The following is a 57,671-nucleotide window of genomic DNA, read 5'->3' as shown; positions in this document are numbered from 1 at the left end:
CAACGCTACCATGCGAGCGGGCAAACCGCCCAGCAGGTCGCGGGGATCTCACGACAAACTGACTCGAAGAACTCCACAACACCCGCGTCACACCGTTTTTGCCACGCGACTCCCGCTTTGTCTGTCACCGCCCGGCAACGGTTCAAATGTTCCCTTGCGGCGCGCGATCACGCGAGCGAATTGCGCGAATCGCTTCAGTTCGAAACTGCGGGCGCGCGAGCCTCGCGTTCCGCATGTGTGGTTTCGTCGAGCTTGCGATACAGCGTGGAGCGGCCGATCTTCAACCTGCGCGCGACTTCGGACATCTGGCCGCGGTAATGCGAAATCGCAAAGCGAATGATCTCGCTCTCCAGCTCGTCGAGCGGGCGGACCTCGCCGTCAGGCGTCAGCATCGAAAGACTGCCGGCCGCCGGCATCGGCGCGATCGGGATGTCATGGCCGGCCACCAATTGCGGTGCGGTGGAATGAAACGCCGGTTCGATCAACAGCGGCTCGCCCGCCAGTTCGGCGACGCTCGGTGCGGCGGCGGTGAGCGGAAAATCGGCGAGGTCGAGGTGAGTGCCCTCGCTCATCACCACGGCGCGGTACACCGCGTTCTCGAGCTGGCGGACGTTGCCCGGCCAATCGAGCTGGGCCAGCCGCGCCATCGCTTCGCCGCTGACCCCGGTGATGGTGCGGTTTTCCTCGGCGCAGAACCGCGCCAGGAAATGCCGCAACAGATGCGGGATGTCCTCGCGGCGGTTGCGCAACGGCGGGATGGTCAAGGGCAGCACGTGCAGCCGGTAGAACAGATCCTCGCGAAACTGCCCGGCTTTGACCCGGTCGAGCAATTTGCGGTTGGTCGCCGAGATGATGCGGACGTCGACCTTGAGCGGGCGGCGGCCGCCGACCGCCTCGACCGCGCCTTCCTGCAGCGCGCGCAGCAATTTGACCTGCGCGGCCAGCGGCAATTCGGAGACCTCGTCGAGAAACAGCGTGCCGCCACTGGCTTCGACGAATTTGCCGGTGTGGCGTTCGGTGGCGCCGGTGAAGGCGCCCTTCTCGTGACCGAACAGGATGGATTCCACCAGATTGTCGGGGATCGCGCCGCAATTCACCGCGACGAACGGCTTGGCGCTGCGCTCGCTGGAGCCGTGGATGGCGCGGGCGATCAATTCCTTGCCGACGCCGGATTCGCCTTCGATCAACACCGGGATCGCCGAGGTCGCGCCGCGCTTGGCCATCCGCAGCACGTGGCCCATCGGCTCGCTGCGGGTGACCAGATCGGCGAAGGTCAATTTGCCGTCGCGGCTGTGCTTTAGCCGCTGCAATTCGCCCTTCAAGGCGCTGGCGTTGAGCGCGTTGCGCAAGCTGATCTGCAGCCGCTCGATGCCGACCGGCTTGACCACGAAATCGGTGGCGCCGGCGCGCATCGCCGACACCACATTGTCGATGCCGCCATGCGCGGTCTGCACGATCACCGGGATACTCAATCCGGCGTCGCGCATCCGCTCCAGCACACCCATGCCGTCGAGGCCGGGCATCACCAGATCGAGCACCACCGCGTCGATGGTGGGGGCGTCGTCCGCGGTCAGCGTTTCGATCGCGGCGTCGCCGCTGTCGACCACCACGGTCCGGTAGCCGCATTTCTGCACCATGTTCTCGACCAGCCTGCGCTGAACAGCATCGTCGTCGGCGATCAGAATCGTGGTGGCCATACTCACTCAAACTCCAAGGCGAATTGTCCCGAATTGGGCCACCATGGTCGCGCAAGCGTTAATGAATGGTGAATCGGATTGCTAACAGTCAGACTCATGAGCGTCGCAACGAAATCAGGCGCTTAAGCTCGTCATTGCGAGGAGCTCTTGCGACGAAGCAATCCAGGCTACGCAAGAAAGCCGTTGGATTGCTTGCTTCGCTCGTCGGCCGGCGCACCGCGCCGTCCGCGGCTCGCAATGACGGAGCCGCTGGAGTCATTTCGATGCTCTATCGTCCGCTAGGCGCTCAGAACAGCGCGAGCAACCGCGTCATCGCATCGGGCCAGATTTCCAGCACGCCGCGGTAGCACATGTCGAGCGCCACATAGAGAATGATGACGAAGCCCACATAGGCGATCCAGCGGTGCTTCTGCAAAAGCTTGGCGATGAAGGAGGCGGCGAGGCCCATCAAGGCGATCGACAGCGCAAGCCCGAACACCAGGATGATCGGATGCTCGCGCGCGGCACCGGCGACCGCCAGCACGTTGTCGAGCGACATCGAGATGTCGGCCAGCGTGATCTGCCAAACCGCCTGGCCGAGCGTCTTGCGCGGCGCGCCGGACGCGGTGCCGTCGTCATTGAGGGCGTCGAGCGCGTCGGCGTCGTGCTGCGACTGGCTGCGCAGTTCGCGCCACATCTTCCAGCACACCCACAGCAACAGCACGCCGCCGGCCAGCAACAGGCCGATGATCTGCAACAGCTGAACGGTGACGCTGGCGAACAGGATGCGCAGCACGGTGGCGGCGACGATGCCGATCAGGATCGCCTTGCCGCGCTGCTCTTTCGGCAGCCCGGCGGCGGCCAGCCCGATCACAACGGCGTTGTCGCCGGCGAGCACCAGGTCGATCATGATGACCTGGGCCAGCGCCGACAGGCCCTCGGGGGTGAAAATCGTCAGAAACTCGTTCATCGGGCCTCTCTGTGAACGTCCTGTCCGACATCACAGCTCACATGAACTGCCAGAGGGGCCCGGTCCGGGACGTGCTTGCACAATCGCGCAGCGCTGCGCGAGGTTCCGTCGACGATGGAAATATCCGCTTGTCGCGTCACATTCAACGTGAAATCCGCCCGCCGCGTTGCCTTGTCGCAGGCTGTCACCGCGCCGCAACGCTGCCGGCATCACAATGCTGCCGGCCGAACGCCTTCAAACAGGCGCTTGCCCTGCTATCGTCTCAGCTAGTAGCGTTTGCCTGATTTGACGCGCAATGTTTTGAAAGAGCCCATGGCCAAAGCAGCGACCTCCCGAGCCAGCAAATCCGTCCGCAAACCGGCCCCGCGCACCGGCGCCGCCAAGAAGACCCCGCCGAGCCGCAAGCCGCAAGCCAAGGCCGCGCAACTGCCGGAATGGGATTTGGCCGATCTCTATACCAGCATCGATTCGCCGGAGGTGGCGCGCGATCTCGACAAGATCGACGCCGACTGCATCGCCTTCGAGCACGACTACAAGGGCAAGCTCGCCGAGGAGACCGCCAAGGGCGGCGGCGGCGTCTGGCTCGCCGAGGCGGTGGCGCGCTACGAGGCGATCGACGATCTCGCCGGACGGCTGGCCTCCTATGCGGGGCTCATTCATGCCGGCGACAGCGTCGATCCGAAGCTGTCGAAATTCTACGGCGACGTCTCCGAGCGGCTGACCGCGGCCTCGGTGCATCTTTTGTTCTTCGCGCTCGAACTCAACCGGGTCGACGACGCGGTGATGGAGATGGCGATGCAGGCCCCCGAGCTCGGGCATTACCGGCCGTGGATCGAGGACAGCCGCAAGGACAAGCCGTATCAGCTCGAGGACCGCATCGAGCAATTGTTTCACGAAAAGTCGCAGACCGGCTACGGCGCCTTCAACCGGTTGTTCGACCAGACCATTTCGGCGCTGCGCTTCAAGCTCGGGGCGAAGGAATTGGCGATCGAGCCGACGCTGACGCTGCTGCAGGACCGCGATCCGCAAAAGCGCAAGGCGGCGGGGCAGGCGCTGGCCAAGACCTTCAAGGCCAATGAGCGCACCTTCGCGTTGATCACCAATACGCTGGCCAAGGACAAGGAAATCTCCGACCGCTGGCGCGGTTTCGAGGACGTCGCGGATTCCCGGCATCTGGCCAACCGGGTCGAGCGCGAGGTGGTCGACGCGCTGGTCGCCTCGGTGCGCGCCGCCTATCCGAAGCTGTCGCATCGCTATTATGCGTTGAAGGCGCGCTGGTTCGGCAAGAAGCAATTGGCGCATTGGGACCGCAACGCGCCGCTGCCGTTCGCCGCCACCGGCACGATCGGCTGGCCGGAAGCCAAGGATATGGTGCTGACCGCCTACACGGCGTTCTCGCCGGAGATGGCGAAGATCGCCGAGCGCTTCTTCACCGATCGCTGGATCGACGCGCCGGTGCGGCCCGGCAAGGCGCCGGGCGCGTTCTCGCATCCGACCACGCCCTCGGCGCATCCTTATGTGCTGATGAACTATCAGGGCAAGCCGCGCGACGTGATGACGCTCGCCCATGAACTCGGCCACGGCGTGCACCAGGTGCTGGCGGCGAAGAACGGCGCCTTGATGGCGCCGACGCCGCTGACGCTGGCGGAGACCGCGAGCGTGTTCGGCGAGATGCTGACCTTCAAGCGGCTGCTCGGCCAGACCAAGAGCTTAAAGCAGCGTCAGGCGCTGCTCGCCGGCAAGGTCGAGGACATGATCAACACCGTGGTGCGGCAGATCGCGTTCTATTCGTTCGAGCGCGCGATCCACACCGAGCGCCGCAACGGCGAATTGACCGCGCAGCGGATCGGCGAGATCTGGCTCAGCGTGCAGGGCGAGAGCCTTGGCCCCGCGATCGACATCAAGCCGGGCTACGAGAACTTCTGGATGTACATCCCGCACTTCATCCATTCGCCGTTCTACGTCTACGCCTATGCGTTCGGGGATTGCCTGGTGAACTCGCTCTACGCGGTTTACGAGAACGCCCAGGAAGGCTTTGCCGAACGCTATCTGGCGATGCTGTCGGCCGGCGGCACCAAGCATTACTCCGAACTGCTGCAGCCGTTCGGGCTCGACGCCCGCGATCCGACCTTCTGGGACGGCGGGCTGTCGGTGATCGCCGGGATGATCGATGAATTGGAGGCAATGGGGTAGGGCCTCGCAAGCCGGAAAGTTCGGCTCCGGCTTGAGTTCAACTATCAGTTGAGTCTACCATGACGTCTCTGGGGGAGGCGGTCATGGATCAGACGACGCCCAATGCAGATGACGACGAGCGTCCATGGCGCGATAAATTCCACGCCGTGTTCGCCAAGGAAATCGAAGCCATCAACAGCCGCCGCGAAGCGACGCGGAAGCTCGCAACGCCCGCCTCCGGCAAGACCCTCGACGCCGTTGGTCTCGCTCTGTCCGGCGGCGGCATCCGCTCGGCGTCGGTCTGTCTCGGCGTGGTGCAGGCGCTGAACAACCAGGGCCTGTTGTCGCGGATCGACTATCTGTCGACGGTGTCGGGCGGCGGTTATCTCGGCAGCTCGCTGTCGGCGACGCTGACCTGCCATAAGGACTTCGTGTTCGGCGGCAGCGCCGCCCCGCTCGCCGGCGCCGCCCCCGCCACCGACATCAGCGACACCCCGGCGGTCGGCCATCTGCGCAACTATTCGAATTATCTGATCCCGCGCGGCTTTCGCGACGTGCTGAGCGCCGCGGCGATCGTGCTGCGCGGGCTGGTCGCGAACCTGTCCCTGGTGGTGCCGGTGCTGCTGCTGCTGGCGGCGGTCACCGCGTGGTCGAACCCGGTGCGGACCTCGCTCGGCAAATCGGATTTCTTCGGCGTCGACCTCAGCCAATTTCTGACGCGGAATTTCGGCGTCACGCTGGTGGCGGGGCTGACGCTACTCGGGCTGTTCCTGCTGTGGGCGCTGGCGCGGTCGTCGCCATGGCTGGCGCGGCGGCTGGGCTGGATGGACATTGTCGGCGGGGTCTTGCTGGTGGCGTTCGCGGCGATCGCGTTCTTCGAATTTCAGCCGTTCGTGATCGAAGGCATGTTCCAGATCGCCGACCACAACAACGGCAACCCCAGCGGGCTGGTGCTGGGACTGTTCACCAGTTGGGTGAAGACGCTGGCCGCCGCCGCGGCGCCGGTCACCGCTTTGGTGGTGATGTTCCAGCGTCAGATCGGCGCGTTCCTCAACAGCGCCACCGCGGGATCGAGCCTCGCCGCGCAGGCCTCCGCCATTGCGATCAAGCTCGCGGTCTGGGTCGCCGGGCTGGCGCTGCCGCTGATCATCTGGGTAGCGTATCTCTATCTGAGCTATTGGGCGATCGCCAATGACGGCAAGCGTACCGCAGAACAGGTGCGCTGCCCGCCGACCGCGATCTCCGCCACCGTAAACATCCAGCAGCAGGATGGCGCGTCCACCGCGACGCTGCAGGGCAGCCTGCAACCCGACGACGCCAGCCGCTGCGCCGCGGCCGCGCCTGCGGATTCGTCGTCGCCGCAGGCGTGGGCACATACGCCAAACTGGCTGATCTGGCTCTCCAAGTTCATGCCCGGCCGGGTGCCGGAGGGCCACCTGATGCCGGCGTTATATGTCGCGGTGGCGCTGCTGGTGTTCGTGCTGTCGTGGCCGCTGGCGCCGAACGCCAACTCGCTGCACCGCCTGTATCGCGACCGGCTCGGCAAAGCGTTTCTATTCGATCCGCGCCATCGCCGCGGCGCCCGGCCCAGCGCCAACGAGCCGAGCCGCGAGCAGGGCCGGGATTTCGTCAACGTCAGCGGTATGCGGCTCAGCACGCTATCGACGGCGCAGGCGCCCTATCACCTGATCAATGCGGCACTCAACATCCAGGGCTCGGACTTCGCCAACCGCCGCGGCCGCAACGCCGATTTCTTCGTGTTCTCGAAATACTCGACCGGCAGCCAGGCCACCGGCTACGCGCCCACCGACCGGCTCGAGGCGGCGGCCGCCGAACTCGATCTCGCCACCGCGATGGCGATCTCCGGCGCCGCGGCCTCGGCCAACATGGGCTCCAAGACCATCCGGCCGCTGACGCCGACGCTGGCGCTGCTGAACATCCGGCTGGGCTATTGGCTGACGAACCCGGCGTTCTTTGCGGCGGCCGGATCGGGGACGGCGGCGGGCGCGGACGTAAAATCCAGTTGGACGCCGACCCACCGCACCACGCGCTATCTGTGGTCGGAGCTTTCCGGCCGGCTCTACGAGAACAGCGACGAAATCTATCTCACCGACGGCGGCCATATCGAAAATCTCGGCATCTACGAATTGCTGCGCCGGCAATGCCGGCTGATCATCGCGGTCGATGCCGAAGCCGACAGCGCGATGCATTTTCCCTCGCTGGTGACGCTGCAGCGCTACGCGCGGATCGATCTCGGGATTCGGATCTATCTGCCGTGGGCGCCGATCCAGGCCGCGACGCTGGGCTGCATGGCGGTCAACGCCGGCAAGCTGCCGCCGCCGCCGCCATCCAAAGAACCGCACGGCCCGCATGTGGCGATCGGCATCATCGACTACGGCGGCGGCGAAAAGGGCACCCTCGTCTACATCAAGTCGTCGCTGAGCGGCGACGAGAACGATTACGTCCGCGATTATGCCCGGCGCCACGCCCAGTTTCCGCACGAGGCGACCGGCGACCAGTTCTTCAGCGAGGAGCAGTTCGAGGTCTATCGCGCGCTCGGTTTCCACATCGCCCACGGCTTGCTGTGTGGTGCCGACGACGTCAGCGTCGCGAGCGACGGCGGCGACCCGGTGGTGACGAAATTCAGCGATGCCGGCAACGCGACCGTCGCGGCGGTGCGGGCCGCGCTCGGGCTGAGTGTGGAAGAAGAGGGGGAGGGGGCCGGGTCCGGCGTGTAAAACATCTGTTGAACGATGTTGCGGGGTATGTTATACATATGTATGACATGCCCCAACGCTTTTAGAAATAGGAGGTCCGTTCCTCAAGCGAAGGCGCGATTGTGCGCAACTGAAAGGATCGTCATGAAAATCGAAATCAAAAAGATCGGAAATTCCGATGGTTTGCTGTTGCCGAAGGAATTGATGCAGCGGCTGGATTTGAAGCGCGGCCAAGAACTGCACATCACGGAACTGGCCGGGGGCGGCTTCCAAGCCATGCCTTACGATCCCGACTTCGAGCGGACCATGGAAATCGCAGACCAGATTATGGAAAAATACAAGGACACGCTCGCCGCCCTTGCGAAATGATGAGGAGTGCCTGATGAGCGAGCCGAAAGAGCCGCTTTGGATCACCTTCGAGCAGGCCATCGCGATTCACAGCCGCCAGTTGCGCCGCTTCGGCGGCGCTCCCGGTCTGCGCGACGAAGGCATGCTCCGATCGGCGCTGGAGCGGCCCGTCAACAAATGGCGCTATGAACAATCGGAATTGCCGGAGCTTGCCGCAGCGTATGCGTTCGGGTTGGCGAAGAACCACGCATTTGTCGATGGCAACAAGCGGATCGCTTTTATGGCGATGACGGTCTTTCTTACCAAGAATGCCGTCGCTTTCGATCCCGATCCCGCTCAATCGACGTCCATCATCCTCTCGCTCGCCGCCGGCGAGGTCTCTGAGGAGAGCCTGACGCGCTGGATCCGGGACAATTGGCCGGCCTGATTGCTTGGCGCCGTTTTCGGGGCCGCCTCGTTTGGTTGCATGACCGGCTTTGGAAAACCAGCATTGATGGCGCCGCGGCCCTCTGCCGCGGAGCGGAATTCGCCGGAGCGCCCGGCCTTTGCGAAAACTCTTTGCCGACGTTGGCGTTATCGCGAAATCGCTGCCGCCTGCGCGGATCGCGCGCTAGACTTTCGACTGAACCAAAATGGGTTAGGCGATCTGTCGAGGGCGCCGTTGCTCTCGCAATAAGATTGCGCTAATTGCACACACACTTCTCGAACATTGTCCGGAGAGACTGATGGCAGAGCACCATGACGTCGCCTACACCGCTGCTGACGGCAACGACTATGTCGCCCATGAGCAGACCTACCAGGGCTTCATCAAGCTGGTGAAATACGGCTCCGCCGCCGTGATCGCTGTCGTCGCTCTGATGGCAATTTTCCTGACTTGATTTGGATCGGCGTGCGCCGCTAAACGGCGCGCCCATTGGCTCACTCACGCGCGTGCCCAGCGCGGCGGAGGCTCTATGAAAATTGCTGTTGCTAAAGAACTAGATCCTGCTGAACCGAGGGTCGCGGCGACGCCCGACACGGTGAAGAAGTTCAAAGCGTTGGGGATCGATATCGCGATCGAGCCCGGCGCCGGGATCAAGTCCGGACTGCCGGATCAGGAATTCACCGCGGTCGGCGCCACCGTCAGCGCCGATGCGCTGAAGGACGCCGATATCATCATCAAGGTGAAGCGCCCCGAGGCCTCTGAACTTGCGAGCTACAAGCGCGGCGCGCTGGTGATCGCCATCATGGACCCCTACGGCAACGAAGCCGCGCTGAAGACCATCGCCGACGCCGGCGTCTCGGCCTTCGCGATGGAGCTGATGCCGCGCATCACCCGCGCGCAGGTGATGGACGTGCTGTCGAGCCAGGCCAATCTGGCCGGCTACCGCGCCGTGATCGAGGCCGCCGAATCGTTCGGCCGCGCCTTTCCGATGATGATGACCGCGGCCGGCACGATTCCCGCCGCCAAGGTGTTCGTGATGGGTGTCGGCGTCGCCGGCCTGCAGGCGATCGCCACCGCGCGCCGGCTCGGCGCCGTGGTCACCGCCACCGACGTGCGCCCCGCCACCAAGGAGCAGGTCGAAAGTCTCGGCGCCAAATTCCTCGCCGTCGAAGACGAGGAATTCAAGAACGCCCAGACCGCCGGCGGCTACGCCAAGGAAATGTCCAAAGAGTATCAGGCCAAGCAGGCCGCGCTCACCGCCGAGCACATCAAGAAGCAGGACATCATCATCACCACCGCGTTGATCCCCGGCCGGCCCGCGCCGCGCCTGGTCACCGCCGAGATGGTGGCGTCGATGAAGCCCGGTTCAGTGCTGGTTGACCTCGCGATCGAGCGCGGCGGCAACGTCGAAGGCGCGGTGGCCGGTCAGGTCACCGACGTCGGCGGCATCAAGATCGTCGGCTACACCAACGTCGCCGGCCGGGTCGCCGCTTCGGCCTCGAGCCTGTATTCCCGCAACCTGTTCAACTTCATCGAGACGCTGTTCGACAAGGCGTCGAAGTCGCTCGCGGTGAAGTGGGACGACGAGTTGGTGAAGGCCACCGCGCTGACCAAAGACGGCGCGGTGATTCACCCGAACTTCCAGCCGAAAGCTTAAGGAGAGCCGCCATGGAACATATTGTACAGGCCGTCGATCCGTTCGTGTTTCGGCTGTCGATTTTCGTTCTCGCCGTGTTCGTCGGCTATTTCGTGGTGTGGTCGGTGACCCCCGCGCTGCATACCCCGCTGATGAGCGTGACCAACGCGATCTCCTCGGTGATCGTGGTCGGCGCCTTGCTGGCGGTCGGCGTGGCGATGGTCGGCGAGGGCGGTGTGTGGGCGCGCGGCTTCGGCTTCGTCGCGCTGATCTTTGCCTCGGTGAATATTTTCGGCGGCTTCCTTGTCACCCAGCGGATGCTGGCGATGTACAAGAAAAAGCAGAAGTGAGTAGGAAAATTCGATGAACGCCAATCTTTCCGCGCTTCTGTATCTGATCGCTGGCGCGCTGTTCATTCTGTCGCTGCGCGGGCTGTCGTCGCCCGCCTCCAGCCGCCAGGGCAACTTCCTCGGCATGACCGGCATGGCGATCGCGGTCGCCACCACGCTGGCCGGCCATCCTCCGGCCGACCTGCTCGGCTGGGGCCTCGTGATCCTCGGCATCGCCATCGGCGGCAGCATCGGCGCGGTGATCGCCAAGAAGGTGCCGATGACCTCGATGCCCGAACTGGTCGCCGCCTTCCACTCGCTGGTCGGCATGGCCGCGGTGCTGGTCGCCGCCGGCGCGTTCTACGCCCCCGAGGCGTTCGACATCGGCGTCCCCGGCAACATTCACGGCGCCAGCCTGATTGAAATGTCGCTCGGCGTCGCGATCGGCGCCCTGACCTTCACCGGCTCGGTGATCGCGTTCCTGAAATTGAGCGGCAAGATGAGCGGCGCGCCGATCATTCTGCCCGCCCGTCACGTCGTCAACATCGTGCTCGGCGTGGTGATGCTGGCTGCGATCGTCTATCTGGTGATCACCGGCGACCAGGTCGCGTTCTGGGTCATCACCGGCATCGCGCTGTTGCTCGGCGCCTTGCTGATCATCCCGATCGGCGGCGCCGACATGCCGGTCGTGATCTCGATGCTCAACTCCTATTCGGGTTGGGCCGCGGCCGGCATCGGCTTCACGCTGGGCAATTCGGCGCTGATCATCACCGGCGCGCTGGTCGGCTCGTCGGGTGCGATCCTGTCCTACATCATGTGCCACGCGATGAACCGCTCCTTCATCTCGGTGATCCTCGGCGGCTTCGGCGGCGAGACCGCCGCGGCCGGCGGCGGCGCCGGCGGCGAAGTGCGCCCGGTCAAGCTCGGCTCGGCCGACGACGCGGCCTTCATCATGAAGAACGCCCAGAAGGTCATCATCGTGCCGGGCTACGGCATGGCGGTGGCGCAGGCCCAGCACGCGCTGCGCGAAATGGCCGACACGCTGAAGAAGGAAGGCGTCGAGGTGAAGTACGCGATTCATCCGGTCGCCGGCCGTATGCCGGGCCACATGAACGTGCTGCTCGCCGAAGCCAACGTGCCCTACGACGAGGTGTTCGAACTCGAGGACATCAACTCGGAATTCGCGCAGGCCGACGTGGCCTTCGTGATCGGCGCCAACGACGTCACCAACCCGGCGGCCGAGGACGACAAGACCTCGCCGATCTACGGCATGCCGGTGTTGCAGGTCTGGAAGGCCGGCACCGTGATGTTCATCAAGCGGTCGTTGGCGTCGGGTTATGCCGGCATCGACAACCCGCTGTTCTATCGCGACAACACGATGATGCTGCTCGGCGACGCCAAGAAGATGACCGAGAACATCGTCAAGGGCATGTAAGGCGAGGCGACGTTAGGCTTCGCTTAACCAGCTCGGTTTGATGTCATGAACAAGGAATGGCACCGCTTGCATCCCATGCCGCCAAAGGCGACACGGGAGCAGCGGGTGGTGTGGCACGCCGCCCATGCGAAAGCGTGCGCCTGCCGCGAGGTTCCGGAAAGCCTGAAACTTGACGTCGAAAAGCGAACCAAGCTCGACCGCGACTAGCGGACCCGCGGCGGCCCCCGCCGCCCACGATCCCCATCACGCCCACGCCGGCATGCCGACGTCGGCCTGGGCGTTCCCCGCGGCGGCGGCGCTGCTGTTCGCCGCGAGCTCGATCTTGCACCTGGATTTCGCCCCGACGGTGTTCGGCTTCGGCTTCGCCGCGGTGCTGCTGGTGGTGCTGTTCGGCACCGTGTTCGCCGCGGTGCATCACGCCGAGGCGGTGGCGCACCGCATCGGCGAGCCCTACGGCACGCTGCTGCTGACGATGGCGGTGACGCTGATCGAAGTGTCGCTGATCACCACCATGATGCTCGGCGACAAGGTGGTGCCGACGCTGGCGCGCGACACCGTGTTCGCGGTGGTGATGATCGTCTGCAACGGCTTGGTCGGGCTGTGCATCCTGATCGGCGGGCTGCGTTTCAGGGAGCAGGAATTCCACATCTCCGGCGCCAGCCTCTACCTCAGCGTGCTGATCGTGCTGTCGACCATCATCCTGATCCTGCCGAATTACACCTTCGCCGATCCAGGCCCGTTCTATTCCGCCGCGCAACTGGCCTTCGTCAGCCTCACCACCGTGGTGCTGTACGTGCTGTTTCTCTACACCCAGACCTTCCGGCATCGCGATTATTTCGTCGGCAGGCATTCCGGAGCCGAGCCGGCGCAGGCGAGCCACGCGGCCGGCGGCAGCCTGGCGCTCAGCGTCGGGCTGTTGGCGATCGCCTTGCTCGGCGTGGTGCTGCTGGCGGAGAAGTTCTCGCATGTGGTCGAGACCGCGACCGAATGGCTGGGGGCGCCGGTCGCCTTCGCCGGCCTGGTGGTGGCCGGGCTGATCCTGCTGCCCGAGAGTCTGGCGGCGATCGGGGCGACCCGCCGCAACGACCTGCAGAAGGGCATCAACCTGTCGCTGGGCTCGTCGCTGGCCACCATCGGCCTGACCATCCCGGCGGTCTCCACGGTGGCGCTGTTGCTCGACAAGCGCCTGGTGCTCGGGTTGGAATCCCAGGAGGCCGTGCTGCTGGTGCTGACCTTCTTCGTCAGCATGCTCACCTTCGGCACCGGCCGCACCAACATCCTGTTCGGGCTGGTCCATCTGGTGGTGTTCGCGGTGTTCGTCTTCCTGGTGTTCATTCCCTAGAGGGTTCATACCCGGCGGGGGCGATGTTTCTTCGAAACGTCATCCTTCACCAATGTTATTCGCCCATGATGTTGTCCGAAATCCAGAGTCGGATTCGGGACCATGCGCGCTAGGAGGACGGAATCGATGGCGGTCAGCGTTGAATCCCAGCTTCAGATCGACAATCCCGAGGTTCGCGTCACGCAATGGCGGTTGCCGCCGGGCAGCGCCACCGGCCATCATCGCCACGAGATGGATTACATCATCGTCCCGGTCAGCGGCGGCGAAATGACCATCGTGGCGCCGGACGGCACGCGCTCCAAGGCGCAATTGCAGGCCGGCCAATCTTATTTTCGCAAGGCCGGCGTCGAACACGACGTTCTTAACGAAACCTATATCGACATCGTGTTTCTTGAGGTCGAACTGAAGCCTTGACCGTTCGGGCGGCGCAGCCCCCGACCGACTCTCGAGGTTGAGATCCGCTAACTCCACCGCATGGCAGCTTCACATCGACATTGCCATCGAGTGGTCGCAGTTGATCCCTTAATCAGCCTCAAAGTTCCCGCATCAAAACCTCGCTGGGAGAGGGCGGTAATGCTCAAATACATCGGTAATATCTTTCACACCATTCTGCCCTCGGTGCTCGCCACCGTGCTTGGTGCCTACCTCGTCAATCACTTCGTCAACAAGCCGGATCCGCCCCCTGCTGCGGCGGTGTCGGTGATCGATACGAAGAAGGCTGAGGAGACCGCAGCGCCCGCCAAGGCGGCGAAGTCCGACGCCAAGAGCGCGAGCCTCGGTGATTCGAATAGTTCGGACAGCGTCGCCGCCAAGAGCCGGTCGACCGACAAGGCCGACAAAGCCGCCGCCGAGAAGGCTGAGAAAGCCGATAAGGCCGATAAGGCCGATAAGGCCGAGAAAGCCGAGAAGCCCGAGAAGCCCGTCGGTCGGTGGCATCAGCCGACGCGTGACAAGAGCGTCGCCAAGGCTGCGGCTGCGCCGATTGCCCCGCCGCCCGCTGCGCCGGCGCCGGCGCCCGCCACCGTCGCCGCCGTGACCGCCACGCCTGCGGTCGAGGCCACCACCAAGGATGAGCGCCGCGACGCCAACGATCTGGCGCGTGCTGCGATCGAACGGCTGCGCAATTCCAACGAAGCGGCGCGCGCGACCGAGCCGCTGCCGCGCGCGCCGGAGCCGGCCCGGCTGCCGGATCCGCCGCATGTGGCTTCGCTGCCGGCGGTGGCGCCTGCGCCGGCCACGCCGAGCCTGCAGCCGCCGGTGACGGCGACGCTGCAGCAGCCCGCGCCGACGCCAGCGGCTCCGGCCAGCCTGACCCCGCCGGCGCCGCTTGCCGCAAGCAATCCGGTGGAGCCTTTAAACCGGCCGGTGACCATCGCGCCGGCGCCGGTAACGCCGGCCTATGCGCAGGCCGCGAACCCGCACGATCCGCATCGCCCGACGCCGCCGGCCGACATTCCCGAAGCCTCGGCCAGCCGCGGCGACACCGACCGCTCGGTGGGCGACGACATGTTCTCGGCGGCCAAATCGGTGTTCCACGCGGTGATCCCGCGGTAGGCGAGCGTCGAGACCAGCGGCTCGATGCCCGCGCGCATTCAGCTGAAAACCAAGCCGTCATCCCGGATTGCGAGTTCGTAAGAACGAGCAAGTCCGGGATCCATATCCCTGCAGGGGTTATGGATCCCGGGCTCGCTCGCGGCTTCGCCGCTCCCGCCCCGGGATGACGGCAGGTGATCCCAAACGCACAAACGTCGACGCGGGCCGAGGGGCCCGCGTCGACGCAGTCAAAAACTGAAATTCAATAGAGTTTAGCGCGGGCCACGCGGGCCGGCGCCAGCACCAGCGGCCGGACCACGGCCACGATCGCCGCCGGGACCAGCGCCGAACACCGGCTTCGGCTTCATCGGCAACAGACCTTCGCGCTGCAGCTTCTTGCGCGCGAGCTTGCGCGCACGGCGCACGGCTTCCGCCTTTTCGCGGGCCTTCTTCTCAGAGGGCTTCTCGTAATGACCGCGGAGCTTCATCTCGCGGAAGATACCCTCGCGCTGCATCTTCTTCTTCAGCGCCTTGAGGGCTTGATCGACATTATTATCGCGAACGAGAACCTGCACGCGGCATCCTCTTTCATTAATCGGATTGGAATTCTGAGAAAGCGAAGGGCCGACAACAGCCATGCCCTCAACCTTAAGGGCGCGGATGTATCAGATCAAAACAGCAAAGTCCACCTTTCAGGCGCAATCTTTCGTTGGCTGTGCACCGCGGCGGCGCCGTGGCGGTCAAGACTTGGCCCGCTGCACCACGGTGACGTGGCCCATCTTGCGGCCCGGCCGGGCGCTGCGTTTGCCGTACAGATGCACGGTGGCGCCGGGTTCCGACAGCCATTTCGGATAGTCGTCGATCTCTTCGCCGATCAGATTGGTCATGGTGACCGCGCCGTGCCGCACCGGCTGCGCCAGCGGCCAGCCGGCCACCGCGCGGATGTGCTGCTCGAACTGCGACACCGAGGCGCCGTCCAGCGTCCAATGCCCGGAATTATGTACCCGCGGCGCGACCTCGTTGACCAGCAGCAGCGGGCCGTCATGGCCCGGCGCCACGAACAGTTCCACCGCCAGCACCCCGACATAGCCGACCGCGTTCGCAATGGTCTCGGCGATGCCGCGAGCCCGCGCCGCGAGCTCGTCGGAAATCGCCGCCGGCACCCGCGACACCTTCAGAATGTGATCGCGATGCTCGTTCTCGGTGACGTCGTAGCACACCACCTGGCCATCGAAGCCGCGCGCGGCGATCACCGAGATTTCCCGCTCGAACGGCACGAAGGCTTCGAGAATCGCCGAGCGGGTGTCGAGATCGGCCCACACCGCGTCGAGGTCGTCGCCTTCGCGGATGATCGCCTGGCCCTTGCCGTCATAGCCGAAGCGGCGGGTCTTGATCACCGCCGGCAAGCCGATCCGCGCCACCGCGGCGTGCAGTGTCTGCGGCGAGGAGACGTCCGCATAGGCGGCGGTGGGGATGCCGAGCTTGGTGACGAAGTCCTTCTCCACCAGCCGGTCCTGGGTCAGTTCCAGGATCTTGGGATCCGGCACCACCGGGCGGCGCGACGCCAGGATCGCCGCCACCGAGGAGGGGATGTTCTCGAATTCATAGGTGATGACGTCGACGTCGTTGGCGAACAGCTCCAGCGCCTCGACGTCGGCATATTCGGCGCAGGTGGCGTATTGCACCACGTCGAACGCCGGCGAATCCGGGTCAGGCGAAAACACCTGGCACTTCAGCCCGAGCCGTGCGGCGGCCAGCGCCAGCATCCGGCCGAGCTGGCCGCCGCCGAGAATTCCGATGGTGTCGCCGGGCTTCAGCGTGACGCGTTTCAGTTCAGTCACGCCAATTCCTCCGGCTGTTCACGCACCGCTGCGGTCTGTTGCTGCCGCCAGGCCGCGAGCCGCTGGCCCAAGGCGGCGTCGTTCAGCGCCAATATGCTGGCGGCGAGCAGCGCCGCGTTGATCGCGCCGGGCTTGCCGATCGCCAGCGTGCCGACCGGGACGCCGGCCGGCATCTGCACGATCGAATACAGCGAATCCACCCCCGACAGCGCCTTCGACTCGATCGGAACCCCCAGCACCGGCAGTTCGGTGAGCGACGCCGCCATGCCGGGGAGATGCGCGGCGCCCCCGGCGCCGGCGATCACGATGCGGTAGCCGGCTGCCTTGGCGCCTTTGGCGAACGCATAGAGCCGGTCCGGGGTGCGATGGGCCGAGACGATGTGGGCTTTGTGCAGAACGCCGAGCGCCGACAGGGTGTCAGCGGCATGGCGCATGGTATCCCAGTCGGACTGGCTTCCCATGATGATCGCGACGGGGCTGGTCATTCAATCGATTCTTTCGAGAATCCAAAAAGATAGCTGGAAAATTAGAGGGCGGGGCACTAACTGGCAAGGCACCGCGAATGGACTATCCTTTCTTGGTCAACAGCGGCAAGTCTTGATTCGATGAGCAAGAAATCCAGCGCCCCTGCTGCCGCAAAAGCCGGCAGTCGCCGCCAGCCCACAAAAACGGCAAAGCTCGCCGCCGACCCGTTGGCGGCGCGGCTGAAGGCTGCCAATCTGGAAAATCGGCGGCTCAAGGCGCAGCTCGCCGCCGCGCGTGCCAAGCTCGACGAGATGCGGGCCTCGGCCGATACCGACTTCCTGCTCGACATTCTCAACCGCCGCGGCTTCGAACGGGAGCTCAATCGGGCGATCGCCTACATCCAGCGCTATCACGCCAGCGGCGCGCTGATCATGCTGGATGTCGATCACCTGAAGCCGATCAACGATCGGTTCGGCCATGCCGCAGGCGACGAGGTGCTCAGGTCGGTGGTCGACGTGCTGCAGCATCACGTCCGGGCGTCCGACATCGTCGCCCGGCTCGGCGGCGACGAATTCGTGCTGCTGCTGTGGAATTTGACCGAGGCGGACGCCCAGGCCAAGGCGGAGGCGCTGGAAGCCGCCGTCGACGCCTTGCAATTCGGGTTTGCCGGACGGACCGCGTCGGCCGGGATTTCCGCCGGCATCGCGACGCTGGGACCGGGCACCGACGCGCGCGCCGCGCTGGCGCAGGCCGATCGCGCGATGTATGCGCGCAAGGCGATCCGGCATCAGCAGCGCGCCGCGGCGGCCGCGATCACGCGATGATGTCGGGGGTAATCTGATCTTCGATGAAGGCGATGCGGTCGCGCAGGCTGAGCTTGCGTTTCTTCAGCCGTTGCAGCCGCAACAGATCCGGCGCCGGCGAATGATGCAACGCGTCGATCGCCGCGTCGAGATCGCGGTGTTCCTGCTGCAGCTTTGCGAGTTCGGCGCCGAGTTCGCGCTCATCTTCGTCGGTCATGACTTCGATTGTCTTGAAATCGCGACGCGTCGCGAAGGAATGTGGATCGAGGGAATTATCGCCTTTGCGGGCCGAGGTAGCAAGAAGCAAGCCCGCTGCGACTATCCGTCATAGTCGAATGCATTTTGCAAGCGCGGCATCGTGCCAAAGCGCGCCCGACTAAACCTGACGACTAAACCTGACGACGCGGCCCTATGTCTCATTTTGCACTTAGGTTGCAGGACGAACATTCACAATTCGTTGCAGGCCGTTCGTAAATACTAAGCCTTCGCTTTCGAATACCTATCGACAGCCGCAATAGGTCATGTAAGCTTCATGATCCGGATCACGTCTGAGGTTCAATCGCACCCAGGAGGTTTGGTATGGCTCTTCAAGCGCATCTCGTTGAATTGGAACGTAAACATCAGATTTTGGAGACCGAACTGCACGAAGCTCTTGTTCATCTTTCCACCGACGACCTGCGAATTGTTGAATTGAAGCGCCGTAAACTGATGGTCAGAGACCAGATCGCCCGCCTGCGGCAAAATGTCGACACGCTGCACTAGAGCGGCGCGCTAGGACAACTACAAGCCCGCGGATCGCGGGCAGCACGGTCCATTCGCAAGTGATCTGTTCTGTGATCCACATGATCACTTGCGGGACCGTGCAGCTTTCGTCATCCGCGGTTGCAGGACGCGCGCCAAGAAAATCCACTTAGCAAAAACTGATTGGCGTCGCGGCACTTCGCCGCGCCGGAATGTGGCGGCGGCGCCAGCGTGTTCTCGAATTTTGCTCCGCTCCTCAACGTCATCCGAAGAGGCCGGCGAAGCCCGCAGGGCGAAGCCGGCGTCTCGAAGGATGGGCCACGAGGTTTTGCGGGACGTCGCTCAGGTGGCCTGCTTCGAGGCTCCGGCGAGAGCGTCCGCAGCGCCGCGCTCAGGACGACGGCGCGGGCACGCCGGCGAGGTCGCCGACCAAATCGGCGATCGCAAGGCACGAGGTCAGGCCGGGCGATTCGATTCCAAACAGATTGATCAGTCCCGCCACGCCGTGCTGCGGCGGTCCCTGGATCATGAAGTCCTGCACCGCCACCGCACGCGGCACGATCTTCGGGCGGATCCCGGAATAGCCCGGCCGCAGCGCGCCGTCAGGCAGCCCCGGCCAATAGCGGCGAATCGCCGGGTAGAACCGCTCGGCGCGCGCCGGGTCGACGCTGTAGTCGATGCTGTCGATCCATTCGACGTCGGGGCCGAAACGCGCCTGTCCGGCCAGATCCAACGTCAGATGCACGCCGAGCCCGCCCGGTTCGGGGACCGGATAGATCAAGCGCGTGAACGGCGCCTTGGCGCCGCAGCTGAAATAATTGCCCTTGGCGAAATACGCCGGCGGAATCCGGTCGATCGGCATGGCGTCGATGTTGCGGGCGAGCGTCGAGGCGGCGAGGCCGGCGGCATTGATCAGCAGCCGGCAGCGCAGCGTCGTCGCGGCCTCGCCGCCGACGTCGAGTTCGAAGCCGTCGGCGATCACCCGGGCGCGCAACAGCGGCGCATGAAACGCAAACGCCGCGCCGGCGTCCTCGGCGTCGCCGCGCAACGCCAACATCAGCGCGTGGCTGTCGACGATGCCGGTCGACGGCGACGACAGCGCGGCGGCGCAATGCAGCGCCGGCTCCAGCGCGCGCGCCGCATCGGCGTCGAGCGTTTGCATATCTTCGACGCCGTTGCATTCGGCGTGCGACCGGATCGATTGCAGCTTGTCGATTTCGGCGGGGCTGGTGGCGACGATCAGCTTGCCGCAGGCGCGGTGCGGGATGCCGTGATCCCGACAGTAAGCGTACAGCGCCCGCCGCCCGCTGACGCAAAGCCGGGCCATCAGGCTGCCGGAGGCATAATAGATGCCGGCGTGAATCACCTCGCTGTTGCGCGACGAGGTGACGGTGCCGATCGTCTCGGCGGCTTCGACAACGACCACCTCTCGCCCGGCGCGCGCCAGCCGGCGCGCCACAGCGAGACCGACCACACCGGCGCCGACCACGACGCATTCAACATTGTCCATTGGCAGTCCAAAAACTCGAAGGCCGTCCAACAGCCGAATCGTTGCGCAGTTTACCCCGCGGGGCTCGCGCCTGATTTCAAGGCAACGAGAACGTAGTTAGCAAAGCGTTAACCATGTCAGGGCAATGAGCCAAATTTATACCCGTCGACGCAGTCGGATGATCACACGTTTACGCGATTCATACTCGTTTCGCCCAATATTCCATCCGTAGAAACCCGGGTGGTTTATGGCTGGCAACAATTGGCAAGTCGGTGGCGTAACTAAACTTGCTGTGTCGGTTGTAGGTTGCCTCGTTGCCACCGCTGCGACCAGCGGTGCGGCGAGGGCGGGGTTCGAATTGGCTCCGACGCGCTACCTCGGGTCGTTTGACGCCGAGATCCTCTGGGAATTGCTGATCGGCGGCTTCGTCGCGGTCTCGTTTCTGGCCTCCGTGGCGATCTGGGCGATGTCCAGCCTGCGCCGGATCAGCCGCGCGCATCATCGCCGCGGCCTGTTCGTCAGCTCTGCCCTGAATAGTTTGAATCAGGGCGTGGTGATGGTCGACGCGCTCGGCAAGGTGATGTTCTGCAACGACCGTTACCTGGAAATCTACGGGTTGAGGCGCTCGGATATTGTTCCCAACATGACCGGCCTCGAATTGCTCGAGCTGCGCCGCAGCCGCGGCATGCTGGATGTCGCCACCGAGGAGTTCTACCGCACCGCCTCCGGTCCCAATGGGCATATCGCCGATCTGCCCAACGGGCGATCGGTGCTGGTGAAGTTCTCCAACCTCGCCAATGGCGGCTCGATCGCGACCCACGACGATTGCACCCCGCAACGCGAACTGTCCCGGCAGCTGGCGACCGCCAAACAGTTCCTGGAATCGGTGATCGACAACATCCCGGTCTGCGTCGCCGCCAAGGCGATCGAAGACGGCCGCTACATCCTGGCCAACCGCGCCTTCGAACGGTTCTGCGGGTTGCCGCGCGATCGCATCCTCGGCAGGCGCACCGCCGAACTGTTTTCCGCGGCGACGGCGGCCACCATCGGCGAAGCCGACCGCATGGCGATCGATTCGCCGCACGATCCGCTGCGGGGCGAATTGACGGTCGACGTCGGCGGCGGCGACCGCGTCATCGACAACAACTGCGTGGTGGCGTGCGACGACAAGAACCGGCCGGAATTTCTGATCGCGCTGTTCGAGGACATCACCGAGCGGCGGTCGCTGTCGCAGGAGCTCGTCAACACCAAGAAATTCCTTGAGCTGGTGGTCGACAATATTCCGATCTCGCTGACCGTGCAGAGCACGCAGGACGGGCGATACCTGTTCGCCAATCGCGGCGCCGAGGCCATCCTCAACCGCTGCCGCGAGGACGCCGTCGGGCTGTCGGCCTTGGATATCTTCAATCCCAAGGAAGCCAAACTGATCGCCGAGCGCGACGCCAATGCGATCCGCCGCCGCGATCTGATGACCGAGGAGCACCCGATCAGCACCAAGGACGGGCTGCGGCTGTTCCTGACCCGCCGCGTCACCGTGGTCGACGGCGAGGGCGCGCCGCAATACCTGATCAAGACCCATGAGGACATCACCGACCGGCGGCAGACCGAAGCACAGATGGCGCATATGGCCTACCATGACGGGCTGACCGACCTGCCGAACCGGCTGGCGTTCCTGCAAGCGCTGGCGCAGATGATCGAGGCTTGCCGCGATACCACCGAAGAGTTCGCGGTGCTGTCGGTCGATCTCGACGGGCTGAAGGAAATCAACGACGTGTTCGGTCACGCCGTCGGCGACAAGCTGTTGGTCGAGGTGGCGCGCTGCATCCAGCTGTCGTCGCGCGGCGGCGTGGTGTCCCGCCTCAGCGGCGACGAGTTCGGGTTGATCATCGACGGCCCGCAGCCGGCCGCGGCGATGCATCTCGCCGCAGAGGTTGCCAAAGCGGTGGCCGGAGGGTTCCTGATCGACGGCAAGCAGGTCCGGATCGGCGTCACCACCGGCGTCGCGGTGTTCCCGGCCAATGGCGCCGATGCGGCCTCGCTGCTCGCCAATGCCGGCGCGGCGCTGTTCCGCGCCAAGGCGCGGATGCGCGGCTCGGTCAGCCTGTACGAACCGGAGATGGATCGGCAGATCCGCGACCGCCGCATCCTGCACCAGGACCTCTCCGCCGCGATCAAGAACGGCGAGATGTCGCTGCACTACCAGCCGCAGGCCAACGGATGCACCCGGATCGGCGGCGACGATTTCGTCGGCTTCGAGGCGCTGGCGCGCTGGTTCCATCCGACCCGCGGCTTCGTGCCGCCGAGCGACTTCATTCCGCTCGCCGAAGAGAGCGGGCTGATCGTCGAGATGGGCGAATGGATTTTGCGCGAGGCCTGCCGCGAGGCGGCGTCCTGGAGCAAACCGCTGCAGATCGCCGTCAATCTATCGCCGGCCCAGTTCCTCAACAGCGACCTGGTGAGCGCGGTGCACACCATCCTGCTGGAAACCGGGCTGAAGCCGAGCCGGCTCGAACTGGAAATCACCGAAGGCGTGCTGATCGAGGATTTCGACCGCGGCTTGTCGCTGCTGCGCCGCCTGACCGCGCTCGGTGTGCGGATCTCGATGGACGATTTCGGCTCCGGCTATTCGTCGCTGACCTATCTGCAGGCGTTCCCGTTCGACAAGATCAAGATCGACCGCGCCTTCGTGATGAACCTCGGGCACAATCCGCAATCCGCCGCGATCGTCCGCGCGGTGATCGGACTCGGCCACGGGCTCGGCGTGTCGATCGTCGCCGAGGGCGTCGAAACCCAGCAGCAGCTCGACTTCCTGGTCGCCGAAGGCTGCGACGCGGTGCAGGGCTATTTCATCGGCAAGCCGGCGCCGATCGAACAATACTCCCGGCTGGTCGGCCTCACCGGCCCGCGTCTGGCGACCTCGCGCGCCGTCGGCTGACGCCGTCGCCGGCAGGCCTGGTGCGAAATCCAGCACAAAGCTGTGGCTGCGCGTGCGTCGAGGTTGAGCCGCCTCCGATCCGTGGCTAGCCTGCCGCGGGGATCGGATCTCGCGATGACTGAGCAAGGGGTAACGACCGACGCAGCGCCGCCGTCGCCCGACGTGCCGCTGTTGCGGATCGAGGCGGTCGAGAAGCGGTTCGGCGGCTCGGTCGCCGTGGACGGGCTGTCGCTCGACATCAAGGCCGGGGAGTTCTTCGCGCTGCTCGGCCCGTCGGGCTGCGGCAAGACCACGCTGTTGCGGATGCTCGCCGGGTTCGAGACCCCGGACCGCGGTCGGATCCTGCTCGACGGACAGGATGTCGCTTTGGTGCTGCCGCATCAGCGCCCGGTCAACATGATGTTCCAGAACTACGCGCTGTTCCCGCATCTCAGCGTCAAAGCCAATATCGCCTTCGGTTTGAAGCGCGCCGGCCTGAAGCGCGCCGAGATCAAGGCGCGGATCGCCGAGATGCTGGCGCTGGTGCGGCTCGACGGCCTCGCGCATCGCCGCCCCGATCAGCTCTCCGGCGGCCAGCAGCAGCGGGTGGCGCTGGCGCGAGCGCTGGCGCGGCGGCCAAAGCTGTTGTTGCTCGACGAACCTCTGGCGGCGCTCGACAAGAAGTTACGCGAGGCCACCCAGCGCGAGCTGATCGAGCTGCAGCGGCGGCTCGGCACCACCTTCGTCATCGTCACCCACGACCAGGACGAGGCGATGACGGTCGCCGACCGCATCGGCGTGATGTCGGCCGGCCGGCTCGAACAGGTGGCGGCGCCGCGGCAGCTCTACGAGGCCCCGGCGTCGCGCTGGGTCGCCGAATTCGTCGGCGACGTCAACATTCTCGACGGCCGCATCGCGGCGCAGGACGCCCACCGCCTGACGGTGGCCACGGCCGATGCCGTTACGCTCAGCGTGGCGCCGCCGCGGCAGCCGGTGGCGACCGATCGCGCGGTCAGCGTCGCGATCCGGCCGGAGAAGATCAAGCTGTCGCGCCGCGGCCCGAGCCCCGACGCCGCTGGCGCGCTCAACCGGCTCGATGGCGTGGTCAGCGAGGTGAGCTATCTCGGCGGCCTCACCAGCTACACCGTCAAGCTCGACGCCGGCGCCAGCCTGCGGGCGTCGCTGGCCAACACGGCGCGGGTCGAGGTCGACGAGTTTTCCCGCGGCCAGCACGTGGTGGCGTGGTTCGCGCCCGACGATTGCGTGGTGCTGCAGCGATGAGCGCGCGGCAGATCTTCACCCGCCCGGCGCGGCTGGCGGCGATCGCGCCGTTCGTCTGGATGCTGCTGCTGTTCCTGGTGCCGTTCGGTTTCGTGGTGAAGATCAGCCTGTCGCAAGCGGTGATCGCGCAGCCGCCTTACGTCCCGCAGTTCGACCTCAGCGCCGGTTGGGCGTCGCTGCAAGCGGCGTTCGCTACGCTGTCGCTCGACAATTTCAAGCTGCTCGCCGCCGATCAGCTCTATTGGCGGTCCTACCTGCGCAGCCTCGCGGTGGCGGCGAGCGCGACCGCTGTGCTGATACTGATCGGCTATCCGATCGCCTACGCGATGGCGCGGTTGCCGCGGCGCTGGCAGGCGGTGGCGATGATGCTGGTGATCGTGCCGTTCTGGACCTCGTTCTTGATCCGGATCTACGCCTGGATCAACATCCTGCAACATGACGGGTTGCTGAACCAGATCCTGCTGGCGCTGCATCTGGTGTCGGCGCCGGTGGTGTGGCTGTCGACCGACTGGGCGATGATGCTCGGCCTGGTGTATTCCTATCTGCCGTTCATGATCCTGCCGCTCTATGCGACGCTTGCGAAGATTCCGGCTTCGCTGCTGGAGGCCGCCCAAGACCTCGGCGCCTCGCCGCGCCGCGCGTTCTGGCTGGTGACCTTTCCGCTGTCGCTGCCCGGCGTCGGCGCCGGGGTGCTGTTGTGCTTCATCCCGATCGTCGGCGAATTCGTCATCCCGGATCTGCTCGCCGGTTCCGGTTCGATGATGATCGGGCAGACGCTGTGGCTGGAGTTCTTCACCAACAAGGACTGGCCGGTGGCCTCGGCGCTGGCGGTGCTGCTGTTGGCGCTGCTGCTCGTGCCGCTGTTGGTCTACGAGCGGCTGCAGCGCCGGCAATTGGAGGGGCGGCGGTGAGGGAAGTTCTGCATCCTCTGCGGCGTCAGACGCAGCGCCGCAAGTCCCCTCGGCGCCGTCATCCTGAGCGCCGTCATCCTGAGGCGCTCGCCCACTTGGGCGAGCCTCGAAGGATGCGGCCACGCGTGCCGGCGGCCAACTCAAGCGTGCCTGCGGCCCATCCTTCGAGACGCCCGGCTTCGCGCTGCGCGCTCGGCCGGGCTCCTCAGGATGACGTGGGAAGGTGTGGCGAGGGCGGAGGAGGGCGCGCGGTGATGGACCTTAACATCTGCACGGCATGTTCCCTCCCCCCTTGCGGGGGAGGGTTAGGGAGGGGGGTAGAGGAGAAGCTCGACCTCAATTTGCGACCCCCACCCCCGACCCCTCCCCGCAAGGGGGAGGGGAGAAGGAGGCGCGCGCGATGAGGCTGTCGCGGTTCAACATCGCCGCGCTGGCATTCGGATTGGCGTTTCTCTATCTGCCGATCGTGATCCTGGTGATCTACTCGTTCAACGCCTCGCGTCTGGTGACGGTGTGGGGTGGCTGGTCGACCCGCTGGTACGCCGAGTTCTTCAACGACCAGGCGATGCTGGCGGCCGCCTGGATGAGTTTTCGCGTGGCGCTGGCCTCGGCGAGCGCAGCGACGCTGATCGGCACGCTGGCCGCGGTGGCGCTGTCGCGCGGCGGGCATTTCCGCGGCCGCACGCTGTTCTCCGGGATGCTGTATGCGCCCTTGGTGATGCCGGAAGTGATCACCGGGCTGTCGCTATTGTTGTTGTTCGTCGCGCTCGACGCCGGGCGCGGATTTTGGACCGTGACCCTCGCCCATACCACGCTGACGATGTGCTTCGTCGCGGTGGTGGTGCAGTCGCGGCTGGGCGCACTCGACCGCAGCCTGGAGGAAGCCGCGATGGATCTCGGCTGTCCGCCGCTGCGGGCGTTTGTCGCCGTGACGCTGCCGCTGATCACGCCTGCGATCGCGGCCGGCTGGATGCTGGCGTTCACGCTGTCGCTGGACGATCTGGTGATCGCTAGCTTCACCACCGGCCCGGGCTCGGCGACGCTGCCGATCCGGATCTATTCGGAAGTGCGGCTCGGGGTGAAGCCGGAGATCAACGCGATCTGCACGCTGATCATCGCGGCGGTGACGCTGCTGATCATCGCCGCCTCGCTGGCGTCGAAGCTGTCGAGCGCCCGCGCCGACAGCGCCGCGCCGATGTGAGCATGGCTGGGACTTGCCACCCATTCGACGTCATCCTGAGGAGCCCGGCGTAGCTCGAAGAGCGAAGCCGGGCGTCTCGAAGGATGGACCCCCGGCACGCGTGGCACCCCCACCCGACCCTCCCCCGCAAGCGGGAGAGCGGGCGCGCTGCCGACGTTGCGAGGCTTGCTAACTATCTGAAGCGGCCGAGATTGAATGAGCCGTGCCGCATCGTCGCCCGGACTCCCTCTCCCGCTTGCGGGGGAGGGCGGGGTGGGGGCGAGACCGGCACTGCGTCCGATCAGTTCGACTTCGACTCGGCGGCGGCTGGTGGCGCCACCGCGGCGTCCGGCTCGGCCTTCTTCTGGCCGGCGGTGAAGCGTTCCAGCACCGAGCGCACCGCGTCGCGGGTCTTGCGGTCCTTGACCGCGTCGAGCAGCGGCGCCGAGGCCGGCGAGCGGCGGATCAGGCTTTCCGGATCGGGGAAGATCAACGGGTCGTCCCACGGCCCCTGCACCACGAACGGCAGGTCGAAGCCGGGCGGCGCGCCGGCCGCCGAAGCCAGGCTGGCGATGCCCTTGAGGTCGAATTCGCGCGCCGGCACCGAGGCGGTGCCGGTCAGCGTGATCCGCGCCGCCGCGCCCTCGATCCGGATGTCTTCGGCGGTGGCGACGCCGTCATGGAAGTGCACGCCGATGTTCAGCGTGTCGAACGGGGTCTGCCCGCTGCGGAAATTGCCGCCGCCGGACAGCGGCCGGCGCTCCAGCCGTTTCAGCAATTGCTCGACATTGAAGCCCGAGATCGCGCCGTCATGGCCGGTCAGGCTGGCGGTGCCGTCGAGCGATTGCGCGAGCCCGAACGGACTGGACCCGGAGGCCTCCAGCGCCACCGTGAGATTGCCGCGGCCCGACAGCTTGCGGACCCCGAACAGGTCGCTGGCGCAGGCCATCAGATCGACGTCGACGAACTGAAACTGCGCCTTGACGTCGGCCACGGCGTCGGCGCGGGAGATGCCGAACGAGCCCTTGGCGACGCCGCCGTAGATCTGCGCCTCGCCGACGCTGAGCGCCAGCGTGCCGCCGCGCAGATTGGCGCCGAGCGCGGTACGTCCCAGCGTCGAGGAGCCGATCGTCAGCTTGGCCGCCGACAGCCGCATATCCAGATCGACCGGGTTGACCGCGCCGAGATCGAACAACTGCCGATTCCAGTCGCGCGCGCCGCTCGCCAGCAGCCGGATGGTCGACAGATACGGCGTGAAATCGAGCGCGCCGGCGGCCAGCGTCGCCTGCAGCGACGGCCGGCCGTTGTTGACGTAGGTGATGACGCCTTCGGCGACGTTCTTGTCGAGTTCGATATTGACGTTGGTCATCGCCATCGACGGCCCCACCACGCTGGCGCGCGCCCGCAGCGCGAACGGCCCGAAGCCGCCGCCGCCGGGCGGCTCCTGGCCGACCCAGCGCAACGCATTGCGCAGCGAGACGCCGTCGGCGCTCAGCGTGCCTTCCAGCATCAAGCTGGCGCGATTGGCGATCGCGCCGTCGAAGGCGAGCTTCATCGGCGCGCCGGCGATCCTCGCCTTCAGGCCGGATCGTTCGCCGGACAATGCGGCGAGAAAATCGTTGACGCTGATGCTGCCGTCGATGCGTTCGCCGCGCCAGTCGAACTGCCCGGTGGCGGCGAAGGTCCGCGAGATCGACGGCCAGGCCAGCGACAGGTCGATCTTGCCGATGGTCTCGGAGAGATGGTTGGCCTCGTCGAGGTAGTTGATTTCGCCGTCCTCGATGCGGATTTCCGAGAACGACATCTGATTGTCGGCGCCGGGTTGCATGGTCTGGGTCAGCGTCTCGACGAACGGCGTCCAATTGCTGGAGCCGTCGGCGGCGCGGATCACCCGGATATGCGGGCGCGACAGCACGAGGTCGGCGATCTCGAACCGCCGCAGCAGCAGCGGCAGCAGCCGCAGATTGGCGGTCAGCACCGCGGCGCGGAGCGCCGGCCCATCGGTATTGGGGGTCTTCAGGTCGACGTCGTGAAACGACACGTGGCTGGCCGGGAACACCGAGACGTCGATGGTGCCGTTGACCGCTAGCTCGAGGCCGCTGACCGCACGGATCTGCGCCTCGACCGCGTCGCGCAACGCCTCGCGGTCGAGCAGCCCGGAGGTCGCCAACAGCGCGATCGCGGCGAGTCCCAGCAAGGCCGCGACCGACATCCCCAAGCGTCGTAATCCTTGGGCCATCGCCAATGACATATCCGGTTGAAGTTGAAGCGAAAAAAAGCGGGCAGCGGGGCCCGGCCGAGGTCCGCAACTTGATGGGTTTTCTTGACGCTTTCAAGGCCACGGGACCGGTCATCCACGCCGATGTCAAGATTGACGGCTCAAGAGCATTTCGCCTATTAGTCGCAACACCAAGGGTTTGTTGCGTCTTTCGTCTATCGCCTCGCCTTGCCTGCAGGGCGCATTACAAGGGATATCTGTCACAAGGGATATCTGTCGTTCAGCGTGATCTGTTGGAACGTGGCTTGAGACCGTCCGCTTCGGGCACCAGGCGCAGTTCTGCACCGCCACGCCGGCAACCTCCGCCACCGGCCTTCTCCTGCCTCAGGTCTTAGCAACATGAACAAGGTCTACCCCGACGCCCAAACGGCCCTCGACGGCCTTCTCAAAGACGGCATCATGATCATGTCCGGCGGCTTCGGGCTGTGCGGCATCGCCGAATGGCTGTCCGACGCGATCCGCGAGTCCGGCGTGAAGAACCTCACCGTGGTCTCCAACAATGCCGGGGTCGACGGCATCGGGCTGAGCCGGCTGTTGGAAACCCGGCAGATCAAAAAGATGATCTCGTCCTATGTCGGCGAGAACAAATTGTTCGCCCAGCAGTTTCTCGCCGGCGAATTGGAACTGGAATTCGCCCCGCAGGGCACTTTGGCCGAACGGATCCGCGCCGGCGGCGCCGGGATTCCGGCGTTCTACACCAAGACCGGGGTCGGCACGCTGATCGCCGAGGGCAAGGAAGAGAAGGTGTTCGACGGCGAGAAATACATCATGGAGCGCGGGCTGTTCGGCGATCTCGCCATCGTCCATGCCTGGAAGGGCGATACCGCGGGCAATCTGGTGTACCGCAAGACCGCGCGCAATTTTAACCCGATGATGGCCACCGCGGCGAAGACCACCGTCGCCGAGGTCGAGCACCTGGTGCCGGAAGGCGAGATCGATCCCGACCACATCCACACCCCCGGGATTTTCGTGCAGCGCATCGTCGAGGTCGGCAGCGCCAAGAAACACATCGAGCAGCGCACCACCCGCAAGCGTACCGACCCGGCGATCCCCGCTGGAACCGGAGAGGAAGTCTGATGGCTTGGACCCGCGAACAGATGGCCGCCCGCGCCGCTCGCGAATTGCGCGACGGTTTCTACGTCAATCTCGGCATCGGGATTCCGACGCTGGTGTCGAACTACATCCCCGAGGGCGTCGACGTGGTGCTGCAGAGCGAGAACGGCATGCTCGGCATGGGGCCGTTCCCCTATGAGGGCGAGGAAGATCCCGACCTGATCAACGCCGGCAAGCAGACCGTCACCGAACTGCCGTCGACCAGCTATTTCTCCTCGGCGGATTCCTTCGGCATGGTGCGCGGCGGCCATATCGACCTGTCGATCTTGGGCGCCATGCAGGTGGCGCAGAACGGCGACCTCGCCAACTGGATGATCCCCGGCAAGATGGTCAAGGGCATGGGCGGCGCGATGGATCTGGTCGCCGGCGTCAAGCGCGTCGTGGTGGTGATGGAGCATTCCGCCAAGGATGGCCCGAAGCTGTTGAAGCGCTGCAACCTGCCGCTGACCGGCGAGCGCGTGGTCGACATGGTGGTCACCGACTTGGCGGTGTTCACCATCGACAAGCACGGCCAGGACGGCATGGCGCTGATCGAACTCGCCGACGGCGTCACGCTCGACGACGTCAAGGCCAACACCGAAGCCGATTTCCGCGTGGCGCTGCAGAACGCGTAGGCGTTCACTGCCGCGCGCGCCCACACCCCCGCCGTCATCCTGAGGAGCCCGGCGCAGCGCGCAGCGCAAAGCCGGGCGTCTCGAAGGATGGGCCGCGCGGCAAGCGCACCGTGCTTGCGGCGCATCCTTCGAGGCCCTCGCGTTGCTCGGGCGCCTCAGGATGACGGCGTGGGTGTGGCGAGGTTAACTAACAGCAGCGCGTTCTCCGCGAACCTCACGCCGGCCGGTCCGAAAACCGCGTCAGCCAGATCACCGGCGGAAGGCTGGCGGCGACGATGATCAGCGCGGCCAGCGCGCCGTCCTCGAAACTGCCGCGGCTGGCATATTGGTAGATCGAGGTCGACAGCGTGTCGACGTTGAGCGGCCGCAGCAGCAGCGTCGCCGGCAATTCCTTCAGGCAATCGACGAACACCACGATCGCAGCACCGGTCAGCGCCGGCCGCAGCAGCGGCAGATCGATCCGGCAAAGCGCGGTCAGCCGCGGCGCGCCGGCCGCGCGGGCGGTGTCGTCGTAGTCGCGCGGGATGCGCCCGAAGCCGGCCTTCACGAGCCCGGTCGGCACCGCCAGAAAGCGGATCACATAGGCCGCCACCACCGCGCCGCCGGAGCCGATCAGCAACAGCCCGGGCGACGGCGCGCCGAGCCGGGCCGCCAGCGCGTTCAATCCGTTGTCGATCCAAAGCAGCGGCGCCAACAGCCCCAGCGCCAGCACCAGCCCGGGCAGCGCGTAGCCGAGCTGCGCCACCGCGACCGCGGCGGTGGCGGCTGCGCTGCAGCGCCAGCGCTGCGCCAGCACCACGATCAGTCCGAGCAGCAGCGCCAGCGCCGTCGCAAGCCCGGCCAGCGTCACCGAATGCAGCGCGTCGCGCCAGAGCGCAAGATCGACGCCGGCGATCGCGGTTCGGCGCAGGCTGAGCCCGAGCAGATAGCAGGCCGGCAGCACGAAGCCGAGCAGCGCCGGCAGCAGGCAGGCGACGAAGGCCAGCGCGGCCTTGCCGCCTGTGAGTCGCGTGCGCGGCCGCAGCCGCGGATTGTCGGCGGAAAACTCAACGTTGACGTTGCGGCGGCCGATGCGTTCCATCGCGATCAGCAGCGCCACCAGGCCGAGCGCCACCAGCGCCAGCTGCGCGGCGCCGGCGAGGCTGCCGCGATTGAGCCAAGTGTCGAAGACCGCCACCGTCATGGTGCGCACGCCGAGATATTCGCTGGCGCCGATGTCGTTGAGCGTTTCCAGCGACACCAACGCCACGCCGACCGCCAGCGCCGGCCGCACGGTCGGTAGCGTGACCCGCCACAGGATGGTCCAGCGCCCGGCGCCGAGGATGCGCGCGGCTTCGGAAAGCTCGGCGGTCTGCGATTGCAGCAGGCTGCGCGCCGCGAGGTAAACGTAAGGATACAGCACGACGCCGATCACCAGCACCGCGCCGGGCAGCGAGCGCAGGTTCGGCAACAGCCGCACCGCGTCGGCTTGCGGCAGCAGCGCCGCCAGCGCGCGATGCGCGAGGCCGAGCGGCTCGAACAGATCGACATACAGATAGGCGGCGAGATAGGTCGGAATCGCCAGCGGCAGCGGCATCAGCCACAGCAGCAGCGCACGGCCGGCAAAATCGTGCGCGCTGATCAGCCACGCCGCGCCGGTGCCGAGCAGCAGCGCGGTGACGCCGACGCCGAGCAGCAACAGCGCAGTGTCGGCGAGCGCCCGCGGCAGCACATAGGCGATCAGATGCGGCCACACCTCGGGCGCCGGCTGCAGCGCGGTGACGCCGATGCTGAGCACCGGCGCCGCGACGAGCAGTGCGGTAAACAGCGCGATGGCGAGGGCAATGCGTTCGATGCGCGATCGACCGGAAGAAGCCCTCATGGTGAGGAGGCGCGCAGCGCCGTCTCGAACCATGAGGACTTGCCCCGTGGCCTCATCCTTCGAGACGCCCAGCTTCGCCCTTCGGGCTTCGCCGGGCTCCTCAGGATGAGGTAGCCGTGCGCGTGGCGAAGGTGCGGCGACGTTCAGTTGTCGAACCCGACCTTGTCGACCAGGGTCGAGGCGGTCTTGCGCTGCGCGGCGATCTTGGCGATCGGCATCGGATCGGCGGTCAATCGTCCGTAGCTCGCGATGGTCGGATTGAGCGCGACGCCGGGGCGGATCGGATATTCGTAGTTGGCGTCGGCATAGATCTGCTGCGCCTTGTCGCCGGCCAGCCATTCGATCAGCTTCAGCGCATTGGCCTTGTTCGGCGCGTGCTTGGCCAGCAGTACGCCGGACAGGTTGACGTGGGTGCCGCCGCCCTCGAAGGTCGGCAGGATCACGCGGGTGGCTTCCGCCCACGGCTTCTTGTCGGGATCGCCGTTCATCATCAGCGCCCAGTAGTAGGTGTTGCCGATGCCGAGGTCGCATTTGCCGGCGGCGACGTCGCGCGCGGTCTCGCGGTCGCCGCCCGACGGCTTCTGCGCCAGATTGGCCTTCAAGCCGCGCAGCCATTGCTCGGCCTTGGCTTCGCCGTGGTGAGCCGCATAGGCGGCGAACAGCGCGTTGTTGTAGATGTGCTGGCCGGAGCGGATGCAGATCTTGCCCTTCCATTTCGGATCGGCGAGTTCCTCGTAGGTGATGGCCTGCTGCTTGACGCGATCCTTCGAGGCGTAGATCACCCGCGCCCGCATCGAGATGCCGGCCCAATGGCCGTCCGGATCGCGATATTGCGGCGGCACGATCTCGTCGATCACCGGCGAATTGATCGGCTGGCTGACCCCGGCGGCGACCGCGTCGTCGATGCGGCCGATGTCGACCGTCAGCAACACGTCGGCGGGGCTGCCGGCGCCTTCCGCTTTGATCCGCTGCTCGAGGCCGGAGGAGGCCGAGATCACGTTGACGGCGATGCCGGTGTCCTTGGTGAAGGCGTCGAACAACGGCTGCACCAGCTTGCTCTCGCGATAGGTGTAGACGTTGACCTGTTCGGCGGCGGCGGCCGTCTGCAACGGGAGCAGGGCGGCGGCGACAGCGAGGGCGGCGGCGCGGATGGCGATCATGCGGGGGCTCCAACACGGGGCTACGATGCGGTGTCAGTAGCAAAGTGCGGCGCTGTGCAGCAGCGACGCAACGTCGCGATTAGAGCGATTCCAAGCCGGACGCGGCACCCTAGCAACCGGCCGGAACATTGCTGGGCGACAAAGAGGCCCGAGCCGATGCTGCGCATGGTGTTGGCGAACGGAGCCCGCCATGACGATACGCGATGACCTGCCGGTCGACGAGGTGATGCGGAGCTGGCCGGCGACGATCCGGACGTTTCTGGATTTCAGAATGCAATGCTGCGGCTGTCCGATCGCCGCGTTCCACACCATGAAAGACGCCTGCCGCGAACACGGCGTCGATCGCGACAGCTTCGTCGCGGCGCTGGAAGCGACGATCGCCGGCTAGAGCATTTTCGGTTAGGATTGAATCATCCAACCAAAATGTCGTCATTCCGGATTGCGAGTTCGAAGAACGAGCAAGTCCGGAATCCATACTCCCGGCGGTGGTTATGGATTCCGGGCTCGCTCGCAGCTTACGCTGCTCGCGCCCCGGAATGACGGCCAGGACTCTTGAAACCGCATCAATCCTAACCGAAAATGTTCTAGATTTTCTTCGCCGGCTCGATGTCGCCCGGAACCTGCTCGGACAGCAGCACCAAGCCGTGCGGATCGCGCAACACGATGCGCTGCCGGCCGCTCTCGATCAGGCCGCGGCTTTCCCAGCTGGAGAGCAGCCGGCTCACCGTATGCAGCGTCGAGCCGGTCATCTGCGCGATGTCCTGCCGGCTGATCGGGAACGCGATCTCGACGCCGTTCTCCACCTTGCGGCCGGCCTGCTTGGCGAGCCGCAACAGCGCGTGCGCGATGCGCTGCTCGACCTGTTGGGTCGACATCTCGACCACCCGGGTGTGGGTCTCCTGCAGCCGGCTGCCGACGCTGCGCAAGGTGTTGGTGGCGAGCTGCGGAAAGCGCTCGACGAGGCGCGGCCAGCTCGCCGCCGGCCAGGCCAGCACGACGGATTCCTCGACCGCGGTCGCGGTCGCCGGATAGCGCTGCAACCCGATCGCCATCGCCACGCCAAAAGTTTCGCCGGGGCTGACGTAACGCACCACCACCTGCTCGCCGCCCGCCGTGGTCTTGCTGGCGCGGACGTGACCGTGCAGCAGCACGTAGAACGATTGCGCCTCGTCGCCCTGACGAAACACCGCGGCGTTCTTGGCGACGCGCGCCGAACGCGCGTCGGTCAGCACGGCGTCGAGTTCGGCAGCCGCGAGCCCGGCAAACAGCGGCAGATCCGCCACCAGTGAACTGTCGACCGTGGGCATGGCGGCTCCTCGATGTGTCGATCGGAGATGGGGGAGGCCGCTGGCGATTGCAACGGCTGGAGCTTTCGTGGTGTCTGCAATAGCACAACAAAGCGGGTGGCATAGCGGCCCGTGCCGAGGCCGCAACTCCGAAGTCCGCCAGTCGTCATTCCTTGAGGTCTGCTGAACGCTGCTCCACCCGGCCGTCATCCTGAGGCGCCGCCGAACGCCCGCGGAGCGGGCTTTGGCGGCCTCGAAGGATGGGCCGCAGGCGCGCGTGCCCGCATCCTTCGAGGCTCGCCGGACAGCGCAAGGGCGCGGCCCGGCGAGCGCCCAGGATGACGGCGGTGAGTGTCGTCGGCGCGCCTCGCGCCGCCTTGCCACAGCTCCAGCGTCATCCTGAGGCGCCCGAGCAACGCGAGGGCCTCGAAGGATGCGCCGCAAGCACGGTGCGCGTCCCGCGCGGCCCATCCTTCGAGACGCCCGGCTTCGCTGCGCTGCGCCGGGCTCCTCAGGATGACGGCGGGGGTGTGGAGGCGCACCGGCTTTGTAGCTTTGTAGGGTGGGCAAAGCGAAGCGTGCCCACCATCGCGGCGGCGCGATGCTGCGGTTGGGCACGGCGCAAGCGCGGCTTTGCCCAGCCTACCCGTTCGTTCGCCTCGCCACACCCGCGCCGTCATCCTGAGGCGCCCGGCGCCGCGCAACACGCGCGAAGCCGGGCCTCGAAGGATGGGCCGCAGGGCTCGGGCAGGCCGCTGATGATCGCGGCATGGCTGATCGCGAACGGTCCAAAAGATTGCGGGTGGCGGCTCTTGACATGCGCGTCGTATATTGATTATATTCCTATCACCTCATCCCATCGAGGGGCGTGTCCTGGGACGCTTGGAGATGCGGGGTGGGGCGGTGGCGCCTGCGGGCGGGAGGCAGACGTTGCTTCGCGCACTCGGGACGCTTCGGGTCGCCGTCCGGCTCCACTAGGAGAGCCTGCCACTTGCTGGTTGGCTGGACGCGGTGCAGGTGAACGGCGCGAAATCGCCGGGATCGGCGGTGCGGAGTGCATCGCGCCTGCACCCGGAAGCACGGTCCGGAAGCGAAAAATCGCCACGGTGGAGCGTCGAAAGGCGTTTCCGCGGCCTCTGTGGTCCGGCGCTCCGGCCTGCACGCTGCGGCCACTACTTGAAGTCGCGCCTTTCGGCGCTCCGCCTCCCTCACGCCGGGAGGCCCCCCGGGCCGGCCCTTCCCGCAAAGCTCTTTGCGGGCAACGCTCCCTCATGCCTTGTCGCCGCGCGATCCAAGCGAGGCTTGCTCGAGATCGCTCAGGCCAGCGCGAGGTCGGTCAACGGAAAGTCGTTACCCTTGCATAGCAAGGGGCGTCCATGGCTTTTGCCAGACCATCGGCGAAGCAGTCGCCGTAGTTCAGCGCTGCGCGATGTTCAGTCCCTTTGCCGAACCGCAGATGTGCTGAGCGTGCGAGCTGCGCCTGGTCGGCCGTGACCGGCTCGATCCTGATCCCGGCCGCGGCGATGAAGTCGTCTAGCCATCGTTCGGCCTTGGCCGGCGCGATGTCCTTGAGCCCGCGCAGTACAATCGAGGTTTCGACCAGATTGGCGGCGGACATCATTGGCTGGTCGTCTTCGGCGATGCGTCGCGCAAATTGCGCGGCGTCCTGTTCCTGCCGGAAGATCGCAATCACCGTCGAACTATCCACCACGATCACGTCGGAAGCCCGTGCTCGTCATAGCCCAGAATGTCATCGGCGCTGCGTCCGCTGTCGGGGAGCGACGCGTAGCGGCGTCCGATCTTCATCAGTTGCTCCGCAGCCTGATCAGTCTGGCGTCGTCGGCGCTCGCGGACGAGTTGCTCGCGCAACGCGGCGGTGACGGCGGCCGTCAGGCTCTCGCCGGTCAGCTCGGCCAATTCGGTCGCCAGCCGATGCGCTTCGTCGTTCTTGATGTTGAGGTGCATCGTTCAACCTCTCGCCAAGGTAGAAATTTAGCGAGTGTCTACCGGCGTTTCAATAGCGCGGTCGGTGTCGGTTTCTCACGCCTTCTGCATCGCGTCGGAAAAGATCACCTCGATCAGTGTGCCGGAATGCGGCGCGGTCTTGATGTGGAATTGCGCGCGGTTGGCTTCCACCAGCGCTTTCGTCAGCGACAGGCTGACGCCCGGCGCTTCCGAGCTGTGATCGCTCGGCGGCGCGGTGCGGAACGGCTCCATCGCGGCGGCGAGTTCGTGCTCGTTGAGCCGGCTGCCGGTGTCGCGCACCCGCAGCATGACGTCGCCGAAGTCGGACAGCGCGGTGGAAACGATCACTTGGCCGCCCGCATTGGCGAGATGGATCGAGGTGCCGATCAGGTTGAGGGTGATCTGGCGCAGCGCCTGGGCGTCGGCGACCACGTTGGGCAATTGATGCGCCAGCGAGGTGCGGATGATGATGCGCTCGCGATTGGCCTGCGGCTGCATCACGCCGACGCATTGCTCGACCAGTTCGTTGAGATGCTGCGGCGCGAAGGCCAGCTCCAGCTTGCCGGTCTCGATCCGCGACAGATCCAACAGATCGCTGACGATGGCGATCACGCGCTCGCCGGAGGCGCGGATGTCCTTCATGTATTCGACGTAGCGCTCGTTGCCGAGCGCGCCGAAGCGCTCCTCGATCATCACCTCGGTGAAGCCCAAAATGGCGTTGAGCGGGGTGCGGATCTCGTGGCTGAGCCGCGCCAGCACGTCGGCCTTGGCGTTGGCGGCGCGCTCGGCTTGGCGCCGCGCCTGGATCAATTCCGACTCGGTCTTCTTGGCTTGCGACAGATCGCGGAACACGGCGAAGTAATTCGGGCCGTCGTGGCGGGTGCGGCCGATGATCGCCGACAGCGGGATCAGCCCGCCTTCGCGCACCCGGCCGAGCACTTCGCGGCCAGGGTCGAGCAGGCTCGCCGCGCCATCGCTCTTGATCGCCTCGATATAGTCGAGCAGCACGCGCTGGCTCTCCGGCGCGAACAGTTCGATCAGATTGCGCTGCACCAGGTTGTCGCCGGGATAGCCGAACAGCGCCTCGGCGCTGCGGTTGCAGACGTGCAACTGGCCCTCGGCATCGAACATCACGATGCCTTCGGCGGTGGTGTCGAGGATCGCGCCGAGTTCTTCGGCGTTGGCGGCGCCGACCGCCGAGGGCAGATCGGGATCGATCGCCGGCGCTTCGGCGAACGGTTCGGCTTCGGCGGCCATCGCGGTTTCGGCCGCGGTCTCGGAGAAAATCAACGCCAGCGCCGGTTCGCCGTCCCAGCTGATGGTGAACAGCCGTCCCTCTGCCGGCTGCGACGACGGCTGGTCGGCGGCGCGCTGGGCCGCGGTGATGGTGATCGGCGCGCCATCGTCGGAGTTGCTGCTGGATCCGTCGGCGCCGGACTCGACGTACAGCACGTCGAGACCACCGGCGTCATCCAGCGCGGCGACGCTGGCGAAGCCGGTGCGCTCGAGGAAGGCGCGGTTGGCGTAAAGCAGCCGGTCGAGCCGATAGATCAGCACGCCGACCGGCAACAGCTCGAGCAGCAGCGTGTCGCGCAGCGCTTCGCCGCGCGCCGGCTGCGTCGCCGGCGCGGCGGCGGATGGTTCGGACGGCTCGCCCGCGGTCTCGGATTGCGCGGCCTGCGGCTCGCGCGACTCGGGCTCGCGCGAGTCGGGCGCGGTCGGATCGGGCCGGCTCGGCGCGTCGGGCTGCGATGCCGCGGGCTCTGCGATCAGGTCCGGGGCTTCGCTTTCCAGCCGCGCTGACAATTGCCGCGCCAGTTCGTTGAAGGCGTTGTTTTCGACCGGAGTCAGCGCCGGCGATCTCGGATCGTTGGTCTGCCTGAACGGCAGAACATTTTTGGGCGTATCCACAGCTGGTTCCGGATCTGTTGGGGAAGACATGTCAGCCGGCGAGGGCTGGTCGGAGAGGTCGGTGCCGTTCGGCTCGCTTGCGCTGACCGACGCCGCGGCGAACGATGCATCGACCGGCGCAATGCCGGCGGACAGCGGCTGCGCCGGAAGCGTGTCGTCGTCGTTGCGCCGCGCATCGGCGAGCCGGTTGAGACCGGCGAGGTCGCGGCAAACCCCGAAGCCGCGATAGCCGCGGAAATTGCCGTCGCGATCCTGAACCGGCAATCCCGACATTTCGACGGCAAGACGCTGGTCGGGACCGTCGACCGGCCAGTTCAGCATGATGCCGCTGAAGGTGTTGCGGGTGGCGATCGCGGCGGCGAAATGCCGGTCGGGATCGAGCCCGAACAGCGCGGCGATCTCGTGCCACAGCCGGCCAAATCCGGCGGCGGTGCGCGGCCCGATCAGCCGGCTGAACTCGTCGGAGACAATGGAAAACCGGCCCTCGGCGTCGAGCTGCCAGGTGAAGCGCAGCGGGTGGCGTCGCGGCGGCAACGGTTCCGCGAACCAGGGCAGCGCGACATCGGCGTCCGCGGTGGCGGTCGGCGCGGCGGCAGGCGGTTCGGGTGAGGGCGTTGCGGGCTTGGCATGCTCGGCTGCGAGATCATCGGTGGCGGCGGGATCGAGGGCAGCGTCGACCGGCTCGGCCGATGCTTCAACCGGCGCCGCGTCGTTCCAGGACAGCGCCGGCTCGGCCGGCGTTTCCGCGCTGATCAGGTCGGCCGACGGTGCTGCGGGCGATGGCTCGGCCGGGGCTGCGGCATCGTCGAGCGGCGAGAATTCGGCCGGGGCTTCGGGCGTGGTTGCGGGCGCTTCGTGGTCCGACAGCGGGTCGGCTGCGAGGTCGGCCGTGGCCTCGGAACCGACGGACGGCGGCGGTTCTGCGGGTTCGGCGGCGGCTTCGGTCGGCTCGGCCGGCTGCGATGGTTCGGGCGGCGGTTCTTTGGCCAGATCAGGGTGTTGCGGCGCGTCGGGCTGCGACACTTGCTGCGCCTCGTCGGCCGCCGACGGATGCGAGCGCGGCTGCGCCGCCTGCTCGGTTGCGCCCGGCACCAGCAGCGCCACCAAGCCGACATCGGCGCCGGCGCCGACCCGCTGCAGCACCATGCGGCCGATGCCGATCGGCATCTCGGCGCGGCCCAGCGTCAGCGCGTCGTGGCGCGCCGTTTCCAATCCGGCCTCGGCGAGATTGCGAAATCCGAGCAGCGCCCGTGCCGCGTCGCTGGCGCCGATGAACAGCCCGTCGCGCGCGAACGTCGCGATCGGCGTCTCGATGCCTTCGACCAACCGCTGCAGCCGCTCGACCAACGGCATGGCGCGGCCGATCGGCTCGGCGGCGACCACCAGCACGCCATGGCTGCCGTCGGCAAACTCCAGCCGGGCGCAGCCGCAGGTCACCAGCGCGCCGAGCGGCGCGCCGAAACCGCGCAGCCGTTCCAGCCGCGTCGCGCCGCTCGGCGGCAACCGGCCCGCGAGCTGCGCCACTTGGCGGCGATGCGGATCGGCCAGGCCGAAGCTCTTGGTGCCGAGCGCCGCGCCGTTCGGCGCGCCGAACAGCCGCGCCCCGACCGGATTGGCCCAGACGATGCGCGTGCCGTCGATCGCCCACAACCAGGCCGGCAGGCTGCTGGTGGCGTGGATCGCGAGCCGTGGATCGTCCACGCCGCGCACTTGGAATTCGGCACTCGTCATCGACACTCACGACTGACGGGGCGGCGGATCGCCGCACGCGTCGGACCTCTCTTGCAGGGCGACAGCCTTAACAATTCGTTAGTATCGCCTCCGGTTGCCGCCAGGTCCACGATCCCGGCGGACGCTTGGGTGCCAAAGCGAGGATAACGTTAATTTCGGCATCGGCCAGAACCTTGACGCTTGAATCGCGTTGGGGTTGCAAATCCATTCCATTAGTTCACGATGCAACCGCGGCGGCACTCGGCGACAGCGGCGATATCGCCCTGCGACACACGACCGCGTCACAACAATGATGTCTCTGGTCGCTAACAATGGCCAGGGACAAGGGGGAACCGAACGTTTCGAGCTCTGCAAGCGTCGACACCTGCTAGCTTTCAACAGGAGTGGGACCATGGACCAGGATGGGCGTGACAGTTTCGAAATTCCGAAGGAAGTGCGATCGATGGCCGAAGCCAGCTTCGATCAGGCCCGCAAGGCATTCGAGCACCTGCTGGCCAGCGCGCAGCAGACCGCCAGCACCATCGAGGGCAAAGGCGCAACGGTCCGCGCCGGCGCCAAGGACCTCACCACCAAGGCGGTGTCGTTCGCGGAAAAGAACGTCACCGCTTCGCTGGATTATGCCCAGCAATTGCTGCACGCCAAGGATCTCAGCGAGGTGATGCGGCTGCACAGCGAATACGTCCAGACCCAGATGAAGTCGTTGGCCGAGCAGGCCAACGAACTCGGTCAGATCGTCGGCCATGCGGCGCTTGAGGCGGCGAAGCCGAAGACCTGAGAGGCTCGGACCGGTCGCGGCCGCCCGCGGCCCCTGTGCGATTGAAGGCCGGCAGGCGCCGACTCGACGGCGCCCGCCGATCCTATGTTGCAATGCACAATTTTCGAGTTATGATTGAGCCATTGGACGCTTAGAAGCGTCGGTGATCCGGTTTGCCGACCCGGGCAAGAACTCTCCGGGCTTCACAGGGTCACGCAGTTTCCCCAACTGAAGGATGCACCGCATGGCCGATTCCGATCCGTTCTCATCCGTGATCGCGTTCCAGCTTCCCGAACAGGTCCGAGCGCTGGCCGAAAAGGGCGTTTCGCAGGCGCGCGAAAGCTACATCAAGCTCAAGGACGCCGCGGAGAGCCAAAACGGCACCATTGAAGCCGTGTTCAGCTCCGCCAGCAAAGGCGCCACCGACTATTCCGCCAAGCTGGTCGACATCGTGAAAACCAACACCAACGCCACCTTCGATTTCGCGCAGGCGCTGATTGGCGCCAAGTCGCTGCCCGAGGCGCTGGAATTGTGGACCGCGCACGCCCGCAAGCAGGTCGAAACCCTGACCTCGCAGACCAAGGAGCTCGCCGAACTGACCCAGAAGGTCGCGGCGGACACCGTGGAGCCGATCAAGACCAACGCCGCCAAGCTGTTCACGCCGCCCGGCGCCTGATTTGCCGGGCTGCCTGCGCAGCAGCCGTGCGACGCGAAGGCGTGCCGCGATGCAGAGCGTGTTTTACGACCCGCGAGGATGACGGTGTCACGACATCATCCTCTGGTTCTGTTGTTTGGTCGGAACCCGTTTCGGGGGCGGCGGGCGGAGAACCGGCGCCTGGCGCGAAGGGCGATCTGACGCGGACTCCCCCGCAAATGCGCCGCGCCGCCCGGCGCCGTGCCAGATTTGGGCTGACAGTCGCAGTGCTGGGTTGTGGCCTCGCGCCGAGCTTTCTTTCCGGGAAACCCGATGTTTCTTTCCGGGAAAACCGCCATGCTGCGTTAAACGTTCGTTTTTCGTCGCATTCCCGGCCTTGCCAAAGCCCGGCGATGCACCTAGTTTCCGCCCCGTTCGCACCCCCGTCGGGCGGACACGGATGCAGTTGTAGCTCAGTTGGTTAGAGCGCCTGTCTGTGGAACAGGAGGTCGGTGGTTCGAGCCCACCCAACTGTACCAAATAAATCAAGCGGTTAAAGAAATTTCCGCAATTTAGATGCCCTCATAGCTACCAACTAGCTACCACGACGACGGTGATCTTGGGCGACTGGACGTCACTCGTTTGTGAGTGACTTCGCGCTATCGCCCGCCTGGGCTTTGCCCTCGCCCTCTCAAGGCTGAAACAGGGGTTCGATTCCCCTAGGGAGCGCCAGCAAACTCAGGCACTTACGTAGCCATCAGCCGCGTTCGTTGAATAATGGTTGAATAAGACCGCTGGTGAACAGCGGCGCACGCTTGGGGAATTTGCTGCCGACATTAGCCGACTGGCCTCGACGCGACGCCTCACTGTAGCTGGCGCATTCGCGAAAAATTTCCTCGTCGCCCTTGGTGTCCGGAAATATTCAAACTGCCGCCGACGTACGCTGTCGTACGCGAGCGCCCTCGGATGAAGTCGTCCACGACAGCCAGGATCGTGTCCCGTGGCGTGGTGTAGCTGGCGGCGGGTCACGCGACTGCCGGGTTGGTCCGGGCCGGTCAGCTGGCGAATGCCGGAAGGCTGACGGCGGGATCATCGCCGATCGGGGCGATGGTTTCCAGCGTCATGTAGCGGGCGCGCTGCACCGCCCATTCGTCGTTCTGTTCGAGCAGGATGGCGCCGACCAGACGGATGATGGCGTCTTCGTTGGGGAAGATGCCGACCACCTCGGTGCGACGCTTGATCTCGCCGTTGAGGCGTTCGATCGGATTGGTCGAATGCAGCTTGGTGCGATGCGCCGGCGGGAAGCTCATATAGGCGAGCACATCGACCTCGGCTTCATCGAGGAAGGCCGCGAGCTTCGGCAGCTTCGGCCGCAGTTGGTCGGCGACCCGGCGCCATTGGGTTCGCGCGGCTTCAGCGTCGTCCTGCGCAAACGCCGTGCCGATGAAGGCGGAGACGACGCGCCGCCCGCTCTTGCCGGCATGGGCGAGCACGTTGCGCATGAAGTGGACGCGGCAGCGTTGCCAGGTGGCGTTGAAGACCTTGCTGACCGCGGCCTTGATGCCTTCATGGGCGTCGGAGATCACCAACTTGACGCCGCGTAGCCCCCGGCGGGCGAGCTTGCGCAGGAACCCGGTCCAGAACGTCTCGGCCTCGGAGGGCCCGATATCGAGCCCGAGAATCTCGCGCCGCCCGTCGCTGTTGACGCCGACCGCGACGATCACCGCGACCGAGACGATGCGCCCGGCCTGGCGCACTTTGACGTAGGTGGCGTCGATCCACAGATACAGCCAGTCGCCCTCGATCGGCCGGCCAAGAAACGCCTTCACCTTGTCGTCGATCTCCTCGCACAGCCGCGACACCTGGCTCTTGGAGATGCCGCTCATCCCCATCGCCTTGACCAGATCGTCGACCGAGCGGGTCGAGACGCCATGCACATAGGCCTCCTGGATCACCGCGGTGAGTGCCTTCTCGGCCATCCGCCGCGGCTCCAGAAAGCCCGGAAAATAGCTGCCCTTGCGCAGCTTCGGGATCCGCAGTTCGACGGTGCCGGCGCGGGTCTCCCAGTCGCGGTCGCGATAGCCGTTGCGCTGCGCCAGTCGCTCGGGGGTCTTCTCGCCATAGCCGGCGCCGGTCAGGCTGCCGACCTCCATCTCCATCAGCCGCTGGGCGGCAAAGCCGATCATCTCGCGCAGCAAATCGGCGTCGGGGGTCTTCTCCACGAGCGAGCGCAGGTTCATCATGTCGTCGGTCATCGGTGGTTCCTCGGTTGCGTTGGTGTGTCGCAACCCGATCCTACCGGGAAATCGTCGATGACCGCCGCAAAGCCGCCCGCCCGCTACGGCGCCAGTTGAGGGCGCGCGTGCGGGCGGCTTTGCTCTACCGAGCTACACCACTTGGTGGGACACGACCACAGCCAGGATGCGAAACCGACGGCTGGCTGCCTCGACAGAGCGGTCGGATTTGCGGCAGCACCCGTCCGGCACGCTATTTGGTCGGATATGATCGAGGCAATGAGCTGCCGAAGGCGAGCAACGATCGCGCTACATCCGGACCCGGGACTACAGCATGACCGAGAGAAGCAGGGGCCACCCTACTTGTAACTGCCCATATCGGTTGAAAACCCAAGACTAATCCAGCCTGGGCGTGTATTTCTAATCCTAACAACATGGCCTTCCCGCCCGGGGAGACGGGCCGGAGGGGCGATGCAAGTCACAAACGGCGGACGCGGCGTTCATGCGCGGGAGGTCAAAGGCGTTGAGCGCCTCAAAAGCCTGCCGAAAGACTGGTACGCCTTTACGAATCTCGAACTTGCCACGGGCCTCGGACGGTCGCGGGAACTCGACGTGATCCTCGTGACCGATCACATGATTCTTCTCGTCGACCTCAAGGATTGGTCCGGGGCCATCGAGAGCGATTCAGGGAATTGGCTTCACAACGGGCGCGATACTGGGCCGTCGCCCGTCGCCAAGATTCACAGTAACGTCAAAGATGTTCTGCGTCTGCTCACGGCGCAATTGAGGTCGCGGCTGGAAAGCAAAAGCGCCCCGATTCCGAAAATCGTCGGGGTAGTTGTCATCACCGGCAAGGCGAACCTGTCGAAGATCGCTGCGACGGAAAGAAGCAGCGTTTTTGAGATCGACGACTTCCTGAAGACGCTCGGCTCCGAGAAGTTGCGCCGGGCGGCCTTCGGCAACGTGGCCCCGCAAATCGTGGCGGAGCCGCTGACCGACGCGGTCTGGAAGGATCGTCTCTTCAAGTTTTTCAATGTCAAGGCGGGATCGTTCAAGCCGGGGCGTTCGCGCTACGATCGCTATGTCGCCACGTCGGATCAGGCCAGCTTCCAGCATCCGAACGATATTTACCGGGAGTATGAGGCGGAAGAAGAGAACACGCCCCAAAATCTCGGGACCTTGCGGCTGTGGAATTTCGCGAACTGCATGGACGGGCGATTTCAGACCGAGGAGGGACGGGCGGAGATTGCGGGCCGGGAAGGTAAAGTCTTCTACTATCTCCGGGACCGGAACGAAGATTGCGAGAATTGGATTCTCGTTCCGAAGGCGGCCGACCCCAATCGGAGTGTCAACTATTGGGAGGTCTACGACCGCCGGCGGCGGCTGAAGCGGCTGCGCGACTTCATCTCCAGCGAAGGGGCCAACCTGTCGATCCTGGACCGGATCGAACTCGTGCGCCAGATACTCGCGCGCGTTGCGGCACTTCATACCTCGGAGGCGGCGCATCTGGATTTGGGAAGCCACAGCGTGTGGCTCGAAGCGCCTTCGACCGTTCGGCTCTCGCATCTGCTTGCGGCGAAGTTTCCGGAAGTCGCCTCGCTCGGCAAAGCGCGCTATCAGTTCCTCTCGACGGTGACCGCGCCCGAAGACGTTCTCGGTGACGAGTTCAGCGCCAAGGCCAAGGACGTGTTTCTGGCTGCGATTGCGGCTCATGAGATTCTGTTCGGGCGCGTCCCGGACAGCTCCTCGCCCGGCAATCCGCCGGACTGGAACGCCTCGGTCGATGGCGACCGGGCGTTTGAGCCGCTGCATCACTGGTTTGCTAACGCTTTGGAGACCGACCCGGCCCGGCGTTTCCCGGACGCGGTTGCTGCGCTCGAAGCCTTCAATGCGGCGACGGCGTCGCGGCCGACGCCGAAGGAAGTGATCGAAGGTCTTGAAAGGTTTCGCGGCGGCATCCGTTCGCAACGGCAACTGATCGGCACCTATCCCGCCGTCGAGGAGATCTCCGCCACCGACATCACTGAAATCTGGCGGAGTCAGCAGGACGAATCTCCCGTCAAAGTGAAGATGTGGAAACGGCAGGCCTGGGGTGACCAGAGCCGCGAGGGTCCCCGCATTCTCGATTTTCTCAACCGCGCCTTGGACCTGAAGCTGTCGCCTCCGCAGGGATGCGCTGCTATCAGGGATGTGCTGTGGCTCGGCGATGCCATCGTTCTGGTGCAGGACTGGATCGGCGGAGACACGCTGGCGAGTAGCCTCGCGTCGAAACCGGATAGTTGGCTCGATCCGCATGCGTCGTTGACGTTTCTGGTCCAGTTGGTCGAGACCGTGACGGAGCTGCATGCGCGAGGCGCGGCGCACGGGGACCTGAAGCCGGACAACATTATCGTCCGGGACGCGGAAACCCGCGAGCCGGTTCTGGTTGACACGATTGATTTTACGCCCGCATCCGACGGGGACATTGCGTCGAGCGCCTATGCGCCGGAGGCCGGTAGCCGGCAGGAGCGGGACAATTTCGCGGTTACGAAGATCGTCGAAGAGGTGCTCGCCAAATGTCCCATCAATCCACGCGCTGCGGTCGCGGTCGCAAGCGCCATCGCGACCTGCCGGAACAATGTGCCGCAGAACGCGACGCTCTTACCGCTGATCGACGCGCTCGATGCCGCGCTGGTGCCGGACGCCGAGGCGCCGCGCCTGTCGATTGCCTTGTCGATTTGGAGTGCTGAGACCGGCCCCGTCTTTCCGGACGAAGGGCGGCTTTATCTTCGCGCGCGCGGGGATGTCTCCGCGCTCGTGATCCGCGGCATCGGCGAGGAAATCGAGATCCGTCTTGACGTCAAGGGCGTTCCGTTCTCGGGACGCCGCCGAACCGTCACTCAGGGATGGATTGCGCGCGTCTCAAAGTACGAATTCAAATCGATTGCCGCGGACCTCACGGTCGTAAGTTCCGACTTCAATGACTTCAGCGAACTCGCTGCACTTCTGGAAGATTCGGACGTGCGGGAAGCGCTTGGCGGGGCGAAAGAGCCGAAGCGCGCCGATGTGGCGGATGAAGAAGAACCCGGCGACCGTGAGGAGTTGGGGGACGTTGCCGAAGACGTGCTTGTCGAAGAGATCGTGGCGGCTCCCGCAGCGGTCCGAACGGTCGATATCGATGTGCCCGAACTCTGGCGTAGCCTCATCGGCGTCGAGGCCGAACTCACCACGGAAGGGCTCGCGCTTTCGGAAGGCTTCTTCGACCGCAATCTCAGACGCCATGTCGTGCCTTTCGAGCTCTCCAGCGGGACGTTCGATTTTGACCGGGCCGATACGGTGGGCGTGCAGAAACTCGACGCCAAGGGTGTATGGCGCCGCGTCGGCGAACTTGATACCGCGCGGTCAAAGCCCGGCGTGGTCGTGATCGATCCGACGGAATACGCCAATCCGAACCAGACGCGCCTCATTGAGGAGAACCAGCGGCTTCGCTTCACCAGCCACTTCGAACTTCAGAGCCTTCGCCGGCGCGAAGGTGCGATCGAAAAGGTACTGTCGCGCCAGGCGCGTGTGCCGGGCCTCATTGACGTATTCGACCCGCGCCAACGCCTGCTTCCCGTCACTGCGCCGTGCGCCTTGGATGATACGTTAGTTGAGGCCTACGGGCTCAATCCGAGCCAGAAGGAGGCGATGAGCGCGCTTCTCGGTGTGCGGCCCCTTGGGTTGCTGCAAGGACCTCCGGGTACGGGCAAGACGAAATTCATCGCGGCGCTCACGCACTATGCCCTGGCGAAGGGGCTTGTGCGCAACGTCTTGCTCGCGAGCCAGTCGCACGAGGCGGTGAACAACGCAGCGGAGTCGGTGCTGGCGTTGTTTCGGCGATCGGGCGGCGACCCGAGCATTCTCCGCGTTGGCGCCGAGGGTGTCGTGTCGGATCGATTGCTGCCCTATCATACCGAGCGCGTCGAGCTTCTGTTCAAGGATCGCTTCCGCGCCCAGCAAACCGAACGCCTGCGGATCGCCGGGGCCGCCCTCGGCCTGCCCGAAGGCCTCGTCGACGAGTTCCTCTTCGTCGAGACCGCCGTCCGGCCGGTCTGCGAACGGATCGCGGAGTTGCTCGGCAGTGCCGGCTCCGACGCGAGCCGCGTTGACGGCCTTCGCCAGACGTTACGCGCGCATTTGGCGCACCTTGGCTTGCCGGACGACCTAACCGGTATCGAGGGCGATATCACCGCCTTTATCGATAAATCCGTCGGCGCCCTTGTGGAGCGGCGCAAAGGTGAGCCAGGCGTCAATGCGGCCAACGCGGCCAGGCTGCGCACCGCGGGTAAGATTGCGCGCGACTTTGTAACGAGCGCATCGACGGCGCAACGGAGCTTTGAGCCGTTTCTCGCTGGCACGCGGCAGATTGTGGCCGGCACTTGTGTCGGACTCGGCCGTCCGTCCCTGGGGCTCACGAGCACGCCGTTCGATCTCGTCGTCGTGGACGAGGCCGCGCGCTGCACGGCGAGCGAGCTCTCGGTCCCACTCCAGGCGGGGCGGTGGATTATTCTTGTGGGGGATCAGGCGCAATTGGAGCCCCAACACAAGCCGGAAGTGGTGCAGCAGGTGGGGGCAAGGACCGGATTCGCCAAAGGCGAGATAATCCGGAGCGACTTCGACCGTGTCTTCGCGACCGCCTACGGGTCTGTCGCCGGCAAGAAGCTGAAGACGCAGTACCGCATGCTGCCGGCCATCGGACGGCTTGTTTCCGACACGTTTTACCCGGAGATCAAGCTCGAGCACGGGCGCGATAAGCCGGAGATCGATCCTTCGGTGCTCCCAAGCGATCTCGGGGTTCCGCTCACCTGGATCGCGACCGACAGCTTCGGCGACCAAGGTTTCGAGAGCTTGGAGGCGGGAGGGACCAGTCGCATCAACCGGGTCGAAGCGGACTGCCTCCTCACACTTCTCACGCAGTGGTACGAGCATGAGCCTTTCCGTGATTGGCTAACGACCCAGACGAAGTATCCGCATGGCGTCGGGGTCATTTGCATGTACGCCGCGCAACGCGATCATTTGAGAAACAGACTTTTGAAGGCGCCACACGGCGACACGCTGCTGCGGCATGTGAAGGTCGATACGGTCGACAGTTACCAGGGCAAAGAGAATCCGATCGTCATCCTCTCACTTGTGCGCAATAACGCGGACGGACCTCAGCGGTCGGGCGTGGCGACGGTGCGGGAGGGATTTCTGTCGCGCAGCAATCGAATCAACGTCTCCATCAGCCGGGCTATGGACCGGCTGGTGATCGTGGGGTGCAACGCGCGATGGCCGCAAGGAGGGCCGATGCGCCGCCTCGCGGACAATTTCGGCAATGCGCTCGGCGGCGGCGAAGCGGCGCTAGTTCACGCGTCCGACCTCCTCAGCGCCAAGAAGGCGCCGCGCGCCAAGAAAAGTGAGCGAGGCTAAGGATGGCTCTGCGAAAAAATCCCGTACTTCATCTGAAGAGCCAAGGACTGGTCGATCCGGACGACGACCGTCCGATTGAACTCGCGGTCTATGATGTCCTCCTTCCTTGCCGGAACTTCCTTATTGATCACAAGGTCGCGGTGCTCGGACGCACATCGCTGACGACGGAGTTTCTGCTGCGGCTTGTGAAAGCGGTTCCCGGAATTTCAGAGAAGGATGCCGCCGCCTTCTTCGGCTTCAATGTGCGCGAGACGTCGTTTGTGCTCGCTGAAGCGGAAGCGCCGGGCTACGTTGAGCGGCGCGACGGACGGCTCTGGCTGACCGTGGCCGGCGACGGCTTGTTCCGGGACGGAAGCTCCGAGCCGGAGATCTTTGCGGTCGAGCCGCGGCGCCGGGAGGTTGGGTTCGATCTCATATCGCTTGCGCCCCAGCATCCCCGCTTTCTCACCGAATTCGAACGGGGACTTCCTGAGCTTGCGATCCTTGACGAAGAGGCCGCCGGGTCCGCAGCGGCCCGCATTCCGCAGGCGTTCCGAAGGTTCTTTTCCGAGGTCGCCGACCGTCGAGAGCGTGGCAAGGGCGAGAAGAAGGACCTCTATTCGGTCGATCCGGTCACCTCCAAGAACCGCTTCTTGAGCACGGTGCGCACCGTCGTGCGCGCTCAAGCCTCCTACCCGAGTTCGGAAGAAAGCGACCTCATCCTCTGGCGTCCCGAGCACGAACAGGCGGACAGGCCGGAAATCGTGAGCGCCGTGGCCTCGTTTGTCGACGGGCTGAAACAGTCGCGAAGCGAAGGCGACGCCGAAGCCTACAATATCCTTATCAACCTCGCGCCGGAATTCCTGAAGGACTTCACCCGGCGCGACGGGCTCGCAGTCGAGCGCTATTATCGCGAGGCGATCACGCGCGCGGGCGACGTGCGAGCGGACCGCAAGACGGCGCCGATCGCCGGCTCGCTGCTGCTGTCGGAAAACCGGAAGCGCCTTCTCGATGTACTCGACTACGGGTCTCGCCAGCATTCCGGCGCGCCGCGCTTTCTCCTGTGGCTCGTGCCGCAGGTGCCGTCGTGGAATGCGACGACACTTCTCGATGAAACGGTCGGCGGCATCCGTACGCGCTGGAGCGGACAGCGCGCTGACGGCCAGAAGGACGCGTTAAAATCGATATGTCTCACCGCGCCGCGACCGCCGCGCTATGTGGAGAAGGCGTTTGAGATCGTCGCTACAAGCGACTACCGGCGGTTTCCGGGTCCGCTCGAAATCCTGATTGTGCCGCACGTGGCGGTCGCCGCAATCGCGCACGCGCCCATCGAGACGCCGCGCGGTTTTGCGGTTCCTGTCGGATTCGTCAGCTTCGACGCGGAAGTCTTGCGGCGGGCCGAGCAATATGTGCTGGATAATCTCGGCACGTATGTCACGGATGAGAGTCTCTATCGCGAGGTCGCAGCCGCGCTCTCGGAGCAAAAGCCCTCATAGGCGGCCAAGGTCCGGCAATCTGGGCTTCATTCGTTGGCTTGTGTCCGGCTCTGCGGACTCAAGTCTATTTGAAGTTCGGCCATGATCCCGGCTCGATCCTGCTCGGGGATATGCGCCAGGAGATAGGCGATCAGGTCTTCTTGTCGGCTCTGGCCAAAAACCATGCGGTAGATCGCGAGCGAACGGCGGAGTCCATGGATACGCTCGGCTTCACGACTGAACGGTAGCGCGGGCACATGGCGTTCGATCTTTGCGTCGCCGGGAAAAAGCCAGTAGGGGACAAGGTCGTTTTCCTGGCTCGGCCGGTTAGCCCGGCCAATTGCAAACACCGTTTCCCAAACGTCCGAGGCCGGGCGGTCTAGAGCTTCCGTCGCAAAAGCTGCGGCGACGTTTTTCCGGACCGCGTGCCCCTTGTAGCGATGTACCCGACCCTCGCGCTGCTCCAGGTCAACGGGGTTTGACGGCAGGTTCCAGTGCGTGATGGCGTGGCAATAATGGTGAAAATCGAGCCCTTCCTGTCCTACCGAGGTCGAGACCAGGACAAATGGCCAGAAAGGTGAGTTGAATGCCGCTCGCACGCGTTCTTTGCGCGTTCCGGCAGTAGCAAGCAGGCCGCCGGGTTCAGCCTCTTCATCGTAACGTTCGTCACCAAAGCGCATGGCAAAGCGAATGTGCATCGGTTCGCTTTTGATCTTTGCCTCGCGCGCGTAAGGCGGTGCCGAGATTTCATCGACGCGCAGCGACGCGGTGCGAAGCGTAAGTGCCCCGATGAGTTCGGCGGCAACCTTCTCGGCCATGGCGCTCACCGGCGCGTCGGCGCAACCAAGTGATTCGCGAAGGAGGTGCGTATATTCGTCGAGGACGGCCTGGAGTCCGCCATTGTGGGCGTATTCCAGGACACGCAGCCAGTAGGGTTCGCCTCGAAATTCTGCCCGAATCGTCTCGGTCACTTCGGCGTGGTTGAAGAGCGACAGAAAAGCTCGTCCCGACCGCGCGGCGGTGTCGCGAAGGGAGAGGCTTTGCGCGGTGTCTTTTTCGCCTGTCCGAACATAAGCACGAAGAGCTGCCGTCGCCGGGGCCGCAGAGGCCGCAAGCGAAAGCACGTCAATGAGGTCTTCAGGTGGCGAGCCGAGACGCTGCTTGCCATCCCGGATGGTATTGAGCGTCTCTCGCGCCTCGTCCACATGGCGCGACCAGCCGGCATCCTCCTCGCCAGCCTCGGCACCGGCCCAGATTTGCGCAAGCTCGGTTCGCTCCCACCACGCTTGCGCAGCGGCGGGAAATTCCGCGAAGTCCAGCAACATCGGCGCCAGCCAATACCATCGCTCGTCGGCGTTGCCGCCGGTTTCGTAAGCGATTCCCAGCCCTTCGACCATTTCGCGGAGGCGCGCAGCAAGCTCCAACCGTGCCTCGGAAGCGGTGAGGGAACGGCCCCGCGCAAGGTCTCTAGGATCGCAATGGCGCGCGAACGTCAGGCATGGGTACACCAGCAATAAAAGCGGCATCCCGGTGAGGCGGTCGGCGGATGTTCCGAAGCGTAAGAGTCCCCGTTGTTTCTTCCAATCCTCTTGTGTCAATCGGGCCCGGGGATGCGGCGCGCGCATCATCCTTCGTTCGGCCTCATAAGATACAAGAGACGCCACGGCCCGTGGCACCATGTGCCAGGCAGAAAACACGAGGCGTTTGGTGAGCTTCGCCAACTCGGGCGCGGCGAAAGGACCCGCCAGGGCATAGTAGTTCAGTGATGGCGGTATCCAGAGGAGCCGCCACATTCCGCGATCGACGGTCTCCGCAAGCAACCCGCGCAAGCGCGGATTTGCCGGCTCCAGCGGCTGATATGTGCGGGCTTTCTCTAGATCGAGAAAGGTGTCCGGGAACTCCCGAACGAACTTCACGATCTCGCTTGTGTCGGCCGCTTTTTTGAACGCGTCCTTCAGCGCGTAGGAATCCATGAAATTGAACAGGTAGGGTGACGATTTCCAATACTCGACAAGGTCTCCCTGTCCGATGGAGTCGGCGATGCGTTGGGCGCCGAGAAACGCGCGGACGTCGACGGTATGGAGCGATCCGTCCGCCGGCGGCGAATCCAGCAACATCCCGCCGCGCTGACCCGCGGTCGCCAATCGCTCCGTGCGCGCCATTACGCGTCGGAGCCGCTGCTCTAGCGCTTCCTTCGCGCTCCGAAGCTGTGCCAAACCCTCTGGAGTCATGATCGCGGGCAAGGCGTCCCGATAGTCTGCGAGCACCTGCTTGCAGCCCGCAGCATCGCCGTTTTCAAGGAAACGCAGCAGGGTAAGAAAATCGCCATAGTGATCGTCGTCGATCTCGTGATGCAAGCTAAGCCCGCGATAGGGTGTGGCCGATAGCAGCAGGGCGCGCGCACCGTGTTCGGACTGCGAGTCAAACAAATCCCGCGCCAGCTCCCCTGCCTCCGACTCTTCTTCGAGCAGATGTTTAAACCTTTGAAATTCATCCAGTATGATCAGGTCAGGCTCCAGCGTTGCGAGGCATACGCGTGCGAGCATCCACCTCAACTCGCCGATCCACTGTGTGCGTAGCTTCGTAGCGCCCGGCTCAGGCCGGGCATCGCTGCGGCAGAAGATGCGACACAAGACCTCGAAGCGCTGCCGCATGTCGGGGGTCTTGGCCGCCTTTTCTTCCTGCACCTGCTCGGCGAGGCGGGATACAAACTCGGCGGCGATCTGCTCGTTGACCATCGCAGGATCGAAAGCGTCTACTGCGCGCTCAAACGAAGCGGTCGATGCATAGTCTTGCATCACGTAGAGCGATGCCCGCGACCCGTGAATGCCCCACGCGCGATCCAGCAGCCAGTAAAGTAGGACCCGCTCGTCGATGCGCCCGCCGCCGCCGGTTTGCTCAAACGAAGTGGCCGGTGTCAACGCAACGAAATTCACGCGATGACGGCGTAGATCGTGCATGTGAAGCGGCAGAAGGGTAAGTCGAGTTGACTGGGCCGCGACCTCGCATCCTGGAATAGCAAGCCGCTGTACGTTCTGGCGGGCGATATCAACGTTTGAGCAAATGTAGATTATGTCAATGCGCGGCACCGTGCTCCACAGATGGTCGATCGTTCGCGCAATCACGCCCCGCGCAACAAGCGTCTTACCCAATCCCACCTCATCCGCGACGAGAAAGCGCCGGGTCGGTTGCTGGCCGTAGAACCGTTCGAAAACGTAGTCCACCGTCGTACGCTGGAAGTCCTTGAGGCCGGCGAGGACGGAAGCGGTATCTGGCCGGCCCGTCATTTCGACCTCACTTGCTGAGCGGCGCCCCAGATTGGTTCCCAGATTTTCTGGAATTCCGGGCTGATTAACTCGGTTTCGTTGGGGCCGCGTCGCAGGGCCTCAAGGAGCGATTCGACCCGTTCGAGTTGCGCCGGTCCCTGATGCAGGGAGCGCAGCATGGTTTCGAGTAGAGATGGCAACGGGGCCGTGCGCTCCGTAGCGCCGTTCAGGGGCTGAAGAAGACCCGCCAGTTCACCCGACGACGCGGCTGCTTCATCCCCGGCCGAAAGGAGAAAAAGGATGTAGCGCAGCAGCTGGTCGCGACTCTCGATGAGCGATCGGAGAACGTGATCTTCCCGATCGGCGGGTGCGCCGTCGAGCGTAAGATTCATGACAAAAGTGCAGCTCGACTTCGCTTCGCCGACCCTGGCGGTTACACCGAAGGCGATCAGCGGCGTCAGTCCTGTAAATGACAGGCGTGGAAACATAACGGGGCTTCCGAGCGGCAGCGCCCGATTGGCGAGTTGGGAGATTGGCCACGCGAGAATGTCAACGATTGCGTCGGGCAAGCGCAACGGCTTGGCACACTTAAGGCTCATATCGAAAAGATCCGGCTCGTCGGCAGGCGTGGCGACGAGGTGGGGGCCGGATGCCGCGACGGCCTTCTTGGCAGCCTGGAACAGATCGTCAAACTTTTGCGCCGTGAGGTCGATTGGCGCGGACGCCGTGTTCGGGTCATAGGGTTGCAGAAGGTCTGCAAAGTTCATCTCGCCTTTGGCCCGCCGTAGGAACTGGTCAACGCCGAAGCGGCTTTTTCGTCCTACCAGCTCGATCATGAATTCTACGTTGTGTTTGAACGCATGGACGGTCGCGTTAAACGAGCCGCTGAATAGGCTCGCGTCCCAACCATGATCAATCACAAAAAGCTTGGCGTGCAGCCCGTCCAGCACTTCACCCCGCCCGATCGTGGAGACATCGTCATTAGTTCCATCGGCCAATTGTGGCGCAAGAAAGTGGAGGCTATCGCAACCGCTTAACGCTGCGGGGTTGAGCTCTTGCAAGGTTTCGGGACGCGACACCAAATGAGTTTCGCCCCCTGAATCGATGAAGTCCTGCACCACGCTATTCGAGAGGAACGGCGAGACGATCAGACTCTTATCCCTCCGTGATCCGAATGGCGCGGCGGCTCGGCCATCGAGCCCTCCAACCCAGAAACAGCATTTGTCCTCATCGAAGCCTTCCGGCCAGGTGAACCGCACACGGCGTAATTCGTCGGCGATCTGTGCCAGGCCTTGCCGGCGCTTGGCCGGGAGAGAACGCGGCGAAAGACCCGGGAGCGCGGCAACGAAGTCGCCGAGCGGATGGTTAGCCGCTATGGCGTTCGAACGATCCGTAAGTTCGCCGTCAAGCGCGACAACTGTATCCCAGCAGCGATCGAAGGTCAGGTTGCGGCTCAGACACAGCACGCGATATCGGATCCTTCCGTCCTCGGCCCCGAAGCGAAGCGCCCATACTTTCGGGTGAAAGATGCCCTCTTTATCCGGGGGCTCTACGTCGTAGATGCAGGGCTCCAGAAACGTTAGGAGCGGCGGATACTTTGGTGGCAATCGGATCTGGCCCGACTGGCAAAATATGGTGAAGCGGTCGCGATAGCGTCGCAGCGCTTCGAGCAAAGCCAGCGGATCGGCGGCTAGTTCGCCGTCCGGCTGTTCCCAGTCGAAAAAGGCGAAGGACAATGGAAGCATAAGGGCGCTGATCAGATCGAGCGAGAAGGTGGTGCCGACCGCGAGATCGAGCTGGCAGCCCGAAGGCGGCCGGAGCAGCTCAAGCAAATGCGCGCGTTCATCCGGCCTAAGCATCGGACGCCTCTAGGCCTTTGAAAATGTCTCCAAGCAGCCGCTGGCTGATGAGCCACCGATATTCTAATTGGGCGGAGCCTGAGTCGCCGTTCCAAAGCTCCCGTGCACGGGGATTGCCGATCCGGGCGAGGTCCGTTTTGAGTTTACGTTCGCGGTCACGGATGAGGGCGCGAACGGCTTGGCTGTCGCACAAGGTGGCGGGGTCGGTGCCCAAGACGCGATCCCACCACGCATTGCTGAAATCATAAGTCGGAGCGCTGATGCGGGGATTGCCGGCACGGGCGAGCTCCCAAAAACGGTTGCGCTTCCATGCCTTCAGGATTGAAGAGCGGCCCGTGACGAGTTGTGCCCACGCCGCGAAGCGTTCCCTATATTCCTCAACGCCCTCGTCCCAGCGCTCCTGCTCGGCAAGGATCAGATTGTAGAGCAACGGTGCGCCGTGGGTGATTTCCGAAAAATTGCGCGCATGCTCCAACATCTCGCGCAATTTCAACGGCATTTCGGCAAGATACGGAAGCTGCCACACGAAAGCGACATCCTCGTGATGGTGGTGACGTGCGACAAGCTCGGCGAGAAGCGTACCAGCACATTGCGGACTGAGGCGGATGCGCTCGCTTAGATACTGAGCTTCGGCGCGCGTCAGACGTAGCGAGCATTCGTCCGGAAACGCCTCGGGCGGCAGAACGAGGCCGGCGTGCCAGTTCGGTGCTATGAGATCATCGTGCTCGGCATCGCGCTCCGTAACCCGGCCGCCATGGCGATGGAGCTGCGCATAGCTCCGATCAAGGCTGCGGTGATATTGGGACTGCGCGCCGGCAAACGTCCGAATCCCCCATACGTTCAACCCGTGCCAATAGACGCTGCTGGGCAGGCGCTTCAGCGTCGTCTTTGCGTATTTACCGATATTACCTTCCTTGTCGTCCGATTGTTCAATAGCTTCGATCAAGTCCGTTTCGGCCCGCCGGCCACGCTCCGGTATTCGCGCCGAGGTGACGCGCTGCCTCTCCAGCCGTTGATAGGTCCAGGCGACCAGGAGAAAGTATCTTGCACGCGTCATGATCGTGCTTGTGCCGGGAAAGAACTGATCTGCGAATGAGTCCCGTATAGCACCGAGACCAAGTTCGTCACGCGTATCGTGCTCTTTGAAAAGATCGACCACGTCGAGCATTTTTCGCCGATCGCGCTCTGAATAATCCAGCCAGACGAACGCCGACATCGGGACAATCCTTTCCGCCGCTGCGTGGTGACGTTGCGGCATAAACTCGACGAGGATCAAAAATGGCCGGGAATTCCGACGGTCGAACACGTTACAGTTGACGAGTGATTCAGGTGAAGGCAAGCATTTTTCTGAGGTGTACCGTTAGTGTGCGGGCACGTAGCCTCCCGCGTCAGGTTCGGTGCGCATGGACACCAGTTCGATGTCATCGAGCGCGGCATTGGTCTTCGCACCCGTCGTGTCCGCGAGTTGCTAGCTGATGTCAACGACTGGCGATAGTTGAAAAAATCGCCTTAAACATGCGCACGAGCCGTCTCTTGATCAGCGGCTTTTCGAGGACTTCGAGGCGTTGCCGCTGGGCCTCGACGAAAAAAGCCGCGGGCGTTCTGCCATCCGTGCGCAAAATTGCGCAACGATATTTCCCATTTCGGCGGTGAGCGACATGACGCCAGCTATTCCGAATTTCTGAAGAATGCCAGCATCAAGAGTGAAGCGCTCTCGGTCCTTTACCATGCGCTGTTGCTGCACGTGACAGGCATCGACGCACCGATATTGAAGCGATGGATCTTCGATAATTTTCTGTCCGCTCCGATCAAGATTCATTTTGTCCAAGCAGGCCTGCTCGACAAAAGCGTTCTACGCGCAGAAGGGCAGCCGAACGCTCAGGCTACGGATGGGAATGCCTCGCAGGACGTCGTGGC

General features: G+C 64.8%; 44 protein-coding genes and 1 tRNA gene (1 of these 45 cut by a window edge). 27 read left to right on the top strand and 18 right to left on the bottom strand.

The genetic code is table 11. The features are described 5' to 3' along the window. Positions 1-194: 194 nt before the first annotated feature. Together RPC_RS19900 and RPC_RS19895 are read right to left on the bottom strand one after the other, a co-directional pair. Positions 195-1,697: a sigma-54-dependent transcriptional regulator gene (locus RPC_RS19900; RefSeq protein WP_011474383.1), complete on the bottom strand. Its 1,503-nt coding sequence runs from the start codon at positions 1,695-1,697 to the stop codon at positions 195-197. A gap of 286 nt (positions 1,698-1,983) precedes the next feature. Then, positions 1,984-2,646, bottom strand: a complete 663-nt coding sequence (locus RPC_RS19895) for a TerC family protein (protein ID WP_011474382.1) — start codon at positions 2,644-2,646, stop codon at positions 1,984-1,986. A gap of 312 nt (positions 2,647-2,958) precedes the next feature. On the opposite strand from RPC_RS19895, the gene RPC_RS19890 reads away from it, so the two are divergent. From RPC_RS19890 to RPC_RS19840, 12 genes are all read left to right on the top strand, one after another. After that, the gene (locus RPC_RS19890) at positions 2,959-4,839 is read left to right on the top strand and encodes a M3 family oligoendopeptidase (protein WP_011474381.1); all 1,881 of its coding nucleotides are present in this window, start codon (positions 2,959-2,961) and stop codon (positions 4,837-4,839) included. An 83-nt stretch (positions 4,840-4,922) separates the two neighbouring features. Next, on the top strand, positions 4,923-7,556 hold the full coding sequence (locus RPC_RS19885) for a hypothetical protein (RefSeq protein ID WP_011474380.1): 2,634 nt from the start codon (positions 4,923-4,925) through the stop codon (positions 7,554-7,556). Between the two features lie 123 nt (positions 7,557-7,679). Further along, positions 7,680-7,904, top strand: coding sequence for an AbrB/MazE/SpoVT family DNA-binding domain-containing protein (locus tag RPC_RS19880; protein ID WP_011474379.1), 225 nt, complete (start codon positions 7,680-7,682; stop codon positions 7,902-7,904). Positions 7,905-7,917: 13 nt separating this feature from the next. Next, complete coding sequence (locus tag RPC_RS19875) at positions 7,918-8,310, top strand: type II toxin-antitoxin system death-on-curing family toxin (protein ID WP_011474378.1); 393 nt, start codon at positions 7,918-7,920, stop codon at positions 8,308-8,310. 298 nt (positions 8,311-8,608) lie between these two features. After that, entirely contained in the window at positions 8,609-8,761 is a 153-nt protein-coding gene (locus RPC_RS19870) for an aa3-type cytochrome c oxidase subunit IV (RefSeq protein ID WP_011474376.1), read from the top strand. A gap of 75 nt (positions 8,762-8,836) precedes the next feature. Beyond that, positions 8,837-9,964: a Re/Si-specific NAD(P)(+) transhydrogenase subunit alpha gene (locus RPC_RS19865; RefSeq protein WP_011474375.1), complete on the top strand. Its 1,128-nt coding sequence runs from the start codon at positions 8,837-8,839 to the stop codon at positions 9,962-9,964. An 11-nt stretch (positions 9,965-9,975) separates the two neighbouring features. Continuing rightward, a complete protein-coding gene (locus tag RPC_RS19860) occupies positions 9,976-10,293 on the top strand; it encodes a proton-translocating transhydrogenase family protein (RefSeq protein ID WP_011474374.1) in 318 nt (105 codons plus the stop codon). Positions 10,294-10,306: 13 nt separating this feature from the next. Further along, positions 10,307-11,707: an NAD(P)(+) transhydrogenase (Re/Si-specific) subunit beta gene (locus tag RPC_RS19855; protein WP_011474373.1), complete on the top strand. Its 1,401-nt coding sequence runs from the start codon at positions 10,307-10,309 to the stop codon at positions 11,705-11,707. 45 nt (positions 11,708-11,752) lie between these two features. After that, positions 11,753-11,914, top strand: coding sequence for a hypothetical protein (locus RPC_RS26555; protein WP_167532084.1), 162 nt, complete (start codon positions 11,753-11,755; stop codon positions 11,912-11,914). A gap of 52 nt (positions 11,915-11,966) precedes the next feature. Next, positions 11,967-13,049 carry a calcium:proton antiporter gene (locus RPC_RS19850; protein ID WP_011474372.1) on the top strand — a complete coding sequence of 361 codons (1,083 nt, stop codon included), beginning with the start codon at positions 11,967-11,969 and terminating at the stop codon, positions 13,047-13,049. 126 nt (positions 13,050-13,175) lie between these two features. Beyond that, positions 13,176-13,463: a cupin domain-containing protein gene (locus RPC_RS19845; RefSeq protein ID WP_011474371.1), complete on the top strand. Its 288-nt coding sequence runs from the start codon at positions 13,176-13,178 to the stop codon at positions 13,461-13,463. 159 nt (positions 13,464-13,622) lie between these two features. Further along, the gene (locus tag RPC_RS19840) at positions 13,623-14,603 is read left to right on the top strand and encodes a hypothetical protein (RefSeq protein WP_011474370.1); all 981 of its coding nucleotides are present in this window, start codon (positions 13,623-13,625) and stop codon (positions 14,601-14,603) included. Between the two features lie 251 nt (positions 14,604-14,854). Here the strand turns inward: RPC_RS19840 and rpsU are convergent, their stop codons facing one another. The 3 genes from rpsU to purE form a co-directional block, all read right to left on the bottom strand. Next, entirely contained in the window at positions 14,855-15,157 is a 303-nt protein-coding gene (gene rpsU / locus RPC_RS19835) for a 30S ribosomal protein S21 (RefSeq protein ID WP_011474369.1), read from the bottom strand. Between the two features lie 165 nt (positions 15,158-15,322). Beyond that, positions 15,323-16,423 (bottom strand): 5-(carboxyamino)imidazole ribonucleotide synthase, encoded by a 1,101-nt coding sequence (locus tag RPC_RS19830; protein WP_011474368.1) that lies wholly within the window; start codon positions 16,421-16,423, stop codon positions 15,323-15,325. Further along, positions 16,420-16,908 carry a 5-(carboxyamino)imidazole ribonucleotide mutase gene (gene purE / locus RPC_RS19825; RefSeq protein ID WP_011474367.1) on the bottom strand — a complete coding sequence of 163 codons (489 nt, stop codon included), beginning with the start codon at positions 16,906-16,908 and terminating at the stop codon, positions 16,420-16,422. Before purE ends, RPC_RS19830 begins: the two co-directional genes overlap by 4 nt. Before the next feature lie 120 nt (positions 16,909-17,028). On the opposite strand from purE, the gene RPC_RS19820 reads away from it, so the two are divergent. Beyond that, the gene (locus tag RPC_RS19820; protein ID WP_011474366.1) at positions 17,029-17,712 is read left to right on the top strand and encodes a GGDEF domain-containing protein; all 684 of its coding nucleotides are present in this window, start codon (positions 17,029-17,031) and stop codon (positions 17,710-17,712) included. Here RPC_RS19820 and RPC_RS19815 read toward each other — a convergent pair. After that, on the bottom strand, positions 17,702-17,908 hold the full coding sequence (locus RPC_RS19815) for a YdcH family protein (RefSeq protein ID WP_011474365.1): 207 nt from the start codon (positions 17,906-17,908) through the stop codon (positions 17,702-17,704). The two genes, RPC_RS19820 and RPC_RS19815, sit on opposite strands and share 11 nt — an antisense overlap. A gap of 362 nt (positions 17,909-18,270) precedes the next feature. Here RPC_RS19815 and RPC_RS25675 point away from each other — a divergent pair, with 362 nt between their 5' ends. Further along, on the top strand, positions 18,271-18,453 hold the full coding sequence (locus RPC_RS25675; protein WP_011474364.1) for a YdcH family protein: 183 nt from the start codon (positions 18,271-18,273) through the stop codon (positions 18,451-18,453). 370 nt (positions 18,454-18,823) lie between these two features. Here RPC_RS25675 and RPC_RS19805 read toward each other — a convergent pair whose 3' ends face one another. Then, positions 18,824-19,942 carry an NAD(P)/FAD-dependent oxidoreductase gene (locus tag RPC_RS19805; protein WP_011474363.1) on the bottom strand — a complete coding sequence of 373 codons (1,119 nt, stop codon included), beginning with the start codon at positions 19,940-19,942 and terminating at the stop codon, positions 18,824-18,826. Between the two features lie 226 nt (positions 19,943-20,168). Between RPC_RS19805 and RPC_RS19800 the strand changes: the two genes are divergently transcribed. The 4 genes from RPC_RS19800 to RPC_RS19785 all read left to right on the top strand — a co-directional run bounded on the left by RPC_RS19800 (position 20,169) and on the right by RPC_RS19785 (position 26,228). Then, on the top strand, positions 20,169-22,856 hold the full coding sequence (locus RPC_RS19800; RefSeq protein WP_011474362.1) for a sensor domain-containing protein: 2,688 nt from the start codon (positions 20,169-20,171) through the stop codon (positions 22,854-22,856). Positions 22,857-22,970: 114 nt separating this feature from the next. Next, positions 22,971-24,116 carry an ABC transporter ATP-binding protein gene (locus RPC_RS19795; RefSeq protein WP_011474361.1) on the top strand — a complete coding sequence of 382 codons (1,146 nt, stop codon included), beginning with the start codon at positions 22,971-22,973 and terminating at the stop codon, positions 24,114-24,116. Next, positions 24,113-25,027 carry an ABC transporter permease gene (locus RPC_RS19790; RefSeq protein WP_011474360.1) on the top strand — a complete coding sequence of 305 codons (915 nt, stop codon included), beginning with the start codon at positions 24,113-24,115 and terminating at the stop codon, positions 25,025-25,027. Before RPC_RS19795 ends, RPC_RS19790 begins: the two co-directional genes overlap by 4 nt. Before the next feature lie 400 nt (positions 25,028-25,427). After that, complete coding sequence (locus tag RPC_RS19785) at positions 25,428-26,228, top strand: ABC transporter permease (RefSeq protein WP_011474359.1); 801 nt, start codon at positions 25,428-25,430, stop codon at positions 26,226-26,228. Between the two features lie 280 nt (positions 26,229-26,508). Here the strand turns inward: RPC_RS19785 and RPC_RS19780 are convergent, their stop codons facing one another. After that, on the bottom strand, positions 26,509-28,446 hold the full coding sequence (locus RPC_RS19780) for an AsmA family protein (RefSeq protein ID WP_041802114.1): 1,938 nt from the start codon (positions 28,444-28,446) through the stop codon (positions 26,509-26,511). A 378-nt stretch (positions 28,447-28,824) separates the two neighbouring features. Here RPC_RS19780 and RPC_RS19775 point away from each other — a divergent pair, with 378 nt between their 5' ends. Next, positions 28,825-29,562, top strand: a complete 738-nt coding sequence (locus RPC_RS19775) for a CoA transferase subunit A (protein ID WP_011474357.1) — start codon at positions 28,825-28,827, stop codon at positions 29,560-29,562. Further along, positions 29,562-30,212 (top strand): 3-oxoacid CoA-transferase subunit B, encoded by a 651-nt coding sequence (locus RPC_RS19770; protein ID WP_011474356.1) that lies wholly within the window; start codon positions 29,562-29,564, stop codon positions 30,210-30,212. Before RPC_RS19775 ends, RPC_RS19770 begins: the two co-directional genes overlap by 1 nt. A 214-nt stretch (positions 30,213-30,426) precedes the next feature. Here RPC_RS19770 and RPC_RS19765 read toward each other — a convergent pair whose 3' ends face one another. Both RPC_RS19765 and RPC_RS19760 read right to left on the bottom strand, forming a co-directional pair. After that, the gene (locus RPC_RS19765) at positions 30,427-32,073 is read right to left on the bottom strand and encodes an ABC transporter permease (protein WP_041802112.1); all 1,647 of its coding nucleotides are present in this window, start codon (positions 32,071-32,073) and stop codon (positions 30,427-30,429) included. Positions 32,074-32,216: 143 nt separating this feature from the next. After that, positions 32,217-33,233 carry a Fe(3+) ABC transporter substrate-binding protein gene (locus tag RPC_RS19760; protein ID WP_011474354.1) on the bottom strand — a complete coding sequence of 339 codons (1,017 nt, stop codon included), beginning with the start codon at positions 33,231-33,233 and terminating at the stop codon, positions 32,217-32,219. Positions 33,234-33,423: 190 nt separating this feature from the next. Here RPC_RS19760 and RPC_RS19755 point away from each other — a divergent pair, with 190 nt between their 5' ends. Further along, positions 33,424-33,621, top strand: a complete 198-nt coding sequence (locus RPC_RS19755; protein WP_011474353.1) for a DUF1858 domain-containing protein — start codon at positions 33,424-33,426, stop codon at positions 33,619-33,621. A 196-nt stretch (positions 33,622-33,817) separates the two neighbouring features. Here RPC_RS19755 and RPC_RS19750 read toward each other — a convergent pair whose 3' ends face one another. The 4 genes from RPC_RS19750 to RPC_RS19735 all read right to left on the bottom strand — a co-directional run bounded on the left by RPC_RS19750 (position 33,818) and on the right by RPC_RS19735 (position 40,126). Then, positions 33,818-34,540: a Crp/Fnr family transcriptional regulator gene (locus tag RPC_RS19750; protein ID WP_011474352.1), complete on the bottom strand. Its 723-nt coding sequence runs from the start codon at positions 34,538-34,540 to the stop codon at positions 33,818-33,820. A gap of 1,315 nt (positions 34,541-35,855) precedes the next feature. Beyond that, positions 35,856-36,236: a type II toxin-antitoxin system VapC family toxin gene (locus RPC_RS19745; protein WP_415914750.1), complete on the bottom strand. Its 381-nt coding sequence runs from the start codon at positions 36,234-36,236 to the stop codon at positions 35,856-35,858. After that, positions 36,233-36,484 (bottom strand): type II toxin-antitoxin system VapB family antitoxin, encoded by a 252-nt coding sequence (locus tag RPC_RS19740; RefSeq protein WP_011474350.1) that lies wholly within the window; start codon positions 36,482-36,484, stop codon positions 36,233-36,235. The genes RPC_RS19745 and RPC_RS19740 overlap by 4 nt, the downstream gene beginning before the upstream one ends. Positions 36,485-36,559: 75 nt before the next feature. Further along, positions 36,560-40,126: a PAS domain-containing protein gene (locus RPC_RS19735; protein WP_011474349.1), complete on the bottom strand. Its 3,567-nt coding sequence runs from the start codon at positions 40,124-40,126 to the stop codon at positions 36,560-36,562. Positions 40,127-40,517: 391 nt separating this feature from the next. Here RPC_RS19735 and RPC_RS19730 point away from each other — a divergent pair, with 391 nt between their 5' ends. From RPC_RS19730 to RPC_RS19720, 3 genes are all read left to right on the top strand, one after another. Continuing rightward, positions 40,518-40,901 carry a phasin gene (locus RPC_RS19730; protein WP_011474348.1) on the top strand — a complete coding sequence of 128 codons (384 nt, stop codon included), beginning with the start codon at positions 40,518-40,520 and terminating at the stop codon, positions 40,899-40,901. 223 nt (positions 40,902-41,124) lie between these two features. Beyond that, positions 41,125-41,556, top strand: a complete 432-nt coding sequence (locus RPC_RS19725) for a phasin (protein ID WP_011474347.1) — start codon at positions 41,125-41,127, stop codon at positions 41,554-41,556. 420 nt (positions 41,557-41,976) lie between these two features. Next, positions 41,977-42,053: transfer RNA gene (locus RPC_RS19720), tRNA-His, on the top strand. A 516-nt stretch (positions 42,054-42,569) separates the two neighbouring features. Here RPC_RS19720 and RPC_RS19715 read toward each other — a convergent pair. Further along, on the bottom strand, positions 42,570-43,769 hold the full coding sequence (locus tag RPC_RS19715; RefSeq protein ID WP_011474318.1) for an IS256 family transposase: 1,200 nt from the start codon (positions 43,767-43,769) through the stop codon (positions 42,570-42,572). Positions 43,770-44,219: 450 nt separating this feature from the next. Here RPC_RS19715 and RPC_RS19710 point away from each other — a divergent pair, with 450 nt between their 5' ends. Continuing rightward, entirely contained in the window at positions 44,220-49,175 is a 4,956-nt protein-coding gene (locus RPC_RS19710) for an AAA domain-containing protein (protein ID WP_011474346.1), read from the top strand. A 2-nt stretch (positions 49,176-49,177) separates the two neighbouring features. Next, a complete protein-coding gene (locus RPC_RS19705; protein WP_011474345.1) occupies positions 49,178-50,650 on the top strand; it encodes a hypothetical protein in 1,473 nt (490 codons plus the stop codon). 26 nt (positions 50,651-50,676) lie between these two features. Here RPC_RS19705 and RPC_RS19700 read toward each other — a convergent pair whose 3' ends face one another. From RPC_RS19700 to RPC_RS19690, 3 genes are read right to left on the bottom strand one after another with little or no spacing between them, the layout of a single operon-like run. Beyond that, entirely contained in the window at positions 50,677-53,916 is a 3,240-nt protein-coding gene (locus RPC_RS19700; RefSeq protein ID WP_011474344.1) for a helicase-related protein, read from the bottom strand. Beyond that, the gene (locus RPC_RS19695) at positions 53,913-55,754 is read right to left on the bottom strand and encodes a phospholipase D family protein (RefSeq protein ID WP_011474343.1); all 1,842 of its coding nucleotides are present in this window, start codon (positions 55,752-55,754) and stop codon (positions 53,913-53,915) included. Before RPC_RS19695 ends, RPC_RS19700 begins: the two co-directional genes overlap by 4 nt. Continuing rightward, positions 55,747-56,970 carry a DUF6361 family protein gene (locus tag RPC_RS19690; protein WP_011474342.1) on the bottom strand — a complete coding sequence of 408 codons (1,224 nt, stop codon included), beginning with the start codon at positions 56,968-56,970 and terminating at the stop codon, positions 55,747-55,749. The genes RPC_RS19695 and RPC_RS19690 overlap by 8 nt, the downstream gene beginning before the upstream one ends. Before the next feature lie 405 nt (positions 56,971-57,375). On the opposite strand from RPC_RS19690, the gene RPC_RS19685 reads away from it, so the two are divergent. After that, positions 57,376-57,671 carry the 5' portion of a hypothetical protein gene (locus RPC_RS19685; protein WP_011474341.1) on the top strand. Its footprint extends 37 nt past the window's final position, so 296 of the gene's 333 nt are visible here — the first part of the coding sequence; the start codon lies at positions 57,376-57,378; its stop codon lies beyond the right edge, outside the window.

Source organism: Rhodopseudomonas palustris BisB18, assembly GCF_000013745.1.
Lineage (GTDB): Bacteria > Pseudomonadota > Alphaproteobacteria > Rhizobiales > Xanthobacteraceae > Rhodopseudomonas_A > Rhodopseudomonas_A palustris_F.
The sequence above is the reverse complement of the archived record's forward strand: the minus strand, read 5'-3'. Positions and strand labels throughout refer to the sequence as shown.

Coding starts and splice junctions, on each gene's coding strand:
- RPC_RS19900 (WP_011474383.1), bottom strand. CDS start 1,697: ATGGCCACCACGATTCTGATCGCCGACGACGATGCTGTTCAGCGCAGG.
- RPC_RS19895 (WP_011474382.1), bottom strand. CDS start 2,646: ATGAACGAGTTTCTGACGATTTTCACCCCCGAGGGCCTGTCGGCGCTG.
- RPC_RS19890 (WP_011474381.1), top strand. CDS start 2,959: ATGGCCAAAGCAGCGACCTCCCGAGCCAGCAAATCCGTCCGCAAACCG.
- RPC_RS19885 (WP_011474380.1), top strand. CDS start 4,923: ATGGATCAGACGACGCCCAATGCAGATGACGACGAGCGTCCATGGCGC.
- RPC_RS19880 (WP_011474379.1), top strand. CDS start 7,680: ATGAAAATCGAAATCAAAAAGATCGGAAATTCCGATGGTTTGCTGTTG.
- RPC_RS19875 (WP_011474378.1), top strand. CDS start 7,918: ATGAGCGAGCCGAAAGAGCCGCTTTGGATCACCTTCGAGCAGGCCATC.
- RPC_RS19870 (WP_011474376.1), top strand. CDS start 8,609: ATGGCAGAGCACCATGACGTCGCCTACACCGCTGCTGACGGCAACGAC.
- RPC_RS19865 (WP_011474375.1), top strand. CDS start 8,837: ATGAAAATTGCTGTTGCTAAAGAACTAGATCCTGCTGAACCGAGGGTC.
- RPC_RS19860 (WP_011474374.1), top strand. CDS start 9,976: ATGGAACATATTGTACAGGCCGTCGATCCGTTCGTGTTTCGGCTGTCG.
- RPC_RS19855 (WP_011474373.1), top strand. CDS start 10,307: ATGAACGCCAATCTTTCCGCGCTTCTGTATCTGATCGCTGGCGCGCTG.
- RPC_RS26555 (WP_167532084.1), top strand. CDS start 11,753: ATGAACAAGGAATGGCACCGCTTGCATCCCATGCCGCCAAAGGCGACA.
- RPC_RS19850 (WP_011474372.1), top strand. CDS start 11,967: ATGCCGACGTCGGCCTGGGCGTTCCCCGCGGCGGCGGCGCTGCTGTTC.
- RPC_RS19845 (WP_011474371.1), top strand. CDS start 13,176: ATGGCGGTCAGCGTTGAATCCCAGCTTCAGATCGACAATCCCGAGGTT.
- RPC_RS19840 (WP_011474370.1), top strand. CDS start 13,623: ATGCTCAAATACATCGGTAATATCTTTCACACCATTCTGCCCTCGGTG.
- purE (WP_011474367.1), bottom strand. CDS start 16,908: ATGACCAGCCCCGTCGCGATCATCATGGGAAGCCAGTCCGACTGGGAT.
- RPC_RS19820 (WP_011474366.1), top strand. CDS start 17,029: ATGAGCAAGAAATCCAGCGCCCCTGCTGCCGCAAAAGCCGGCAGTCGC.
- RPC_RS19815 (WP_011474365.1), bottom strand. CDS start 17,908: ATGACCGACGAAGATGAGCGCGAACTCGGCGCCGAACTCGCAAAGCTG.
- RPC_RS25675 (WP_011474364.1), top strand. CDS start 18,271: ATGGCTCTTCAAGCGCATCTCGTTGAATTGGAACGTAAACATCAGATT.
- RPC_RS19805 (WP_011474363.1), bottom strand. CDS start 19,942: ATGGACAATGTTGAATGCGTCGTGGTCGGCGCCGGTGTGGTCGGTCTC.
- RPC_RS19800 (WP_011474362.1), top strand. CDS start 20,169: ATGGCTGGCAACAATTGGCAAGTCGGTGGCGTAACTAAACTTGCTGTG.
- RPC_RS19795 (WP_011474361.1), top strand. CDS start 22,971: ATGACTGAGCAAGGGGTAACGACCGACGCAGCGCCGCCGTCGCCCGAC.
- RPC_RS19790 (WP_011474360.1), top strand. CDS start 24,113: ATGAGCGCGCGGCAGATCTTCACCCGCCCGGCGCGGCTGGCGGCGATC.
- RPC_RS19785 (WP_011474359.1), top strand. CDS start 25,428: ATGAGGCTGTCGCGGTTCAACATCGCCGCGCTGGCATTCGGATTGGCG.
- RPC_RS19780 (WP_041802114.1), bottom strand. CDS start 28,446: ATGGCCCAAGGATTACGACGCTTGGGGATGTCGGTCGCGGCCTTGCTG.
- RPC_RS19775 (WP_011474357.1), top strand. CDS start 28,825: ATGAACAAGGTCTACCCCGACGCCCAAACGGCCCTCGACGGCCTTCTC.
- RPC_RS19770 (WP_011474356.1), top strand. CDS start 29,562: ATGGCTTGGACCCGCGAACAGATGGCCGCCCGCGCCGCTCGCGAATTG.
- RPC_RS19765 (WP_041802112.1), bottom strand. CDS start 32,073: ATGAGGGCTTCTTCCGGTCGATCGCGCATCGAACGCATTGCCCTCGCC.
- RPC_RS19760 (WP_011474354.1), bottom strand. CDS start 33,233: ATGATCGCCATCCGCGCCGCCGCCCTCGCTGTCGCCGCCGCCCTGCTC.
- RPC_RS19755 (WP_011474353.1), top strand. CDS start 33,424: ATGACGATACGCGATGACCTGCCGGTCGACGAGGTGATGCGGAGCTGG.
- RPC_RS19750 (WP_011474352.1), bottom strand. CDS start 34,540: ATGCCCACGGTCGACAGTTCACTGGTGGCGGATCTGCCGCTGTTTGCC.
- RPC_RS19740 (WP_011474350.1), bottom strand. CDS start 36,484: ATGCACCTCAACATCAAGAACGACGAAGCGCATCGGCTGGCGACCGAA.
- RPC_RS19735 (WP_011474349.1), bottom strand. CDS start 40,126: ATGACGAGTGCCGAATTCCAAGTGCGCGGCGTGGACGATCCACGGCTC.
- RPC_RS19730 (WP_011474348.1), top strand. CDS start 40,518: ATGGACCAGGATGGGCGTGACAGTTTCGAAATTCCGAAGGAAGTGCGA.
- RPC_RS19725 (WP_011474347.1), top strand. CDS start 41,125: ATGGCCGATTCCGATCCGTTCTCATCCGTGATCGCGTTCCAGCTTCCC.
- RPC_RS19715 (WP_011474318.1), bottom strand. CDS start 43,769: ATGACCGACGACATGATGAACCTGCGCTCGCTCGTGGAGAAGACCCCC.
- RPC_RS19710 (WP_011474346.1), top strand. CDS start 44,220: ATGCAAGTCACAAACGGCGGACGCGGCGTTCATGCGCGGGAGGTCAAA.
- RPC_RS19705 (WP_011474345.1), top strand. CDS start 49,178: ATGGCTCTGCGAAAAAATCCCGTACTTCATCTGAAGAGCCAAGGACTG.
- RPC_RS19700 (WP_011474344.1), bottom strand. CDS start 53,916: ATGACGGGCCGGCCAGATACCGCTTCCGTCCTCGCCGGCCTCAAGGAC.
- RPC_RS19695 (WP_011474343.1), bottom strand. CDS start 55,754: ATGCTTAGGCCGGATGAACGCGCGCATTTGCTTGAGCTGCTCCGGCCG.
- RPC_RS19690 (WP_011474342.1), bottom strand. CDS start 56,970: ATGTCGGCGTTCGTCTGGCTGGATTATTCAGAGCGCGATCGGCGAAAA.